Raw genomic sequence first — 57,671 nt, forward strand, 5'->3', positions numbered from 1 at the left:
AATGCGAACGCCGTTATCGAGTATTTTAACAAACTAGAATGACCCGTTACTTAGTACGATTGGTTTCAAACCTTTTAAAGTTTAATGGACAAAAAGAGAGCTAAAGCGAAACGTGACCATTGAAAGTATTGTAAACTAATTGTAGCTATTTAAATCATTGATTTAACATGAGTAGGTAACGGTAATATGTACGCCTACTGACGCTTCAGATCTCGAATTTTAAAAGGATGTTTGTATGTTTCAATTTATGACGACGTCACGAATCATATTTGGAGAGGGAACGCTTCAATCATCACTTTCAACGCTTAATCAGTTTGGATATAGCGTTTTATTAGTCACGGGCAAAGATTTAACTCGCTCTACGATGATTACTCAGTATTTGAAAAGCCAGCTTATGCGCTATCACCATTTTTCAGTTGGCAATGAGCCTAATATTGCCATGGTAGAAGAGGCCGCTGTTGTGGCGCGCCGTTTCAAACCTGACATGGTGGTCGCAATGGGCGGTGGGAGCGTTATTGATATGGGGAAAGCGTTAGCTGCCATGACAACCAATGGGGGAGACCTTTATGACTATGTCGAAGTTGTCGGGCGAAATGTACCGATAAAATTTGCGCCGCTGCCAATGATAGCCATTCCGACAACCGCAGGATCAGGTGCTGAGGTGACTAAGCATGCGGTGCTTAAATCGGGTCAAGATAAAGTGAAGGTGAGCCTACGATCGCCTGAGCTGCTCCCTGATGTTGCGATAGTCGATCCTACATTGACTTACGGCACAGATGTTTCTACATCCGGGCGCGGCGCAATGGACGCATTTACTCACTTAATGGAAGCGTACGTTTGTGGCGAACCCAACCCATTGACCGATATGATTTGTGAGGAAGGTTTGCGCCGATTATCTCGCTCTATCCTTGCGGCCTGTCGTCAAGATAACCCACGAGCACGGGCAGACTTATCCTTTGCTGCGGTACTTGGAGGGATGGCAAGTAGTAATGCGAAGCTGGGGGCGGCTCATGGCTTAGCTTCTGCATTAGGCGGGAAAATTACTGCGCCGCATAGCGTCATCACAGCACGTCTGGCGCCGTTCGTTATGAATGAAAATATGAAAGTCGCGAAGCAAAGTGGGCGTAATGATGTATTAGCGCGTTATCGAAAAGTTGCTCAACTGGTGACAGGTGATGAAGATGCGCATAGAGACGATGCCATTAGCTGGGTCAATACAATGCTCAGCCAGTTGGAGATTCCAGCCTTATCGTATTATGGGAGCTGTGAAGCGTCATTTGATGACATTGCTTGTGACGCTCTAAAGTCAGTGGTGATTCAAGGGAACCCATTGCCTTTGACCCAAGACCGACTGGTTGAGGTATTGGATTCGGTGTACTCAGAGAGTCGAACTGAGCATTATCGTCAGCAAGATGATTTATCCGAAATGATTTGAGGCGCTGATTTTTCGCAATCAACAATAAAAAGAGACGCAATAAAAAATGCGCGTGGTAAATACTGCCGCTCATAGCGGTAATATCTCCATCGCGCATTGTGTCAGTTCGCTGAGGTGGTATTAAATCTCACCCTTGTCGAAACGAGATTCACGAAGCGTTTCTTTTACCCGTTTTAAATTGTCTCTAAAGCCACTGCCGCGACGTAAGGTAAATCCGGTGGCTAACACGTCAATAATCGTCATTTGCACAACGCGACTTGCCATTGGCATATATACGTCAGTGTCTTCTGATACATCAAGAGTAATGGTTAGAGAAACCGCTTTATCAAGAGGGGAATTCTTGGCGGTAACCGCGATTACTGTTGCACCATTATCACGAGCAAGATGAGCGATTTCAATTAAGCTCTTAGTACGCCCTGTATGGGAGATAAGTACCACCACATCGTTATCGGTACTGTTAATGCAACTCATGCGCTGCATTACCGGATCGTCAAAGCAGGTAATCGGGATGTTGAAACGGATGAATTTGTTCTGTGCATCTTTTGCGACCGCAGACGAAGCGCCTTGACCAAAAAATGAAATTCGTTTCGCTTGAGTCAATAAGTCGACTGCGCGATTAATTTGTTGCGCGTCTAGGCTACTCTTAGCAACGTCTAAACAGGCCATAGTGGATTCAAAGATCTTATGCGTATACGCATCTGGTCCGTCTGTTTCTTCAACATTACGGCTCACGTATGGCGTACCATTAGCTAAGCTTTGCGCTAAGTGCAATTTAAAATCAGGAAATCCCTTAGTGTCTAAGCGACGACAAAAACGGTTTACCGTTGGCTCACTGACATCTGCAAGTTTAGCAAGTGTTGCAATACTTGAGTGAATGGCTGTTTGCGGGTTCGCCATGATAACTTCGGCAACCTTCCTTTCGGATTTGCTAAAGTTGTCTAAATTTTTTTGTACTTTTTCTAAAGTATTCATGAAGTTGGCTTATCGAATAATTTGAATACGTGACTCAATAATGAGACTGACGAGCGTGAAAACGAATAAAATCAGTATATACCGTTCTGTAGTCGTGTTGTAACAAAACAGAAACTTAATGACAAGTAATGCGTAATAATATGACAGGCTTCAAAGTTGAAGTAGTCATTTTGACTCTTTTAGGGGCGAGATCGCTTCAATTTAGCCAAGACGCCCTACATGAGAAAATAAATTACAATCCGGATTGAATCGCATCGACAACCGTATTGATCTGTTTTGTCAATGACGGTGCCGCTTTTGCTATTTCACGCTGTTCATTGAGAATATTGTGCAATATCTCATTGGTAGTCAAAGGGTTGGCGAGTACCACTCGGAACACGACAGTGGTCATTTTATCCCACTTTCTAGGTGTTAGCGTGGTACGAGAGACAAACGATAAGCCATTTTCTCGTTGATGCTTTTGAATGAACTGAGTTAATCCATTGATCAATTCATTGAGCTTATGTTTTTGTTTGCCAGTCGCTTTTTGCAGTGCAGCTTTTACATGTGCCGGTATATAGCGATAAGTGAGTAAACACAATTCTGGTTCGGTGACTAATTCAAAATCAGGTTGTTGTTTTATCAAATCGGCAAAGTAACGCGCTTTATCTAGGCTGGCATTGATCAGCAGCTCATAGCCTGGACGGCTAATAATATGCATACTTGAATACAGCAGCATTGCCATTCCAGAGCGCGATCCTTCTAGAGCTTGGCTGCCAAGGTCTTTGGAGCCTTTACGAAGGATATACGCAGCATGATGTTCGATACTGGCCATGGAGTGGGGGTCTTTAAACAGCACCATTCCCGCACCCATAGGGATGTACAGTTGTTTGTGTGCATCGATAGTGACAGAGTCCGCCAGCTCAATGCCCGCGAGTAGGTCTCTATGCTTGTTCGACATCAGTGTGGCGCCGCCCCAAGCCGCATCAACATGAAAATGACATTGGTGCTGCTGACAAATAGCCGCGATCTCGGTTAATGGATCGATATTGCCGGTTTCGGTGGTCCCAGCAATGCCCACCACCGCGATAGTTTTAATTCGATTCTCTTCAAGCTCCGTGAGCTTTGCTTCTAAATCGGTTAAACACACTTTATTGTGGTCATCGGTTTTTACGGGTACCAAGCTCTCACGACCAATTCCGAGTAAATCAGCGGCCTTTTTGAGTGAGTAGTGCCCGCGCTCAGAGACAACGATTGCGACGCCTTCGTAGTCATAATGTTTTAGTGCTTTAAAGAGACCTTGTTGTTCGATACCTCGGAAGTCACCGTCAGCAGGGAAGGCATTATTGCGCGCTACCCATAGTGCGGTAATGTTGGCGATAGTGCCGCCGGAACAAAATGCACCTAACGAGTGCTGTGCGCTGTGCATCCAATGATTGTAAAAGGTTTCTTCTTGCGCATAGATCAAATTGTGCAACATGCCTAAAACTTGGCGTTCTAATGGCGTAAAGGCCTTAGAGGTTTCTATTTTCACTAAGTTTTGATTGAGCGCTATCATAATTTTCGAAAGCGGCATCAAGTAATAAGGCAGTGCAGACGTCATGTGACCAATAAAGCTCGGTGATGAAGTATGAACTGAGTGCGACACTAAGGTATCAAGCAGGTGCTTAGTGTGATCAGAAACAAAAGTGGGTGTTTCTGGCAAGAGTGATTCTCGAAAATCCTTTTCAATTTCGCGAAGAGGTTTTTCTTCCGCAACGATGTGTTCTTTTAGAAATTCATTCAGGTTTCCGGACAGACTTTCTTCGATCTGAGTCAGTGTTGATTCTGGGCCTTCTGGAACGGTAAAGATTCTAAGTAGGCTTTCGAAATTAACTTGTGCTGTTTTGTCCTGTGAAACCATATGAGATGAATTTGTATTGCGGAAATTGCGAGACAATGTAATAAATTAATGACTCAAAGTCTCGCATTATTTTTCATGGGTGGGCTTTATGGTTAAGAGTAAACCATTAATTTGCGTTGCAATTCATCGAAGTTACCCCTTCAATGGAATGATTGTAGCGGTCCAAAGCATCTTGAATTTTGCTCGGATGGCTAAGTAAATCAGCGAGTGCAGAGCGAAACTCATAGTTTTGAGGGTGAGATTTTGCTTGTCGATATTGGAAACTTTGTTTTGCTAAGTGACCGAGCTTATCATCACGTTCAGAGAGCGCTTTTATATCACTTTGAGTCAATTGTAGCCAAGATTCGACGTCTGATCCCGTAGAGACTTTATTGGGCTGAGACTTTAAAAAGGTGTGTACGGCTTCACGATTGAGCTCAAAGTGTTTTTTACGACCTTCTAAAAACCAATCACTGACCTCTTTGAGTTGTGGAGATTCATGGCTTGTCATAGTCGCAAGATCTTGATACCAGTTAATTGAAGCGTCAATATAGGTATCGTATTTTTTGATTTGGCATTCTGTATTTGCTGCAAAGGCAAAAGCAGGTAGAGCTGACAATAATAAAACCAGCGTTTTGTTCATCGAATTATTCCCTGAGTTGATAGACTCTACGACAGTAGTCGAAATAATCTAGCAAATGTTACTTCAATTACCTATGCATTCGATGATTGAATGTGAGCAACACCGCCTAATATTTACATTCCTATTCCAGCAAAGGTCAGTATCAGCACTGGCACCAGTAAACTTAGGATAAATCCGCTCACAATCGCGACGGGTACACAGCGAATACCTCCTGTCTGTTGAATAATAGGTAGGGTAAAATCCATCGCTGTCGCTCCAGCGTAGCCTATCGCAGTACACGGGCGACTTTTGATCAATAACGGAATAAAGATAAGCGCCATCAACTCTCTAAGTAGCTCAACAATAAGTGATGCACTGCCATATAGCGGCCCATAACTGTCGGTGATTAAGATTCCGCTCAGTGAATACCAACCAAAACCAGATGCCATAGCCAATCCTTGACTAATAGGCAGCTCGAGAATAAAAGCAGAAAGAATACCGCCTAGCCAAGAGGTGATGATAATGACACTCGCAATAATCAAGCCGTGTTTATTGATGATGATTTCTCGTAATGTAAGGCCACTGTTTCTGAGTTGTATGCCGATCAAGAACAGTAATCCGAATAACGTCCATTCGCTGGCGGTATGGACCCAACTCCAATAGCCGGGAAGAACAATACCAATCGCAACGCCCAGCGCCACAATGAAGACCAGTCGTAGTGATTCTGATGCCATTTCTAATAAGGGCAGTTTATTTTTTCTTCCTTCGACTTGGAGCGGGAATTTAATGTCGACCAAAGGCAAAGCCAGCAAGTTGAACACCCCCATGCTAATAAAAAAGCACATTGCGACGATGAGGATTTGCTGAATATTGCCACTTAAATTATCCATTCCCGCAATACTTAAGCCCATTAAAAATAAAATAAACAGCACAGTGTGAGAGCAGACTTTGTTGATTTTATCTAAAACAGAAACCGTTTTGATTGAAATGAGATAACCCACGATAAGGGGGATAAAAATGAAAAGTAATCCTAATAACATGTCTGTTTGTGTTTTTTCGCTGGTGGTTGATGATTGAATACTAGAAGTCCGAGGTATTCATTTCTTGTCGATTAGACCGCTTATAATACTCTTATCAGCCTTAACATTACTACAAGTATGTTAACGGTTAAGGATGTAATGCCTGTATGAAAATCCCCCATTGTTCTGGGTGGATATCGCAATCTCTCATACTTTTCGTCATTTCAATACAACTTAGCGTACATAGACAATCGGATGCTTGGCTATAAGACTTATTCAGTACTGGGCGGAGTGAGGTGTATTAACTCTTAAATAGGATGGATTGTGTGGAGACGAAAATTATGGCTAGTAACGGAATTGAAGCTGTGATTCATAATATTGAACGGTTTAAAGGATTGAACTCTCGTTCAATGTTTGGTGGTACTGGGTATTTTATTGATGATGCGATGTTCTTATTAGTGGATCATGGTAAAGCCTATCTAAGAGGTGGGCCAAGTTTAACGAAAGAGCTGCTCGCTTTAGGTTGTAAGCAGCTGAAATTTAAAAAGCGAATTGGTTGTGCAAAAGTTCAGTATTACGACATCATGAATGTCTATTTTGTTGATCCTATTCGTACACAGACTTTAATTACTCAGTCCATCGAAAACGCGAAAACAGACAAAGAAAAATGTCATCATTGCAGTGAGCGTCTTCGAGACTTGCCGAATTTGCAATTGAGTATCGAACGAATGTTAGCAAGGATTGATATTCAAGAGGTCGGTCATTTGAAAACCATCGGTTCGACAGAGTCATTTCGTCGCTTACAATCTATCTATGGGTTAGATCTTAACATTAACTTACTGTGGAAATTAGAAGGGGCCATTCAAGGCGTACATTTTTCTTTGTTGGGAAACTCAGTTAAAAATGATTTGTTGGGGCAGGTGTCAGCAAAAGATCTTGGACAGGTATCAAGATGCAATGGATAAATAGAAAAACCGTCACTTTTTATTGGTGACGGTTTTTTAATAAGCAGTACGTTTATCAGACGGTCTTTGCTACAAAGACACTGAATAGTTAGTCTACTAAGCCGTAGTCTTTCGCTAATATATCAATGATTTCTGCTTTTGGATTAGCGCTTAACTCAATCTTACGACCAGTAATTTTTTCGGCAATGCTGATGTAGGTGCTAGAAAGCTCCATCATTGCAGATAATGGCAACTCGTTATCGGCAGCAAGTGCATTGCGTTCTGGCATGCGATCTTTATTAAGCAGAATATCAGGATCAGGGAAGTGATTTAGCAAAAACTGACGGAACCCTTCTTTAGAGTTTTCAACAATAACGCCATTGTTGTAGGCTTCTTTATCCCAAATACGAGATGAGTCTGGTGTACCGACCTCATCCATATAAATGAGTTTTTCGTTACCTTTGCTATCGGTGACGTAGCCAAACTCAAACTTAGTATCGACAAAGATCTGACCAATTTTTGCCAGCGCATTATCAATAACGTTAAAGCCTTCTTTTAATAGTACTTCATAGCGATCGACATCTTGCGGTGCCTGGAAGTTAAATGAAGAGTAGTGACTGATAAGATCTTGACGAGTAATATTCACGTCATCGACTTCAGGAACGTTAGGAATCCCTTTTAAAATTCCTTTTGTTGAAGGTGTAATCAGTAGGTCTTCCAATAGACCGTCTTTAATTAAGCCTTCTGGCAAATCGATGCCACAAAAAGAGCGTTCGCCTTTTGAGTAAGCGCGCCACATTGAGCCTGTAATGTATTTACGGCAAATCGCTTCAACCATAACAGGTCTTGCTTTTTGTACGATCCATACAAGCGGGTGGGGAATATCGAGAATATGACTATCTGCTAAACCATTATCTTTAAACAGCTTAAACCAGTGATTAGAGATGGCATTAAGTGCCGCTCCTTTGCCTGGAACCCCTTTTAGGTTCTGTTCACCGTGCCAGATACAATCAAATGCTGAGATGCGATCACTAATTACCATGATGGCTAAAGGGGCATCTTCGGAAACATCGTAGTTTTTTTCTTTGATTAAACGGCGACTGTCTTCTTCAGTAAGCCAGTACACAGAGCGTACTTTGCCGCTGTGTACGGGTTTATCGGTGCGAATAGGCAAGTCATCGTTTACGTCTAATACTTGGTCAGCAAGATTCATAATTTATACCTAATAGGGTAAATACTGCTGAGAATAATACACAGATCATTTTCACTATTCCAATAGAAAAGCAAACGATTGCGCTCAGCAAATTTTCCTTGGCGGTTTTTTCTGCTGTATCTTAAATAATTGTTAATTTAATGAAGATATTGAGTGTCTGATGTTGAGAAAAAGACTTCACATCCATGTTGTATTGCTAATTGCTGCAATTGTTTACGAGCAAGGAGGTCAATATTGCCACTGGCGACGACAGCACTGGCATTGCCTAAAGTGATGGCTTTGGAAACCACTTCAATTTCACTACTTTTTGTTGAAGGCCTAAGTTGAATGATTTTTTCGCAATCTACACGGTATGATTGAAGATCTTTTAAATCTGGAAGAGGGGTTTGTGCGGTAAATAAAATCCATTTGTGAGCCGAAGAGGCTTTAGCTAAACGTTCTAAATGGCTAACTTGATAAGAACGAGCTGAAAGATTTAAAGCGCTGTCATTGTTTAATAGTTGAAAGTGCATTTACTGTATCTCCATACATACTGTATAGATAAACAGTAATACCTGTTTGGTTAAAGATCAAGCTTCGATTGGGTATTTTTGGCAAAAAAAAACCCAACACTAGGTTGGGCTTGTTTTTTTCGAGGTCTCTAAACGTGTAGGCGTTTGAACATTTCTTTTTGCGGAGTGACGGTTTCTTCATGGTTGTAGCGTTTGATATCAAGAAGCGCCGTTTGTTTGCAAGAGTCGCAACAGGAGTTCACGTACCCGTCCATGTAAGTCAGTTTTTCAACGAAAGCTAATTTTTTACACCAATCGCAATGTGAGAAAGTTTTTTTCATACTAATAACTACTCCAAAAGTATTTGCTGTTGATACGACCTTTATTCGAGACAGGCCAGTATCGATGGTTCGATCCTCGTCGAAAGGTTAGGACTATAATATTACACCATGGTGAATAAAGTGTTACATATTTGTTCTATTCAAGCGTTTATAAGGTCGAAATAGGATTATTTCAGCAGTTTTTTGGCTTGAGCCCCTTCAACCGGTCGGCTGACAGATAGAGTGCGTCCTTTTTTTAATCCAACTTCATAATCAGCAGTGAGGTTTTTCATTGCTTCTTGCAGTTGTTTCTTAAAAGTCTCTCTATCTATATTTTCAAACTCTTTATCAATGTAATTTTTGATCTTTTTATCCGATTCATCGTCAGGAGCAATCAGTGGTAATTTCTCCAAAGCCCCTTCAATCCAGCCGGATAAAAATGAATTAACGCGTTTAGTGACTTCTGATGAAGGAGTTCCAGATCCGGCAAAGCTGTTTCTGAATTTACCTGTGTGTTCGTTCATCTCTCGATAGACGACATCAAAAGCAAAAGCGGCAAATATGGCCCGATCAGCTTCACCAATAAACTCAACGCGTTTTAACCCTTTATGGTTTAACAGTACTGCTTCTACACCAAATTTGGTATTGATGCCACGTATAACTCGTAAGATATTATTACCAACATTACTTGGTAATAAGTGTGAAGATTGAGTTTTCCCCATTTTGATAAACTCAATATCGTCTTTTTCAAGACCATATTTGAGCATAAGGTTGTGTGCCATTTTTATGGCGTTTGCAGCCTCGTTGACGTTGGCTGAATTACCTAATTCGAGGCATTTTGCTATTTTTTTCAACGCTTTTTGCTTGTTCATACGTTCTCGGCATCACCAAAAGGGGGACACATTTTACTCCTTTTTTACTGACTCTTAAAGAGCAAATGAACGGCATTCTCTATGATGGTTTTGATCATGGGGTAAATCATGTAAAGTGATAGAAAATAAATGACTTAATAAATCATGCCTAAGACTATGGAGTAGTGCATGATGATCGCAGGAAGCATTATGTTACCAAGACTCAGCCAGACCCCTTCAAAGAACGCCACTGTAGAGCATTATCTTGAACAGCTTGTTCAGCGAGGTTTTCAAGGTGATGTTGAAACTCAATATGCCAGTCGACTGGCTGTGGCAACTGACAACAGTGTTTATCAGCAACTGCCACAAGCAGTACTTCATCCCAAAACCCAGCTGGATATTGAACTGCTCACTGAAATTGGTCATCAAGCTGAGTTTCACTCGATCCGCTTTTCTCCAAGAGGGGGCGGTACCGGGACAAATGGACAGTCTTTAACTGAGCATGTGGTGGTCGATCTTTCTCGCTATCTAAATAACCTCATTGAACTTAACCTTGAGCAAGGTTGGGTTATTGTTGAAACGGGAATGATTAAAGATCAGTTAAACGATCTTATTCGCCCGCACGGTTATTTCTTTTCACCAGAGCTTTCAACCAGCAACCGCGCCACGATAGGCGGGATGATCAACACCGACGCATCAGGGCAGGGCTCTTTACGCTATGGTAAAACCTCGGATCATGTTCTGGGGCTCACCTCAGTATTAGCCGACGGTTCAGTATTAGATACTGAGCAGTGGCAACAGGTTAAGGCTGGCAGTTTTGCGGCAAACGCTGTGACTGAAACGGAAAGAATTTGCCGAGAGCATCGCCAAGCCATTGAAGCTCGCTTTCCTCCTTTAAATCGATTCCTTACCGGCTACGATTTAAAAAATGCATTAATTGATGATGAATTTTTACCCGAACGAGTTCTGTGTGGCTCTGAAGGATCGTTGGGTTTTATTACTAAAGCGAAACTTAACCTCACTAAAATCCCTAAGTCGAGGGTGTTAGTGAACGTCAAGTACGACAGTTTCGACTCAGCACTTCGCTCAGCACCTATGATGGTGGAGGCGAATGCACTGTCAGTGGAGACTATAGATTCCATCGTCCTTAATCTTGCTAAACAAGACATCGTTTGGCACACGGTGAGTGATTTATTGACGGAAGTACCAGGTCAAGAGATGCTGGGTGTCAATATAGTCGAGTACGCCGGTTATGACTCAGATGAAATTGATGAGCAAGTCAATGCTTTGTTGCATCGTTTGGATGACATGATTGCGCTGCAAAAAGGCGGGATTATTGGTTATCAAATCTGTCGTGATTTAGACAGTATCGGCAAGATATACGGTATGCGTAAAAAGGCGGTTGGGCTTCTTGGTGCAACCAAAGGCGCAGCCAAACCAGTGGCGTTTGCCGAAGACACATGTGTACCGCCGGAAAACTTAGCTGACTTCATTGCTGAATTTAGGTCTTTGCTTGATGAACATAATCTTCGCTATGGCATGTTTGGGCATGTTGATGCTGGAGTGTTGCATGTTCGACCATCACTAGATATGTGCGATCCACAACAAGAAGCACTAATGCATCAAATTTCCGATCAAGTGGTCGAACTGGTGTCTAAGTACGGTGGTTTGATGTGGGGGGAGCACGGTAAAGGCTTCCGCTCTGAGTATGGCCCAGAGTTTTTCGGCTCACACCTGTTTGAACAACTACGCCGAGTAAAGGGCGCATTTGATCCTTTAAACAAAATGAATCCAGGGAAAATCTGTACACCTTTAGACTCAACTGATGAGTTGGTGAAGGTGAACGGTGTCAAACGTGCTCATTTTGATCGTCAAATCCCAGTTAATGTACGTGATAGCTTTAATGGCGCAATGGAATGTAACGGCAACGGTTTATGTTTTAACTATGACGTTGCATCACCGATGTGTCCATCGATGAAAATCTTAGCCGATCGTCGACATTCACCAAAAGGCAGAGCAGGTATTGTCAGGGAATGGCTACGTCAGCTGTCTGAGCAAGGTGTGGACATACTGGATTTAGAAAGTAAAACCTTAAAGGGTTCATTGTCGCTAAAGAGCATGCTCGATAGAGTGATTAATCGCATGAATCGCCGTCATCATTACGATTTTTCGCATGAAGTGTACGATGCAATGCAGGGGTGTCTTGCTTGTAAAGCATGTGCGACCCAATGCCCGATCAAAGTGGATGTCCCCAACTTTAGAGCGCGCTTTTTAAACCTGTATCACACTCGTTATCAAAGACCCGTTAAAGACTATTTTGTGGCAAATATTGAGTCATTATTGCCGTTGATGGCGATTTCACCAAAATTGGTCAATACCGTATTAAATACCCATTGGGTGCAATCTTTAGTCGCCTCAAGCATAGGGTATGTGGATGCGCCTTTATTGTCTTCCCCTACGCTTAAGCAGCGTTTAAAAAGCCAGCATGTCGCGGTATATGATCACCAGAAACTGTCTCAGCTAAGTGATGAACAAAAACAAAAGCATGTCATTGTGGTGCAAGACCCATTTACCAGTTACTACGACGCACAAGTGGTGGATGACTTTGTAGCACTGATCGTGAAGTTAGGCTTTACGCCAGTCATGTTGCCCTTTAAACCTAACGGGAAAGCACAGCACATTAAAGGGTTTTTAAAGCAATTTACCCACACTGCAGAAAATACGGCTCAGTTTTTAGCCGAAGCGGCCAAGCTGAAAATGCCTTTGGTTGGCGTCGATCCTGCTTTAGTGCTGTGTTATCGCGATGAGTATCAAGAGACGCTGAAGAAAAATTGTCCAGATTTTAGTGTATTGACGGTACATGAGTGGCTATTACCTCGATTGGAGACTTTGCCAAGCGTAGAGGCTCAATCTGCACCGCCATGGTATTTATTGGCGCACTGTACTGAAAAAACCATGTTACCGAATGCAGAAAAAGAGTGGGGCGCTATTTTTAACCACTTTGGTGCGTCGCTAAACTCAGTGCCTGTTGGCTGTTGTGGAATGGCAGGTACGTTTGGACATGAAGCGGATAAGTTGCAATGGTCCAAAGATATTTACAACCTCAGCTGGAAACCGGCTCTAGAGCAACTTCCAACGGAGCGCTGCCTTGTGACTGGTTACTCTTGTCGAAGCCAAGTAAAACGTTTAGAAAAAGTGGTCGCTAAACACCCACTACAAGCATTGTTAGAATTGGTATAAAAACAAAAAGGTAGGCGTTAGACGCCTACCTTTTATTTTATCCCTTATAACCTTGCAGGAAGATCGATCTACTCATTATTGAGTTAAGTCAATTTGATACAACGCAAAACCTGTTTCATCTGTCGCAATCTTCTTCATCGGATATTGACCTTTGTCTTTGATAAACTGAGCTGCTTTTTCACTTGGAGACGTTTCAAAGCGAATATCCAATTTATTTGATGAGTTGATAGGTGCAAAGCGCCAATTGTTATCTGCGCTTGGTGTAACCTGTCCTTTCTCTTTGCTGATCTCAGAGATGTAACTGGCTAGAATGGCGCGGTTTTCATCTGGTGATTCAAAGGCAACAAAATCTGCGCCAGTACCTGGGAAACTATTGCTATAAGCGCGATAGTTGTTCGTGGCAATGATGAAGTCTTGTTTCAAATCAATCGGCTTCCCTTGATAGGTTAAACCGATAATACGCTGAGAGTCAGGTTTTTTGAGCTTACAATGCGCATCGTATCTTGCCGGTTGAGTGACATCAATTTGGTATTCAACCCCATCAATGACATCAAAGTTATAGGTCCTAAAGTTTTCCCAATCAATCAAACCTTGTGGCTGAGTGCTGTTCACATCAATTTGATTAAATTGACCAGCGCTACATTCTAGCCATTCTTTGACTTCGTGCCCGGTGACTTTTAGGGCTACTAAGGTGTTAGGGTATAAATATAAATCAGCGGCGTTGCGGAACGTTAGCTGTCCTGATTCCACCTCGGTAAAGTTGGAAGGATCATTTTTACGACCCCCAGCCTTAAACGGCGCTGCTGCTGACAAAACTGGAATATCGGACAGATCAGGATCGCCTTGAATAAAGCGTTCAACATAAGCTTTTTGCGCTAGGTTGACAATTTGAATGGTAGGATCGTCTTGAACCAATGCTAGGAAGCTATACATCACATCATTGGCTTGACCAATAGGCTGATTTACAAAATCACGTGTCGCTTTATGATCGTCTTCCAGTGCTTTCACAATGTTTGGATCTGGCTGAGCTAAGGATAGGTTTCGTGAAGTATCAAAGATAGGGCGAGCTTCTGACTTGCCATCGCTGACCACCCATTTCCCTTCTTTTTGCGTTAACGTCAGATCCATTACACCGACGTGGCTACCCCAACGCCCTGGCATGACCGCGGTTACGCCGTTGATGGTTCCTTTTTTACTATCAATGCCTTGCATATTATCAAAGGCACTGCTTGGGAATACCGCATGTGAGTGACCAAAAGCAATGGCATCGATGCCAGCGACCTTAGAGAGGTAGTAAGTTGAGTTTTCTGCGTCTTGTTTATATGGGTCTGTCGAAATACCTGAATGAGGAATGGCCACAATGACATCGGCGCCTTCATTCTTCATTTGTGGAATCAGTTGTTCTGCGGATTCTTTGATGTCTTGGGTGAAAACACGTCCTTCAAGGTTCTTCTTATCCCAAATCATGATTTGTGGGGGAACAAAACCTATGTAGCCGACTTTGATCTTTTGTGGGGCTCCGTCTACATCGACAAAGGTGTACTCTTTTATAAGATAAGGCGTAAATAGGTTTTTACCGGTCTCTTTATCGAACACATTGGCGCTGATGTACGGGAACGTCGCTCCGTCTATCGCTTTAAAAAGAAAATCAAGGCCGTAGTTAAATTCATGGTTACCAATATTGGCGACATCATAGTCTAATTGATTCATGGCTTTATACACTGGATGAACGTCACCCTTGTTCATGCCTTTTGCGGCCATGTAGTCGCCCATAGGACTGCCTTGGATAAGATCGCCGTTGTCCACCAAAACGCTGTTTTCTACTTCAGATTGTGCCTTTTTAACCAAAGTTGCTGCGCGTGTTAAACCAATTTTTTTAGAAGGGGTGTCTTTGTAATAGTCATAGTCCATTACATTAGTATGGATATCGGTTGTTTCGATAATACGCAGTTTAATGGTGTCAGCCATTGCGGGGTTGGCTATTGCCAACATGCCACCTAATACCGCAAGAGAAATGGGTTTGATTGATGTCGTCATTGAGGGCTCCACGCCTATAGAGTAATAAACGGCGCAAAGGTATCAAATTGTGATGACGGTTAAAGTGCGCAATGTTGAATAGTGACATGAATATCATAAATATGAGATCTCTATCACGCAAACAGAGTGCTTATTTTCGGTTAGAACAAAATATACGCAAGTCTTTGTTGTGTATTGGTTTTAGGTAAAAAGAAAAAGGGGTTAATCACTTAACCCCTTCATATCGTGTCTCAATGTCAGTCAATTAGTGACTAAAGTTTGCTTTCGCTTCATTAAACTTGTCAACATAAGCCATCATCTCTTCTTCAACCCAAGGAATAAGACCGCTGGCAATCATGCGTTTACACCCTTTGCCAATGACTTGACCTTCACCTTTAAATTCAAAGTTTAATGTGACGACGCCACGTTTTCCTGTTACATCAAAGGTGGCGCTGGTGAGATCGACAGTTGGCTGTTTAATATCAAAACGGCTGAATTCGAGTTTCATGCTCTCATAGATGATAAGAGGGCGCTTAGTATTAAACATCATTTGTTCTTCTTTCATCAGAGGAACCATGATGTGCGGGAAGTTCATACCAGAAAACTGCACATAGCCACGAATCACGCTTTCAATGAGTTCTCTATCAGTGCTGTTGTCGCCATTGCGTTTTAGCGTTAAATATTGCTTGTCTTTTGTATCGACAACGGCGCTGACTTCGTTGTTTTCATGTTCTACTTTTAGCTTAACGTTGTCGCCAACCATTCCAGAAAAAGTAAATTCCATGTTCTGGCTAATCCCTTCTTGTTGTAACAAGACCGCGAATAATAGATCGCCGGGTACACAGAAGCGTTTATGGTCTTCGTCATGAATAGGATTGAAGTCACCCGCAATGCCTTTTGCAAAATCACTGGCTTGTTGACGAGTAAAATAAAATGACGAATCTTCATTTACGAAGTAAGGGGATAAAAACATAATGATGCTTAAAGTCTTTGTTGTTGCCTGATATTTTTCGAAGTATACCAAAGCGCTCACATTTAATGGTCTATCCAGTGTATCAATTGATGACAGTTGTATGAATTTTTTAATAAATAATCGAGTGAATAGGGGGCCAGTAGGGCTTTGCGGTTGTTATTTTGACGATTTTGGTTACAATACTCCGCTTGTTTATTAAATGGCCTCGTTCACATCGGTATTTGTGAAGGCATTAATAACCACCTTATTTGGCTCTTGTTTTCTAAGGCATTGAACGCAAGAGATTGACTTAAACATGTGTTGCTTCGTATGTAACACCACTGGAATAGGACTTAAAATGCCTGTAATTACTCTTCCTGACGGCAGTCAGCGTCAATTTGACAACCCTGTATCAACTCTTGATGTCGCCGCTTCTATCGGCCCTGGTCTGGCAAAAGCCACCATTGCAGGTCGTGTGAATGGCGAACGTTTTGATGCGTGCGATCTTATTGAGCAAGATGCAAGCCTAGAAATCATCACTGCAAAAGATGAAGTTGATGGTCTAGAAATCGTGCGTCACTCATGTGCTCACCTTCTTGGTCATGCCATTAAGCAACTTTATCCTGATGCAAAAATGGCTATCGGTCCTACGATCGACAGCGGTTTTTACTACGACATCGATATGGAGCACCACCTTACGCAAGAAGATTTAGATAAAATCGAAAAGCGTATGAAAGAGCTTGCGAAAACTAAGTATCAAGTTGTTAAAAAGAAAGTCAGCTGGCAGGAAGCTCGCGATGCATTTGAAGCTCGCGGAGAAACCTACAAGATTGAAATCTTGGATGAAAACGTTGCTAGAGACGATCGTCCAGGTTTATACCACCACGAAGAATACGTTGACATGTGTCGCGGTCCACACGTACCCCACATGGGCTTCTGTCAGCACTTCACGCTACTTAACGTAGCAGGTGCATACTGGCGTGGTAACAGTGACAACAAGATGCTACAGCGTATCTACGGCACAGCGTTCCACGACAAGAAAGCACTTAAGGCGCACTTAACACGTCTTGAAGAAGCCGCTAAGCGTGACCACCGTAAGATTGGTAAGCATCTAGACTTGTTCCACATGCAGCAAGAAGCACCTGGTATGGTGTTCTGGCATCACAATGGCTGGTCTATTTTCCGTAATCTAGAAGTATTCATCCGTGAAAAACTGACTGAATACGATTACCAAGAAGTAAAAGGTCCTCTAATGATGGACCGCGTTCTTTGGGAACGTTCTGGTCACTGGGACAAATACGCCGATGCGATGTTCACAACCAGTTCAGAGAACCGTGAATACGCTATCAAACCAATGAACTGCCCAGGTCACGTTCAGATCTTTAACCAAGGTCTAAAATCGTACCGTGATTTGCCGCTACGTATGGCTGAGTTTGGCTCATGTCACCGTAACGAACCATCAGGTGCACTGCACGGCATTATGCGTGTGCGTGGCTTTACTCAGGATGATGCACACATCTTCTGTACTGAAAGCCAAATTCAAGATGAAGTGATTAGCTGCATCAAGATGGTTTACGATACATACCAAACTTTCGGTTTTGATAACATCGTAGTGAAACTGTCTACACGCCCTGAAAAGCGCGTCGGCTCTGATGAAATCTGGGATGAATCAGAAAAAGCACTAGAGCAAGCTTTGCAATCTATGGACATTTCTTACGAGATCCAAGAGGGTGAAGGTGCGTTCTACGGACCGAAAATTGAATTTACTTTGTATGATTGTCTGGATCGTGCGTGGCAATGTGGTACAGTGCAACTCGATTTCAACTTACCGGGTCGTTTAGGTGCAACTTATGTGGGTGAAAACAACGAACGTTTAGTTCCTGTTATGATTCACCGCGCTATTTTGGGCTCACTTGAGCGTTTCATCGGTATTCTTATCGAAGAATACGCAGGGTTCTTCCCAACGTGGTTGGCACCGGAACAAGCGGTAATTTTGAACATTACTGATAAACAAGCAGAATATGTTCAAGAAATCGCACAAAAAATGCAAAAAAGTGGAATTAGAGCCAAAGCGGACTTGAGAAATGAGAAGATTGGCTTTAAAATCCGCGAACACACTTTAAAACGTGTACCGTACATGTTGGTAGTCGGTGACCAAGAAATGGAAGCTGGCGAAATCGCAGTACGTACTCGTAAGGGTAAGGACCTAGGCAAGTTCAAAGTGGATGATTTTATCTCATACATCCAAGCCGAGGTTTCAAGCCGTAAGCTCAATCTGGAGGAATAAGCTATTAAAGGCGGAAGACGTGGTCAACAACAACCGGCCAAACAAAACCAGCACCGTTTAAACGGTGAGATTCGAAGCGTACGTGAAGTTCGATTAACTGGCGCTGATGGCGAACCAGTAGGTATCGTAACTTACTCAGAAGCACAGGCTGCAGCAGACGAAGCTGGTATGGATCTCGTAGAGATCAGCCCTAACGCCGAGCCACCTGTCTGTCGAGTGATGGATTATGGTAAGTTCCTCTTTGAAAAGAGCAAAGCTCTTAAAGAGCAGAAGAAGAAGCAAAAGCAGATTCAGATTAAGGAAGTAAAATTCCGACCTGGAACTGATATTGGAGACTATCAGGTAAAACTACGCAACCTGACGCGTTTCCTAGAAGACGGCAACAAAGTGAAGGTAACAATTCGCTTCCGTGGCCGCGAAATGGCACACCAAGACATCGGTGTAGACGTTCTGAAGCGATTGAAAGAAGATACAGTAGAATTTGCTGTTGTTGAATCTTTCCCTAGCCGAATTGAAGGTCGTCAGATGATCATGGTGCTAGCCCCTAAGAAGAAGTAATTACAGGCCTACAAGTAATCCAACCTTGCTGCTCCTGAGTGGCAAGGTTTTATTCGCCCTAATTACTATGTTATTAACAACTCAACAATGCGGAGTTATTCATCATGCCTAAGATGAAAACCAACAAAGGTGCTTCTAAGCGTTTCAAGAAAACAGCTGGTGGTATCAAATTTAAGCACGCTGGTAAACGTCACATCTTGACTAAGCGTACTACTAAGAACAAGCGTCAACTACGTCCTAACGCTATCCTTCCAAAATGTGAAGTGGCTGGTGTTATGCGTATGATGCCATACGCTTAATTCTTTTTAGTTTTTAATTCGTTTAGTTTAGGAGAGACATAATGCCTCGCGTAAAACGTGGTGTACAAGCTCGTGCACGTCATAAGAAAGTTCTAAAACAAGCTAAAGGTTACTACGGAGCACGTTCACGTGTATTCCGCGTAGCTTTCCAAGCAGTTACTAAAGCTGGTCAATACGCTTACCGTGACCGTCGTGCTAAAAAGCGCGTGTTCCGTCAGCTATGGATCGCTCGTATCAATGCTGCATCTCGCCAGAATGGTCTATCTTACAGCCGTTTCATCAACGGTCTTAAGAAAGCATCTATCGAGATCGACCGTAAGATCCTTGCGGATATCGCGGTATTCGACAAAGCTGCATTCGCAGTTCTAGTTGAAAAAGCAAAAGCTGCTCTATAATTTTTTAGAACATATAGCTTTATCTAAAGGAGACCTCAGGGTCTCCTTTTTTCTTGCCTGAAACTCCTAGCCGAAAGCCTGTTTTCCAAGCTCAATAGATTTGCACAGTTCGTCCTTTATCAGCGGTAAGCACAGCTCTCTAAACCACTGGTGCTCAGGATCGTTGTGATAACGAGCGTGCCAAAGTAGGTAATAGTGATGTTCGTTGGTATCAAACGGGACGGGCTTAACCACCAATTCTTTATTAGAAAAACTCGCGGCAATATGTAGGGGAACCGTCATTAAGGTATGAGTGAGAAGCAAGGCTTCCACTGCAGACTCAAAAGAGGGGGCTGTGGCGAATATACGTCTTTGTTGCTTAGCATTTGCAATAAGTCGGTCAATTTCTCTTTGCTTATCTACCACACCATTAACCAAAATGTGCTTAGCATCCATATAGCGTTTGGTCGTCATCGACATAGGAGCCAGTGGATGTGAAGCTGACATTAGCACCACATACTTATCGCCACCAAGACGCTTGCCGTATAGATTTTCAGGGATCTCTTCTGCCATGGTCGCGACCAAATCAACGCTTCCTTTATGCAGTTCGCTGAGATCTTCGTTTTGCCATAGCTGAGTGGTTAAACTTGATAATGGGGATTCTTGTTCCAATTGCTGACAAATCACAGGCAGCATTTTGGGGGCAATGAAGGCATTGAAGGCGAGGGTAAAGCGACGGGAGATCTCTTTCGGCACAACTTCATCAGGAGAGTAAAGCCTGTTTAACCTTTGTAAAAGCTCAGGCAGCTCTTTTTGCAAATGAATAGCACGTTGACTCAATGAAAATTGATTGCCTTCACGGATCAAAATAGGATCGCCGAAGGCATCTCGAATTTGCAATAATGTTTTACTCATTGCTGACTGGCTAACGTTCAACTCTTGAGCTGACAGCGTCAGATTACGGGTTTTCAGCAATGAGTCTAGGGCGACTAATAATTTATAGTTGTGCATCCTTCATCCTTGAATGATTTGTTACTAACGCGAGCTACAAAGCTTTCAACATCCAAACATCACACATGTTATGGAGTGTCCCCTCTAGTGGTTTGGTTAAATGCTCAAAACCGAGCCCTTCATACAAACGCACGGCTGAGGTCATATTTGAAAGTGTATCCAAGTAGCATTGAGTGAAGCCTTGTTCTTTGGCAAAGTCTAAACAGTGGTTAGACAGTGCTTTACCCAAGCCTAAACCTCTTGCTCCTTCTAATAAAAAAAGCTTTTTTAGTTCACAAGTTGAAGAGCCTTCTACAAAGGGTGCGACTCCGCAGCCCCCCACAACCACGCCGTCTTTCAGTGCGACAAAGTAACGACTCTTGTTGTCTAACGTATAATAGCGACTCATATTTTCGACTTCAGGATCTGACGGTCCATAACCTTCACCCACAGCGCCAAACTCTTTCCCCACTTTTTTGATGACTTCTTTGACAGTAGGGTCAAATTCTGGAGTTATGCTGACTATTTTTAATGACATAATGGTTTCCTCATCTTTAGCTCTTAATCACAAGTTACCGTTATTCATCACTATAGAGAAATGGATAAAAAGACTAATTGGTATGAATTTTTATCAAGTCTAGCAGAAAAATTCGAACTAATATCATGCTTCATGTAGCGATGATACTGAGCTTTAGGCTTGTCACAAGAGTCAGTTTGATAAATACTGAATGGTTAGGCCACAATACTTTAGGGATATAAAATGAGCAATGTGTTGGTAGATTGTACTTGGTTAAATAAGCATTTAGATGACAAAGATTTGGTCCTACTGGATGCCTTTATGCTCAATGTTGTGGGCAAAGAGCCGATTGAATACTCAGAGTTTGTCACCATTCCCGGCGCATTGCCTTTCGATATAGAAAACGACTTTTGTAACAACGAATCTAGTCAACTGCATGCACTTCCTACAGCGCAACAATTCACAGCAAATGCGCAAAAGCTAGGCATTAACAAGCAAAGTAAGATCGTAGTGTTCGACAATCAAGGGATCTACAGCGCCCCCAGAGCATGGTGGACGTTTAAGGTTATGGGTTTTGATAACGTAAAGGTCTTAGATGGTGGATTACCGGCTTGGATAGAAAAAGGATACCCAACCAGTCACGCTTATTCGCAGATTGCTGGCCGTGGTGATTTTGTTGCGAACTACGAGTCAAATAAGTTGACCGATTACCAAGGGGTATTAGCCGAACTGAATAATCCTAAACAATTAGTGGTGGATGCCAGAGGCCGTGCGCGGTTTAATGCAGAAGTTGCTGAGCCAAGACCCGGCGTTAGAGCAGGGCGAATCCCTAATTCTGTGAATCTCCCATTTGCCTCTTTGATGGAGGGGAATGGATTTAAATCAAAACAGGCGTTATTACAGCTGTTCTCTGATATTGGTAGTGAGAATTCTGACCGCTTAGTGTTTTCCTGTGGCTCAGGGATCACCGCCTGCATTCTTATTTTAGCCGCGCATGAAATTGGCTTATCCAACACCATTTTATACGACGGTTCTTGGGCGGAGTGGGGCTCTAATAAGGCACTTCCGCTAGAAGCGTAATAAACAAGGAGCCGTATAGCAAGGCATTGTGCTTGATAGCGCGCATACCAAAAGGAACTCTCCAAGAGTTCCTTTTGGTATGCGCTTTAGGTTTTAAAGCTTGTACTTTTTAATTACAGATAGGGGGTGTTAGTAAACTCATTTCTGACTCTTTATCATTTAGATCGATTACTCATTCGAACTTTGTTTTTCTGTGCTTGCCTTATATTTACTAATGCGGAAAGCAAAAGATAAGGCCCTAGTAACTTGTCTTGTAGTTAGTGCCTGTTTCTGGGTGCTCGCCGACACTTCGCACTCCATCGCTAAAAAAACTGAGAAATTGTTCAATCAAAGTGTGGTTATATCAGCGCCATGACGAATGTTGCAATGTCGAATGAAATAGCAGTTCCAATAAAGGTAGGGTTTTTCTGTTTGATAGCTGTAATAGCGTAGCCTGATTTCTGTCCGTATAGCCTCCAAAAATGTTAATTGCCCCTAACCGTTACCTTACTAATGTACTGTGTTTATATGCAGTTATAGTTAAGATGATTACTATGAAAAAGATGTATAAATCGTTTGATTGGCGCGTCGATAATACTAATTTTTAGCCATTAACATCTTATTATCAATAGTTTGTTATATAAAAGTGCTATGCAGATCTCGTAAAAACTTACACATCTTTTGTATCTGATAAATTGTTATTTTTAACTCGTATTTTCATTAAAAAATGCATTTAAAACAAATGGTTAAAAGTGATTTTCTGACTAAGAGACTTACAATAAAGCAGGAGGTTCTCCTGCTTCTAATTAATAAACTGTTAGCTTGTAAGTAATGCTGTGAGCTTTGGTATTTAAATTCAATGGTTTACAATGCTTTTTTAATTCTTATCACCAGAGGAATATCGTGCAGTCAAATGCTCTCTTAGAAAACCTCAAAGAAGAAACTAAGCAGCCAGTCAACTGGATTGCTAGTGTTGTAACAATCCTTAACTTCATTGTTAGTTTAGGCGTCTCTGTAAAATATGACAGTATACCTACGGGAGGGATCCCAGTTGGTAGCGTAGCTGTTGGTTTTATTGTAGCGTGCCTGCTAGAAGCTTTACTTGCTACTGCATTTGGTTACTTAATTGTCTATTCAAGCAGCAAAGGTAAGGGGTTGCCATATTTATTGGCAATTGTAATTATGCTTATATCAGCATGGACTTCATTGTTTAACGCCCAGTGGTTAGTTTTAGGCCAAGCACCGGCTACGACAGGAGATGCCTTTGCATTATTCGTTTTAGCTGCTCTTTTTGCTGGCTTTGCTTGCTATCTCATTGGTGACCATGTAGAAAAATTTCAGCTAAAGCTCTCTTCGGTGAATGATTTCATTAAGTCATTAAATTCGGGAGGTGGGTTGTACTTTTGGCAGGTTTTGTCTTTTGGAGTTATGTTTGGATTGATAATTGGTCAGTTGAACATAGCTTAAAGAAAGCCATACAAGCATTTAAGAGTGATTCGCAACGCGTGGCATTTTACTATGCGTTGGTTTAAGTGTTTAAGGTGGTATGCGGCGGTTTCAGTATCGGCAATAATTGTTCTTGCGAGGTGTGGCAGTTCATTTTCTGCGTCTTCAAGCATTAAGATAACCTGTTTCAATAACGAAGAGCGGCAGACAGTCATGATCAACCCGAATTCAGAGAGCAGGGCACGCATGCGATTCATAAGAGCAGTGCGCTCACGAACAACCTAATACTCTCTCATGCTATGTACCGATAAGATGGCTTGTTGCTCGGGGGATTTTCAGGCACAAAGCGAGTTGATAGGCGTTGAACAGCTTCGCATATGGCAACAGCATCATTAAGGTCGTTCTTTCCCTTAGTTCGATAAGGAATGACGTATTTAACGGCCATAATACGGGCGTCGTGACCCAGTTTATTGAGTGTTCTTGCCCAATAATGTGCACCACTACACGTTTCAACGCCTATACGCATGAGTGGCATATTTGCTATTGTAGTCAGTAGTTTAGAGCGGGTTACCGACTTATGAAGTATGACTTTACCATTTTGATCTACAGCATGAAGACTAAAGTGGTTTTTTGCGAGGTCGATACCGCAGAAATAAGAATAATCAGACATGGTGCCTCCGATGCATTTAAGTACCACATAACTGTGGTAGATTCTCGGTAGGGAGAATCCATGTCATTCGTTAGCCCTCTACTCGTATACAAATATAGGTTTATAGTGAGTGATAGATTTGGAAGACAAAAAGCAAGAGTGTAAAAATGAAATTGATCGCATAAGTATTGAACAACTGCATGAATCCACCCTGCAAATTAGTAATCAGTGTTTCGAGTACAAAAAGCTATGTGTCACTGTAATCGGTGTAATTGTTACGGCGTTGCTTAAGTTCAGTGAATCATCGAGCTTAACCGAAATAGCATTCATTTGTTTGGTTATAGTGCTTGGTTTTTGGTGCTGTGATTCAATTGCTTATTATTACCAGAAGTCGAATAGAATTTTGATGGGTAAGTTAACTATCGGAATAAAAGAACGTCATGGAATTGAAGTCAGTACAGCTCCAGCACAAGGTTTAAGCTGGTTCAAAGCTATCTTTAACCCTTCAATGGCATTGTATATGTATATTGCAGTGATGTGCCTATTGGCAGTAATCTATGGTTTACTTGAACCAATCAAAGTGTTGTTTGAGCAGTGAAAATTTTTGTAAGTTACACAGTTAGAGACCCATTTGTTACGGAGTCGCTTTTGGTTTCGGTTCAAGAGTCTCTGACGCCATTGGGCAAGCCATATATAGACCTAATACACAATGACTCATTAGACAAACAAGCTAGAGTAGAACACGAACTTACTCAGTCTGACATTGTTTTGCTTCTCAATAGTGCTTCAATTCAATCTTCTCCTTGGGTTCGTTGGGAAATTGATACTGCTGAGCAACTAGGAATACCTGTTAAGCGTGTAGACATCAGTGGGGTAGCTCCTACCTATAAAGATATGCTCTCGGTAATCGAGGGCTAACAAATTGTTTTAGAATTACGGCTAATTTTGGGTTTGGTTGGCTTTAGCAATTACGGTGGCTTACTTAGGTTTTGTGCTTTAGCCGCACCTTAGCAAGGCGTTACTTTCATCTCAGCTAATCCGTTATATCCTAATTTAGTAATGTAACTGACAAAGCTTTGTCCAATATAGTGTTAAAAAACAACGCCTTAATGAGTTTAATGTGACGATACATTAAGGCATTGGAGTACGTTTACTCGGTTAAGGTAACAGTAAAGCGCAATGGCTTGGCCGTATAGGTTCCTTTTTTGATAAATGTTCAATCAATTAATCAATTACACCTTGGGGTTAGAACTCGTAGCCAACACCAGCATAGGCGCTCATTGATTCTGTTGCTGTGTCGTAAGCACCACCGAGTTTTGCTGTAAAGTTTTCCGTGAATCGTTCACCTACACCAACGGCAACAGCTTGTGCATCACCATGATATCCAACAGCAGCCGTAACTGAAAACTTGCCTACACCATACGGGTTCACTAGACCTGCAAAAGCAGCGGACTCTGCGTATGCCCCCTCTACGTTCTTCGCCATTTGTTCAAAGTCTCTTCGTAGGTTTTGAAGATCAGCACTGTTTTGCGCTACTTTCTCAGAGTTTTGTTGAGCCATAGCATGATTTTGCTGAGCCATTGTTTCTGCATGTGTAGCGTGATTTTTTACATCAGCTAATTGTTCGTCGTGGCGCTTAAGACGGGCTCGGTTTTGTGATACACCTTTGGCATTAGCCACAGTGGTGTGCTCAACAGATTGCACTCGTTTTTCATTGTGTGTTGAACGCTGTGTATTGCCCTGCAATTGTGCCTCATGTGCATTAAGACAATCAGTTTTGTCTTGCGCGTCGGCTTGCAGCGATACCAACCACTGATTATTGTTATATACAGATTGAAATGTGGCCGTTGTCATGGCGTGGTTTGTTGCCACTTGTTGTTCCAGTGTTTGATCGGCTAGAGCATTAACTGAAACCAAACTAACAGACAGAGTAAGTAGAGCAGTAGTGAATCTTTTCATAATGTAGTTCCCCTTAGAATGTGAAATTTTCAGCGCCTAGAGCTTGTGTTTGTGTGTTCAGCGTCTTGGGCTTGGGGTTAATTTATGCATTATTGACTGTTCATAAAAACGACATTTAGGAATGTTTAGTGTGAATTAATTTCATGCTAATGACGAAACGAAGTCTATTTTGGCGTTGAAATATAGGGTTCAAAACGTAGCAAAGTATGGCGTAAAAGATGGCGATTTAAGCGATTAGTTGCCTGCCGTTTGATGATGACTAACGGAAAAACTAGAAAATTTGCGTTGATGCTAGAGGGTACTAAGCAGGCATCAGCGTAATATGCAAAAAGACAAATTTCCTAGAAGGTTTGGGGTTACAAGTTTAAAAATATAATACTAAGGCAGGAGCCTTATGACTTTTCCGCTGTCTGTTGTAACGTAAAGATAGTCATCAGGTGAGACCTGTATATCACGAATTCTTTCGCCTAAATCTTCAAACAAGCGCTTCTCTTCAATCAGTTTGTTGCCGTCTATCTTGATAACGTTGATATGAGTGAGCTTTAATGCACCTGCCAGTAATTTCCCATTAAGCTCAGGATAGCGTTTACCCTGATAAAGAATTAACGACGAAGGTGCGATAGAAGGGGTGTAAACCAGTGCTGGCGCGGTGACGCCTTCTTTATATTCTGAATCACCAACGCTGATCGGTCCCCAATATTCTTTGCCGTGTGAGGTCTCTGCCCAGCCATAATTATGGCCTTTTTGAATATGATTAATCTCATCACCGCCACGCGGGCCGTGCTCTATAGCCCATAAGGTATTGGTGTCTTGTGCAAAGGTGATTCCTTGCGGGTTGCGGTGTCCATAGCTCCATATCTCAGGTAGCGCTTGTGGGTTTTTTACAAATGGATTATCGGCAGGGACTGAGCCGTCACTGTTCACTCTAAGAATGCTGCCCGCATGAGTCGACAAATCTTGTCCGTTATCTCTTACGCCGCGATCGCCAATACTAAAGTACAGTTTATTGTCTGCATCAAAGGCTATTCGACTGCCAAAATGACGTCCGCTATCAGAATCGGATTGAGTCAGTAAAATATCTTTAAAGCCAGTAATAGCGCCATTTTTATAGGTCATAGTCGCAAGTGCCACTCGCGCGCCTTGCTGAGTGTTTTGGCTGTAGGTGAGGTAGACCTGAGTCTTGTCTAACGGATTAATCGCAAGGTCAAGCAGACCGCCTTGGCCTTTGGCATAAACATTACTGGGTGTATATAAAGGCTTAATCGCTTTATTGGTAATGTCGAGCTCGACAATGGCGCCATTGCGTTCGCTGATTAATGCCGTATTCGCATTAACAAATTCAATCGACCAAGGGATTTGCAAACCCGTGGCCACAGTTTCAAGACGATAAGAGGCCGAGTGCGGCTCGGCAACCACCGCAAAACTTACGGTTAGTGAAGAAAAACCGAGTATGGCGCTGCTGATAATCGTGGACAATGGTGATTTCACTAGGTGTCTCTCCCTGCTAGCGGTGATTTTGACAATAACTGAGTATCCAATACGTCAATTGTGATTATATGCATCTTTTAGAGTATTAGGGTATAGCGCATTGATATCGTTGAGATATAAATCATTGAACTTCGGCTTCTGTCGCTGGTTTGTTTGTATTTTCATACTTCGCTTAGCTCTTGTTTTGATAACAAGTGCAAGAGTTAGATACAAAACTCAACCTGACTAAAGTTTAACCGCCCATAGCAAAAAGTGCGTCACAAACAGGGGAGTGAGTGCTTATATTGCGCTGTTCTTGCCGAAGAATTAAGAAATCTTGAATTTCCGCTTATTTACGTTTGGCTTTATGCCTGCCTTTTATTACTATGTGTAACTATTCAAAATACCCTAAATCCCGATGGATACTGCCATTAGGCAGACGAGGAAATAATGCAACATCTACAAGAGATTATTGCTAACGCGACTGCTGCTATCGAAGAAGCGCAATCGTTAGTTGCACTGGATGAAGTGCGTGTTCAATTCCTAGGTAAAAAAGGTGAGCTAACGCTTCAACTTCAAAGCCTAGGTAAATTACCGCCAGAAGAACGCCGTAGCGCGGGTCAAGAGATCAACAAAGCGAAAGGTGCGGTTCAACAAGCAATTGCGGCTCGTAAAGACGGCCTGCAAAAAGCAGAGTTGGAAGCTAAACTAGCTGCTGAAACCATCGATGTGACCCTACCAGGTCGTCGCATTGAAAATGGTGGTCTACACCCTGTAACGCGCACTATCGAGCGTATGGAACAGTTCTTTGGTGAACTTGGTTTTGCAACAGAATCAGGCCCAGAAATCGAAGATGCATTCCATAACTTCGATGCACTGAACATTGCGCAAGATCACCCAGCTCGTACCGATCACGATACTTTCTTCTTCAACCCTGATCTGATGCTACGTACGCACACCTCTGGTGTTCAAATCCGTACTATGGAAAACGGCAAACCACCGTTCCGTTTCATTGCACCAGGCCGTGTATACCGTAACGATTACGACCAAACTCACACGCCAATGTTCCACCAGATTGAAGGTCTATTGGTTGATGAGAACGTAAACTTTGCACAGTTGAAAGGCATCATCTCTGACTTCCTAGTAGCATTCTTTGAAGAAGAAGTAGAAGTGCGTTTCCGTCCATCTTACTTCCCGTTCACAGAACCTTCTGCTGAAGTGGATGTAAAACGTAAAGACGGAAAATGGTTAGAAGTCTTAGGTTGTGGCATGGTTCACCCTAACGTACTTCGCTCTGTAGGCATTGATCCTGAACAGTACCAAGGCTTCGCATTTGGTATGGGCGTTGAGCGCTTAACCATGCTTCGTTACGGTGTAACGGACTTGCGTGCGTTCTTCGAAAACGACCTTCGTTTCCTTAAACAGTTCAAGTAATCCAGGGACACAAATAGATGAAATTCAGTGAATCATGGCTTCGTCAGTGGGTTAGCCCTGCGGTTACTACTGACGAACTAACACACCAAATTACAATGGCTGGCTTAGAGGTTGACGACGTTCTTCCTGTAGCGGGCGAATTTACCGGCGTTAAAGTAGGTAAAGTAGTGGAATGTGGTCAGCACCCAGATGCTGACAAATTGCGCGTAACAAAAGTAGATGTTGGCGCAGAAGAACTTCTTGATATCGTATGTGGCGCGCCAAACTGTCGCGAAGGCCTAATTGTTGCTGTGGCAACGGTTGGTGCTGTTCTACCGGGCGATTTCAAAATCAAAAAAGCAAAACTACGTGGTCAACCGTCACACGGCATGCTGTGTTCTTTCACAGAGCTAGGCATTGATGTGGAATCTGACGGCATCATGGAATTACCAGAAACTGCGGTTGTGGGTACTGATTTCCGTGAATTCCTAGATCTTGACGACGTAACGGTTGATGTGGATCTTACAGCAAACCGCGCTGATTGCTTTAGCATTCGTGGTCTTGCTCGTGAAGTGGGCGTACTTAACCGTGAAGCGGTAAAAGAGCCAGAATTCACAGCGGCTTCTGAAAGCATTCAAGATACAGTTGCTATCGAAGTGAAAGCGGCGCACGCATGTCCTCGTTACCTTGGTCGTGTGATTAAAAACGTCAACGTGAAAGCGGCTTCTCCAATTTGGATGCAAGAAGCACTGCGTCGTTGTGGCGTTCGCTCTATCGATCCAATCGTTGATATCACTAACTACGTGATGCTAGAACAAGGCCAACCAATGCACGCATTCGATCTGAGCAAGATTGAAGGTGGCATTGTGGTTCGTATGGCAGAGCAAGACGAGAAACTGACTCTTCTTGACGGCAACGAAGCAAAATTAAATGCAGATACGTTGATCATTGCTGATCACAAACAAGCTCTTGCTATCGCAGGTATCTTCGGTGGTGAAGGCTCTGGCGTAACTGGCGAAACAACAGACGTACTTCTTGAAAGTGCCTTCTTTGCACCGGATGCGATTCGCGGCCGTGCACGTGCTTACGGTTTGCATACTGATTCTTCAATGCGCTTTGAGCGTGGTGTGGATTTCGAACTGCAACACAAAGCAATGGAACGCGCTACTCAGCTTTTGGTTGAGATCTGTGGCGGTGACGTTGCTCCAATCGCGGGCGTTGAGTCAGCGCAAGACTTGCCAAAAGCCAACACTGTTTCTCTACGTCGCACTAAGCTAGACAGCCTACTAGGTCACGCTATCTCTGATGCAGACGTTGTTGAAATTCTAGAACGCCTTGGTTGTACAGTAACGACAACTGAATCAGGTTGGGATGCAGTTGCTCCTACATGGCGTTTTGATATCGCTATCGAAGAAGATTTGGTTGAAGAAGTAGGCCGTATTTTTGGCTACAACAACATTCCAAATCAAGCGCCTCTAGCGGCACTGACAATGAACGATCACAAAGAGGCTAATCAGCCATTAAAACGTGTTCGTGATCTGCTGGTGGACCGTGGCTACCATGAAGCGGTAACGTACAGCTTTGTTGAGCCTGAGCAACAAAAACTGATTGCACCAAGCATTGAGCCTTTAGTGCTGCCGTTCCCAATCTCTGCTGACATGTCAGCAATGCGTGTCCAGTTGATCCAAGGTCTGCTAAACACCGTTGTTTACAACCAAAAACGTCAACAGCCACGCGTTCGTTTGTTCGAATCTGGCCTACGCTTTATTCCTGATGCCAATGCTGAAAACGGCATGCGTCAAGAATTCATGCTAGCTGGCGTTCTTGCTGGTTCTCGCAGTGAAGAGCATTGGGACATTGAAACCAACACTGTTGATTTCTTTGATCTTAAAGGCGACTTAGAAGCGGTACTTGAGCTGACTTGCAACGAAAAAGCGTACAGCTTTGCGGCAACTAAGCACCCAGCACTTCACCCAGGTCAAGCTGCGGCTATCATCCTAGACGGTAAAGAAGTGGGCGTTATCGGTACTGTTCATCCAGAACTTGAGCGCAAGTTTGGTCTTAACGGCCGCACTGTTGTATTTGAACTAGAGTGGGATGCAATTGCAACTCGCGTGCTTCCTGAAGCGGTAGCCGTATCTAAGTTCCCTGCAAACCGCCGCGACATCGCGCTAGTTGTTGATGAAGCTGTGGCTTCTGGCGACGTAGTAGCTGCGTGTCTTGCTAACGGTGGCGAGTTAATGACAGATGCGAAACTGTTCGACGTTTACCAAGGTAAAGGCGTTGAAGACGGTAAGAAGAGTCTGGCAATTGCACTGACTCTGCAATCTGTTGAGCGTACTTTGGAAGAAGCGGACATTGCTGGCGCTGTTGAAGCAACAGTGAGCGCAGTTTCCGAGAAGTTTGGCGCAGTATTGCGTGACTAGTTTTATCACTAGTCCCGAGTGTGAATAACACCCGATGAAAAAGGGAGCCTAATGGCTCCCTTTTTTTATCTATCTTCTGCAAAATACGCTAGAATGCACCCCATTATTTAAGTCTGAGCCAAATTATCTATGACCAATGCCACAACCCCTAATAGCTTTGCTGATCTTGCGTTAATTAAACCTCTTTTAGCACGCCTAGAAGAGCTGGAGTATCAACAACCTACACCTATTCAAGCGCAAATCATTCCTAGCGTACTAGCGGGGCGTGACGTTATTGCTGGCGCTAATACTGGCTCAGGTAAAACCGCCGCATTTGCACTGCCTATGCTACAAGAGTTGTTCACTAAGCATAATTTGGTGAAATCGAGCCCAAGCAAGGGCAACTATGTCTCGGGTTTGATCTTGGTGCCAACACGAGAGCTGGCAAAACAGGTGGCCGATAACGTTAAGTCTTATGCGGTTCACTTTAACGGTGAGATCAAAACTGTTGCTGTGTTCGGTGGTGTATCAACCAATGCACAAATGCAAACACTGCGCGGTGGCACAGATATCTTGGTAGCAACGCCAGGTCGTTTGCTTGATCTGATCTCTAGCAATGCCATTAAACTGGACAGAGTGAAGACGTTAGTATTGGATGAAGCAGACCGTATGTTGAGCTTAGGCTTTACAGAAGAACTGTCCGGTCTATTAGCGAAACTGCCTAAGCAAAAACAAACGCTGTTGTTCTCAGCCACTTTCCCAGAACAAGTGCAGGCGCTCACTCAAGAACTGCTCAATGATCCAGTTGAAGTTCAACTGCAAAGCGATGATGAGAGCACTGTGGTACAGCGCGTATTCAACGTCAACAAAGGTGAGAAGACGGCGGTACTGGCGCACTTGATCAAAAAGCACCAATGGCGACAAGCGTTAGTGTTTGTGAATGCAAAAAACAGCTGTGAGCACTTAGCGGACAAACTGTATAAGCGCGGCATTGAAGCCGACGTATTCCACGGTGACAAAGGCCAAGGTTATCGTACTCGTATCCTTGATGCGTTCAAGTCAGGTGAGATTGAAGTGCTTATCGCAACCGATATTGCAGCCCGTGGTCTAGATATTGAAAAACTGCCAGTGGTGATTAACTTCGACCTGCCAAGAAGTCCATCTGATTACATGCACCGCATTGGACGAAGTGGTCGTGCAGGCGAAGTGGGCTTGGCTTTATCGCTGATCGATTATGAAGATCTGCATCATTTCAAAGTTATTGAAAAGAAAAACAAAATTCGCCTTGAGCGTGAGCAAGTGGCAGGTTTTGAGGTTGATGAAACGGTAACTCAAGAAATGATTGAAGCCAACAAACCAAAAGCAGCACCAGCAGGCACTGGCAAGAAAAAGCGTAAGAAAAAAGCGCAAGGCGGCTCTGACGACATTTGGTTAAGAAATTCTTAGTCAAAATTAATGCGTGTCAGCCCGTTATTTTTCAAGTTAACTGGCTGGCCCCTTTTTATGATTCTTACTGTAGTGAACGGAGGCAAACATGAGCGGAACTCAACGATCTAATATACGCAAAGGGCTTGAAGTGAATATTGTCCTTAAAAAAGATCAACGCACTGGAACACTGACTTCAGGCGTAGTTAAAGATATTTTGACCAAGTCACCTAACCATCCGCACGGCATTAAAGTTCGCCTAGAAAGTGGCGATGTGGGGCGAGTAAAAGAGATCGTATAAGCGCACGTTTGAGCCTAGCTCAGCAACACTTGAACGTTGCAAATAGCAGCGTTAGGAATAGCTTGATGGCCGGCTCGAACTCATTAATTTATCAAGCTGTTTCTGCGCTTTGTTTGGGTTACCCAAATCAACAACTTCAATCATTTCACATTCATCTCTAACCATTTCATCGATAAGGCTAGGGTAGTGGCGACAATCTTCGGGTCTGTCGAGGTAAATGCTACACGTATATTTGTCTTTTTCTTCAGCCTTGCTTTTTGGAACTAACTCTAAAAATGGACAACGCTCTAGTTGCTCTCTTGTTTGCGGATCAAACCAGATCTTGCCATCTTTCACATACTCAAAGATATCCGGGTTAAACAACTCCCACAGGTCTATCTCTTGTTGTGTGGCCGCTAAATCACCATTGCCATATTTGATGCAACATTTCCCGCACTGGTTACAGTCTTTCATAGTATTTCCGCATAGTATTTCCGTTGAGTCATGATGATGGATTCAGTCTATCACTAATCGTCATGAGCAAAATGAGTAAATCAGCAACGTTTAAGGCAGATTAGTAGCACAACCACCTGCATTATTTCGCTATAATCCCTCCTATTATCTAAAATTCAATAAGATAGAACATGAGAAAATATTACATTGTGGAAGGTGACACTTCTTCTAAAAAGCAAAGATTCGCCTACCCAAAGATGGCATTATGTGAGAAATGCGTAACCGATTTCGCCGTGATTAGCGAAGGAGAGAGAACCTACGAGCCGTGTCAAAAATGCGGCGCTGACGATTAGGTGCGGGGTCAAGGTGCGGGGTCAGGTCTTGAAATTTGCACCTATATTTAAGCGACTACTATTTTAACAAATGGCGGTTACTTTAAGTAATCCACGCTATCGTAAAAATTATTTGAATCAAATCATCTCATCATCCGCACGGCATCAAGATATGTTTGAGGGCGGTGATGTAGGGCATGTAAAAGAAATTTTATACTATGAATTTAAAGGACATTACCGTGAAAAACATATTCCTTGTTATTGCACTTAGCTTTTTTATGGCAGGCTGTGTCTCCAAACCAGTTTTAAATATTGAACAAGCTTATGTACCGACGTCACAAACTGGAGAACATGTTTCAAGTGAATCTGTACGTGATGCAATATTTCGCGCAGCAGAGCGCCGCGGCTGGACGCCAAGGGTAATCGAACCTGGCTTGATTATGGCGGATATCTCAGTGCGCTCTCACACGGCTAGAGTCAAGATTGAATATGATGAGAGCGAATACAGTATCCATTATGTAAGTAGCCAAAACCTGAACTACAGCAACGGTACTATCCATAGAAACTACAACAACTGGGTGCTAAAACTGTCTCGTACTATCCAACAAGAACTGGGTGTGAACTCGCAAAAATACTAATCTTTGCTAAATCGAAGTGATGACGCTACTCATTTTGTACGTGATGAGTGGCGTTTTTTCGCATTTCGATTGTACATATAATGATGGGAATACGGGTATAGAAACATGATCAAAGGTCAAATAGTCGAGTGGTTCGACGCAAAAGGATATGGCTTTATCAAATCGACACACAGTGAGCAGAAGGTTTTTGTACATATATCCGCACTGAACAATCGAGATCGACGACCGAAAATGGGGGATGAAGTTAAATTTGAAGTTCTTAAAGATAATCGAGGTCGTTACAATGCCAACAACGTGACCCGTATTGGTGATGCACCGATGACATCGAGCATGGTGTTTAGCACAATCTATCTTTTTGCAGCAATTATCGCCACTATGTTATTTAACGGGGAAAAGTGGATTATCCTTGGCTACGCATTGATGTCTCTTGTGACTTATTTTATGTATGCGATAGACAAAAACGCTGCCAAAGAAGGTCGATGGCGAACATCCGAAAATACGCTGCACCTGTTAGCGTTGTTTGGCGGTTGGCCTGGTGCTTTATGTGCACAGAGCGAATTTAACCACAAATCGAAGAAACAGCCATTTAAAACGATTTTATGGATCACCGTAATTGCAAACATAGCTGCATTTGTTTGGACATTTACCCCTTCAGGGCACACTGCGACTCATGAGCTAATTCATGGGATCATATCGTTTCTGATGTAACTAAAGCTAGGGGTTGAGCGTCAACGTGAGATCAACTTAATGGTAAAGTTCCCATTTTAAGGTTTGTATAGAATCATTTTTCTCTTCAATGTTTATTAATGATTTTATTTCATTTAAGTCATATCTAACGTTGATACCACTTGATAGGTAATGATAAACCACCTCACTAATAAATTGTTCAATAAAATCCCCTTTAATTTGCCTAGATATATTTATAATTGATTCAATTTTATCATTGCAATCACAATAGTTATTATACTTACTATTAACAATTAGACGTTTGCAAATCTCGACGGATGCATTATAGAAAAGTGGGTCATTTCTGGTTTCTAAAGTGTTTATAATGTATTGAAATAATTCATTTATTAGAAATGCTTCTTTTGCTTTTCTATTTTTTATGATGTCTTTCTTATCAGATGAAGATTGTACTTCTAATGCGTCATATACGTATGCAGATAGGTACTCTAAGAACTTGTAACCGTATAGATTATCACAACGACCAAATCTATTTATATGAGCTAGGATTCGAATGATGTTATCAATTCTGCTCTCCTTAAAGTTAGCTGAATACTCCTTATTAAAAATGCTTAATATTTCAAGCAACCATTTCTCCTGTAATTCCGAATACCTATACAGTTGAAAAAACTCATGTGAAATGTGTACTCCACCTTGACTTGAATGGTAGTTAAAGGCATTTAGATTATAATTTTTTGACCAATATTTCCGTATGGTTTTATTCTTGGTATAAATTATTGATTTAGGACCGAAAATCTCACCAAAAACCTCCCTTGATTCAGCATTGTATTTGTCGAAGTATGAAATCAAATTAGATGATATTCTTTTGTCCGTTCGCCAACCATTACTCATCTCAGTGATAATATCTGCTTCAAAATTAGTTTTATCATTACTATCGTAATAAATACCTAACAGCTCATCCATATATATTTGATTATTCACTCTTGGGTTTTTGATCAGTATATATGCAAAGAAATAGTAAATTGCAAATGCTAAGCTTAATATCAAAATGACTAAGTTAATTACTCTGACAGAGTAAATAGTCGTAAACATACTAAATAGGGAGAATATGTTTATCAGCGCAAAAATGACTAGTAAGTGATAAATCTTTACATTGAAAAGTACCTTGTACGATTTAATTAAATACTGACCGTAATCTATACCAATAACAGATTTGGATTCAGCCAATGAGGTAAGGCCAATAATGGTCATGTTTATTGCAATAATTGCTAACCAAACACTTCCATCAGTAACTAATTCATGTATATCTATAAATAAATCCACAACTCACCTCAAAGAATCTCTCATAAAACAATGTAATGTGTTAAAGAACAAATACCAGACGTTTAAGCCCAGAATGTACTGATAGATGACATTTTATTGCGTTCATATTCAACTTATATTGCTATCATTCATTATCATATTCAACAGGTGTTACACTGTAGTGTGAGTTGCATGAATAATTTGATAGAAACGACAGAATGTATTTGCGTAAGTGTGCTGTAGAGAAAGAAGAACCCTATATTTGTTCTCGGGTGTTTAATAAATTATTTTTGCAAGGAAAGCCCAGAAGGGAAAGGAAAGGGGGGACTCGAATGGGAGGCTACACCAACCTGCCAGATTCATTCACGCCAAGTAAATCAAACCGACAGATTGGATTCAGGCAATTTCACGTATTAATTTAACGAATTACGCCTGCATCTATTTCTATATCAAACTCACTCAACTTTTTTACCACGCCTAACCTGATACACCGCGATATTCTTCTCAGTGAGATGCCTTACAACATCAGGGATCGTTTGCATCGGCATTGCCATTTGATAACCGTGCTCAAGATGCACTATTTGATCGGCGCTTTTGTCATTCAAAAACGATGTCAGTACTTCCAGTGTTGCGCCTTGTGACGTCTCTTGCGCGTGAGCGACCTCAAAATAAACAAGATATAAATCGTCGCTATAGTCCTGTGGTGTTCCATTATTCATAGTGCCTCCGGGATAAAGAATTGACTGCTATTCATACCGCAATGGTTGATGTTTTAAACATAAACCATTGCTAGGGGCTGATCTAGAGAATACAAGTGACGAAAAAGCATTTATATGACGTGAGACGTGTTTGTTGCCAAGGTATGTGACTGCGATAGAAGTTTATTTCTTAGTATAAAATAATATTTTGTTGCACATGAAACAAAAAGAGAATACTATCACCTTAAATATTGTTGCAGGTGAAACATTATGATGAGTAAAGCGTATCAATGGGCCTTGTATCTTGTACTTGGTTTAAGTGCAGTTTTTGCGGTGTTTTTGGTGGTGAGTGACAACGTTGCTCCATTTACCACCCAAGCTCAATTGCATATCCCAACCAGTCGCATTGCGGCAGAAGTATCTGCTCCCGTGATTGAATTAGCGGTTGAGAACGGACAGAAAGTGAAGAAAGGGGATTTACTGGTTCGTTTAGATTCAGCTCGTTACCAACTTGCGTTGACACAGGCTCAAGCCAATTTAGTAGAGGCTGAACAAAACTATCAAGCCAATAAACAGCATCTAAACAGTGCATTAGCTGCGCTTCGTCAGCGTCAGCAAGAGGCGAGCAATGCACAGCGTAAAATAAAGCGTAATGATCGTTTAATTGCTCGCAAGCTAATCAGTCAAGAAGCCTATGACGATAGTCATGCCAGTTTAGTCGTGCATCAACAAGCGGTTGAATCGGCGCGCGCACAAGTGGCGCAAATTAAGGCTGAGTTGGTACAAAGTAGTGACAACGGAGCATTGGCCGTTGCTCGCGCTCGTGTTGAATTAGCAAAGTTAGATCTTAAAAAGACCACGATCTTAGCGCCAGTAGATGGCGTGATCAGTAACTTGAATTTAAATTCGGGGACGTATGTGAACGCAGGGACCCCAGTGTTGTTCTTAGTGGACAGAAATCACGCGTGGGTAAATGCCGACTTTAATGAAAAAGGTTTAGCAAAATTAACCAAAGGTACAGATGTACGTTTAGTGTTTGATGCTCTACCTGGTGAGGTTCATAGAGGTGAAATTCAAGGTAAGGAACTTGCAATACATGATGCAAGCAGTGACAACAACGGATTAGCGCGTGTAGTCAATGACGATCACTGGATTCGCGATCAACAAAAAGTGCGTACTCAAGTTTCTCTCACTGATTTAGACAGTTCGGCACTGTTCTCTGGTTCAAAAGTGAGTGTGATGGTGGTTTCTAACACATCAACTTGGGATTGCCTAGGCAGCACTTGGATGGGATTTTTAGCTCATCTGCGATACCTAGTGTAAGACAACGAACCTAAGATCGGGGGGCTGAAATGAGTAATATTATACGTGGTGATATTAAGTGGTCTGAAGTGATATGGATGGTTTCCATTGTGTCACTAGGAATGCTTTTGCAATTGTGGCTACAACTGGATATAGCGGCTTATCTGGCGTTATATCCGGTCATGGCGGCAACCAAACTTAACGATTATTCTATGCAAGGGATATTAAAAGCATTCTTGCCCATCTTACTCGTAGCATGTGTGGCGTTGTTGGTGGATCAACTGTTTGGCTCACATCCGTTTGTGGTTTGGGGAATCAGTTTGTGGGTGTTTGATTGCGCAAGACGCTGGGCCGATACTCCTGCTAAATTGGGGCAAATTTATATACCGCTATTAAACTGGTTTTTAGTGATTGTGTTTGCTCAGCACGCTCCGATACCTATGACACACTGGGTGCGCGATATTGCTGTTAGCATGGTGACCACCATAGCGGTGGTGCGTTTTGTCATGCTCTTTATGTCACCGCCAAAAGCGAGTTCACCACCGCCTATGCAGGCAAGAAAAGTGACCTATCAGCAGCGTCTTATCTATGTTGTTATGTTGGGATTAGGTTTAGCATTTTTAATGATGGTGAACTTAATTGCTGCCACATTTTGTATGATGCCAGTGATTATTGCCGCAGCCCAAAGCGAAAAAGCCATTTATCAAATGATCGTAAAAACCTGTTTGCATGCCCACGTTGGTGGATGTGCTTTGGCGATGGTATTTGTGGCGCTATTAGCTGGGGAGCACGTTCATAACCTTGTCTATATCATAGGTTTGACACTGCTAGTGCTGTTGATTGCTGTATGGATTAGCGGCAGTAGAGCAGGGGTTAAAGCGTTACATACTGAAGCTATGTTGGGAACTATGTTACCCTTACAACTTTATGTATCAGCGACGGATTTAGGTTTGCAAGACACCTATTTTCGAGGTGAATTAATGCTGATGGTGTTGGCATTGTTAGTCGTCAGCCAAGGAATTATATATGGAAAATCAAACAGCCTTGTCAATCACGGGCATTGATAATTTAGATTCAAACCCTTTGTTTTTAATGGGGTTTGCTTACAAACAGTTTCGGTCAAAAATTGCGATTGAGCTCTCTAGTGCGTCGCATATTTCGCTGGAAATGTATGGGGCGCTTAAAGTATTGAGCACCAATGGCATGCTTACACAGCAAGAGCTATCTGATTTGTTGTTACGCCACCGTTCGGTGACAAAACGTTTAGTGGATAATGCTATAAAACTTGAGTTAGTCGTGGCCAGCAAAAGCGACACAAACAAAAAAGTGAAACTATTGGCTCTGACGCCACTTGGGCAACAAACGGTCGTTGAATGTGCGCCAATTGTGGATAGCGTTTCGGCGCAGTTTCAACAAAGTCTTACCGCGCAAGAGTCTAAGCAATTGACCGACTTACTGGCAAAGTTAGTGAAAACGGACGAATTTGTGGATTAATCGTCCGTTATGAAAGCGCTCGTTTTTAAAGTGCCCAAAGCTGGGTAAGCATCAATGATGTATTGTGCGGAGTAGAGCTCTGCCTAATGTGATTTTGCAGTGAGATGTCGACATGTTCTCTGCCTTTTCTAGCACAATGGTACTAGATAAACCGATTATTTTATCTGGTAGGCCGCCACAAACTGCTGCACGGCGCAGTTAATGACAATGCGCTGCGTAGCGGCATCTGGTGGGGGGGTATGTGCCATTAATTGCGGCCAAAAAATGATTGATTTTAAACTGGCAATAAACTGCTCTGAAGCAATAGCAGGATGCTCCACTTTTAATTGCTTAGCGTTAATGCCTTGCTCTATCCATTGTGTCATTCCGTTGGCGCTTTCAAGAGATTCAAGCTTCTCCATCAATACCTTCGCCAGTGCTTTTGAACCCATACATTCGCGCATAACCATGCGAGTTAGAGCGATAAAGGGGGATGAGCACAGTAGTTTGACTTCTTTTTCTGCAATGCTAGTTAATTGCTCGGTGAGTGATTGAGTTTGCTCAAAGGCAATATCACTGAGCACTGTAATGCTGGATAATAGTCGCTCAACGATGACAGAAAATAGGCTTTCTTTGGTTGGGTAATATTTGTAAAGGGTACGTTTTGATACGGCTGCTTTTTTTGCAATCGCTTCCATACTTGCTTGATCTAACCCTTTTTCAGAAAAAATTTCGATAGCGGCACAGATAATATTTTCTTGTTTAATTTCAGCAAGTTTAGCCATAACAACGGCTCCTTTTAGAGAAAGCGAAAGCAGAAAAGTAAACGTTGCTGTTTACTTTTCTGCTTTCAAGAGTATGCTTAAAGTATACACCACTGTTTACTTTTAAGGCTAGCTTAATGAATTCACAATTAACTTCATCATTAAATACCATTATTAAAAGCATTCGATTGACGCTAGATGATAAGCGAGCACAACGCATACAAAGTGAACAAATACGTCAAACCCGCATCGAACATTCGCCGCAATTTATAAATGGCAGAGTAAAATCGAACATACCTTCAGTGGAAACAGACGATAGTTTCTTCGGTTTATTGTGGAAGTTTTTCAGCACTCGCAGTCAATATAAACCGAAGCATGCTTTGCCATATCAGGCCGTAGACACCAATAAATTGCAAAGCCGAAGCCAAGCATTACGCGTGACATGGTTAGGGCATTCGTCGCTGTTTATTGAAGTGGACAAGCAGCGGATCTTAATCGATCCCGTGTTTGAATACGCAGCACCGCGTTTTTCCTCTCGACTTTTTAAGCGCAATGTTGCAGCGCCTGCTAGCAAAGAGGCATTGCCACTGCCGGATGTGATTTTGATTTCTCATAATCACTATGATCATTTGGAAGAGTCAACAGCCAGATATTACGCGAGTAAAAACGTGATGTTTTATGTGCCACTTGGAGTGGGACGTTATCTAGAAAAGTGGGGGATTAATCCTGACAGTATCCAAGAATTTGATTGGTGGGAAAATCAGATATTAAATGGCGTGCAGATAACGGCCACACCTGCAAATCATAACTCGGCAAGAGGCTTATTTGATGGCAATAAAACCTTATGGGCGTCTTGGGTTATTAAAGCAGAGTCAGGCAGTGTATTTTACAGTGGTGATACTGCTTATGGTGCGCACTTCAAAGCCATTGGCGACAAGTTAGGCCCATTTGACCTGACATTTATGGAAGTTGCCGCAAACGTAAAAGGTGGCAAGCGTTTCCCCGTAGAGGCGTGGGGGCACATGCAAGCCTCACATACCATGCAGGCCCATTTAGATGTGCAAGGCGATAAACTTTTCCCTGTGCATTGGTCTACTTATGAGTTGTTTATGCACCAATGGGACGAGCCTGTGAACGATCTTATCGGTGAAGCGCAAAAGACCAGTATTGAATTAGTGACTCCTTTTATTGGTCAATCTGTTGATCTTTCACAACCGATTTCCACCCACTATTGGTGGCAAGAAAGCAGTAAAGTCCAAAATGAGATAGATGATTCATTATGTTTGATCAAAGCGCGTTGATGAAAAAGAGCCTTTATTGTTAGACCTGATCAAAAGTGAGGATTATGCTAGCGTATTCGCTTTAGCTTTTAGGACGGTTTCATGTCTCAAATTTATCAAATGGATGCCGTAGAGTGGTTGAAGACTTTGCCAGATGCCAGCGTCGATCTTTTTATCACCGATCCACCTTATGAGTCTTTGGAAAAACATCGGAAAATTGGCACCACAACACGGCTGAAAGAAAGCAAATCGTCCAGTAATCAGTGGTTTGGTATTTTTCCGAATACGCGTTTTGCAGAGTTGTTTACGCAAATCTATCGGGTCTTAAAGAAAAACTCGCATTTCTATCTGTTCTGCGACCAAGAAACCATGTTTATCGTAAAACCCATCGCAGAACAATTAGGCTTTAAATTTTGGAAGCCTATTGTGTGGGATAAATGCGCCATTGGCATGGGTTATCACTATCGCGCACGCTATGAATTCATTCTGTTTTTCGAAAAAGGAAAACGAAAACTTAACGATTTAAGTATTCCTGATGTATTGCAATACAAACGTGTATGGAGAGGCTATCCCACCGAAAAACCGGTCGAATTATTAGAAGTGCTGATCAAACAAAGCTCATCAGAAAACGAAGTCGTTGCAGATGCTTTTTTTGGTTCTGGCGCAACGTTAATTGCGGCTGCCAATCTTTCTAGACAATATTTGGGGTGCGATATTTCCGATTCAGCCCATCAGCACTTTAATGAGCGAGGGTTAAGCGCAGAGAGTGATACCGGTTCTTGATATTTACGGTGTTTCAAGGCTAACTGTGAAGCCCGCTTGCCAGTTAGCGATGTGAGTGGTTAAACTCCAGTAGACTGTATTGTATGAAAATAGCTGCCAATAAGGGCAGTTGAGTAAAGGTTCAAAGGAAGACGATGTCAGATTATCCAGAAGAAACTAGCCGTAGATTTATTGCCATTTTAAATAAGAAAATGGATTTGGGACGAAGCCTAAATGTACTGGGTCATATCAGTGTTGGGTTATCAAATAGCTTAGAAGCCAGTGAGACAGCCTATGTCGATTACACTGATAAAGATGGCAACATTCACCCCAACTTATCTCATTTCCCATTTATTGTCCTTAAAGCAGACAACTCGAATAAAATTCGAAAAGTAAGAGAAGAAGCGCTGGCAAGAGGCGTTAAGTTTGTTGATTTTACCAGTACGATGATTGATGGTGGTTCCGAGGTGCAGCAGCAAGTGACCAATGAAACCGCAGAAGCGGATTTAGAGTATTTAGGCATTTCATTATTTGGTGATACCGAACAACTTCGTGAATTCACTAAGAAATACAGCTTATACAAATAGCAAAATGACAGGATCAGATATTCATGTCTGATCCTAATCACCTAGTGTTTTGCGTTGCCTATTTTTTGACGTCATGACAAGAAGGCATACAATCAATACAACTTGCAGTAGGACATCAGCAGTCGATACAGTAAAGCCTAACGAGGTACTGCCCTTAGAGAACTGATAGAGACCCAATCCGCTATACATCACAATGATACTTTTTGCCAATGCACCTTGCTGCGCGTCTCCCCAATCACCCGCTTTACTCCATTTCAATAGTAACAACATACCGCCACAGTAACTGGCTAGCATAGACAGTGGAACGAGTTGCTGAGTCATACCGAAGGTGATCTTTAAGTAATGCTGACCAAAGAAAATCAGGCCAAAGGTGAAGGTGGTTAAAAATACGGTACGGTGACTGGGCGCCAACACTGGAGTCGCTGTTTTTGTTCCGGTTGCGTTAGTTTTGGGGTAAATAGACACAATCAGCAGCAATAAAATGAGAAGGCATATCAGTAATGTTTGTATATGGGTATTTCGATAGGGGAACGCAGCCTGAGTCCCCATGTGTATTGATGCTGCTGCGATAGCAAACACCACACCACAGAAGAACAGTGCTGGTTTTCCTAGCCAAGGTGTGTTTCGCAAAGAGTGACCAATATTCAATTCAGTGATTAAAATTGGAACGCAAATACTCCCTAAACTGTGCAAACCCAAAGCATAAACAACCCAAAAAAACGATGTGCCTAGCCAATCTAAATAAGCAAAAGAGAGCAAACCCGCATGATAATAGTTTGGGTTAAAGAATGAGGAGGTAATGATGCCTTCTTCAAGTAACCCAAATGCGAGTGATAAACAAAAGATACCCCGCCACCCAAGGTGATACCGTCTTGAGAACTCTCGAATGAGTAATGCACCCACGCCATAAAAGGGCAACAAAAAGACCAAAGATTGAAGTTGTGAAAATGACCATATACCCAGCAAATACTCTGCGATAAGAGGGCTTAAAATACACAATGTGTATGCGGCGATCTTATGGCGACGTTCACTTGTACTCATGCTGGACATAGCGTCTGGTATTCTTCCGCGAATGGTTAACGATATCGTATAGTTAGGCTTAAAATAGAACCTCATATTATTTGATGTTTACAAGGCTTATTCAGTGGCATAATAACCTGTCTATAGATTTTAAGGAATAACAATGAGTGAGCAAAACACCGCCGAATTGACATTTAGCGCCTTTCAAAAAGCATTGAATACCAACCGCATTGACGTTGCAAAAGGTGAACTGAATTCAGATATGCTCGTTTATTTAGATCAGCCTGAAGGTGAAACACGTTATACATACGCACTGATGGCGAGCGGGACACGAGTGAAAGCGATTTGCATTGCAACGGTAAAAGACGCGTCGGCAGAGAATCTTTGCTTGGACGTACAAATAGCAACGTTTCATAAATTCCGTCAGCAAGGGCATGCAACTGCTGTGTTTGAAAAAGCATTAGATGAATTAAAAAATGGTCTATCACGCAATAATATTCATTCGTTTTCGATGACGTTCGCGGTTGATGGCGACAATATTGCAGGACATGCACTTTGTGAAAAATTATCGGATGAAGTTCAGGATACGGAAAGCGGTAAAACTTATCTTAAAAAGGTAAGTTAGGGTCCTAGCCGTGCGTGAGTTTAATTAACGATTATCAGAGAAAAGAGCACATGGACGACCGATCACACGATTACCTTAACCAGTATCTCAACTCGTTATCTGAACTAGAACGCAATCGATATCAATCATTTAGCTCTGACTATTTCTGTGCCGACGAAGAGAACGCGAATGCGTGTGCAGAGCTTATTCGTCGCGGTATAAAAACGGCGACTTGCAGTTTAGCCGCTTGGTATGAGTTTGATGATGAACCCATGCCAAGTGTTGGGCACCTACAAGTGGTGCTTGATTGGCAGCAGCAACCGATTTGTATTATTGAAATAGACTCTGTGGAAACCTGCCAATATAACCAAGTAAGCGCAGAATTTGCTTATGCAGAAGGAGAAGGCTCGCGTTCATTAGCCTCTTGGAAAGAAGCCCATTGGCGATTTTTTTGCAATGAATGTGCGGAGTTGAAGATTACACCTCAGGAAGACATGTTATTAGTTTTAGAACGTTTTCATGTGGTGTATCAATAGTTAGTTTGATTAAAATGAACAAGTTTTAAGCTGAAATATCCGCTTTAATACCAGTAGCAAGGACACCTGTTAATGAAAACTACACAGATAGAGAAAGCGTACGATCAGATAACGCACTTATGGGAGAGTGAGCAGTTTGACCGTTCTAATGGTATTGAGGCGCATAAAAAGGCCCTATCATTTATCGAACATCGCGGAAAAGCGTTGGATGTGGGGTGCGGGTGTACAGGGCGTTTTATTGACTTACTATTAGAGGAAGGTTTTACGCCTTGCGGTATAGATATATCGTCGAAAATGCTGCATATTGCACGGAAAAGACACCCAAATGTAGAATTCATTCAAGCTGATATCTGTGAGATTGAACTGAATGAGCGATACGACTTTATTACGGCATGGGACAGTATTTGGCACATTCCTCTTTCAGAACAACGTCATGTATTGAGAAAAATAGTGGCGAGTTTAAACCAAGGTGGCTTGTTTATTTTTTCCTTTGGTGGCACGACGGAAGAGGGGGATCACAGTAACAGCGTTATGGGGCCTGAAGTGTATTATTCCACCTTAGGGACAAACGGCTTTTTAGGTTTGTTTATTGAATTGGGCTGTGTGATTCGCCATTTGGAGTTTGATCAGTATCCGGAACTGCACACCTACCTCATTGTCGAAAAAACTTAATATTTATTTTAATACCCATCGTACTCAATAACGGATCGTTCTAGCTTGTTGAAATACTCGACAACGGCGTGAGAGTTTTTGCTGTGCTATTTCTGATCACTGACTTAGTGTGATTGGTATCATTCCATCAAGGAGGATCGAATGGAAGTTTATGGTGATTTACAATCTGGAAATTGTTTCAAAGTTAAGTTGTTATTGTCACTTTTAAAGGTTGAACATGACTGGATTCATGTCAATATTTTAAATGGAGAGTCAAGAACCGAACGTTTTTTGTCTCGTTTCCCTAATGGTAAGATCCCTGCTGTAGAACTTGATGATGGGCGATTTTTATGTGAATCCAATGCCATTTTAGGCTATTTTGCCGAAGATAGTGCATTGCTACCTAAGGATACTTACTATCGAGCTAAGGTGTATGAATGGCTGTTCTTTGAACAGTACAGTCACGAACCTTATATTGCTGTCGCGCGTTTTATTCAAAAATACTTAGGTATGCCAGAAGAGAGAAAAGAAGAGTATGCATCCCTGAAAAAGGGAGGTCACCAAGCCCTTCAGTTAATGGACAATCAGCTGGCTAACACGCACTACCTTGTCGGTGAGACCCTTACCATTGCAGATATCTCTTTATACGCGTACACCCATGTTGCGGAAGAGGGGGGATTTGATTTAACGGGCTATCCTCACATACAGCGTTGGTGTCACCAAATCCAATCGATGGATGGGTATCTTGGTATGAGCTAAACGAATATTTAGCACACTTAAACCAGGCATTTAAATCAAGCACTTCAACATGACTTAAAACCGGCGTGTAGCATGAAAAAAACGCGCTGGTGAGCTCTTGTTTTTACGATTGACGAGTTGATATACAGAGCAAAATCGATAAATTCTTCCTTTATAGCCTTTTGTTTTATCAATATTCCCTATTAACATATTGGAACAAGCGATTGAAATTGCAGAACAAATGACACTTTTTTGTAAACTTTAATTATAATTAAAGTGGTCTTTAACTATAAAATTTAACCTAATTGTAGTTGAAATTTATAAGTGTCTAATTCTTATAAATTTTATTTAGAAAAAAGTTGGCGAAAGTGAAAACCTTGTCATACACTTTCGAACGAGTCATCAATATGTAGTTGATTGTAGAGACAAATTTTAGGAGCTAGCGTAAGGTTTCATTGAGTTTGAAATCGTGGAGGAATTACTCCTGCGTAGCTATTGATTCATCTAGCTTTGAGGGAAGTTTTATGGCGCTTACCAAGGCCGATTTGGCTGAAAACCTGTTTGAAAATCTTGGGTATAGTAAACGGGATGCCAAGGAAACCGTGGAAGTGTTTTTCGAAGAAATTCGTAAATCACTTGAAAGTGGCGAACAGGTAAAACTATCTGGATTCGGTAACTTTGATCTACGGGAAAAAAAGGAACGTCCTGGACGAAACCCAAAAACAGGGGAAGATATACCTATTTCCGCACGTCGCGTGGTCACATTTAGACCCGGTCAGAAACTGAAAGCTCGTGTTGAAGAGCTGAAAAAAGACGACGTTAAATAATACGTCGCTACTGACGATAGAATACATTGGCGGTTTAACAAAAAAGAGGTCTTTAGACCTCTTTTTTAGTTTCTGGCGCTAAGCATATATCCCTAAGCGGAGCCTATTCGGGATAGAGCGACGTCTAGATTAGTAATTAATTGTGATTTTTTTCGCCGCGCTTGTTGCAGAGTGGACCGCTAAAGTCGTGTCTTTGGCGCGCGTTAGAATTACCCCTAAACGGCGGCGACCATCGATATCGGGCTTACCAAATAGGCGAATTTGTGTGTCAGGGAGTGCAACTGCCTCATCAATGCCAGTATAAGAGAGGTTGTTTGACGTACCTTGGCCTAAAATAACCGCAGAGGCGGCAGGGCCAGTTTGTCTGATTTTATTGATTGGATTACCGGTAAATGCACGCACGTGCAGAGCAAACTCAGACATGTCTTGAGAAATCATCGTCACCATACCCGTATCATGTGGGCGAGGAGAGACTTCATTGAAGATTACTTTATCACCTTTGATAAACAGCTCTACACCAAATACACCATAGCCACCTAATGCATTGACGATTTGCTCAGCAACGTATTCAGCAGCTTTGATTGCCACCTCAGACATTTGCTGTGGCTGCCACGACTCACGGTAATCGCCATCTTCTTGACGATGACCAATTGGCGCACAGAAATGCACACCATCGACAGAACGAACGGTCAGTAGGGTAATTTCGTAATCAAAATCAATAAAGCCTTCGACAATGACGCGGCCCTCACCACTGCGACCGCCTTCTTGAGAGTAATCCCATGCCTTCTGGACGTCGTCGGCTGTGCGCATGACGCTTTGTCCTTTACCTGATGAACTCATCACAGGCTTAACAACACAAGGCAGTCCCACTTCTTCTACTGCGAGTGAAAACTCCTCAAAGGTGTCAGCAAAACGATAGTCTGAAGTGGTCAGGTGCAACTCTTCACCAGCAAGGCGACGAATCCCTTCACGGTTCATAGTCAGTTGGGTGGCACGGGCGTTAGGAACGACGGTAGTGCCTTTCTTTTCCAGTTCGACCAATGTGTCGGTCGCGATGGCCTCAATTTCAGGAACAATGTAGGTTGGCTGTTCCAGTTCAACAATCTTAGTGAGTGCTTCACCGTCGAGCATATCAAGTACGTAGCTACGATGGGCGACTTGCATCGCTGGGGCATTTTCATATTTATCGCACGCGATAACTTCAATACCTAAACGTTGGCATTCGATTGCCACTTCTTTACCTAGCTCTCCAGAGCCGAGTAATAATACTTTAGTTGCACCTGGTGCGGTTGCCGTACCCAACATAGTCGTTCCTTTAAGATGATAATTTTTTAGCTGATAATACTCATTTTTCTATCAAGCGCAATCGTTTGCTTAGTGATATTTGGTAAATATTAGTGAGAAACCCGTGACAAAGACGCCGCTGTTATAGCTTGACGGGTTTTTGGGCAAATTATGCCTGCAAAGCAACGTAAGTAAATGCAATGTCAGGGTTTATTGCGTCAATGGTATTTTGCGTGTCAGCAAGATGAGACATTGAGGCATTGTTGATTTCCGCTAGCGCTATTTGCTTAATTTGCTCAAACGCAATGCCGCGTACTTGCAGTTGTACTAACGCAACTTGCAGTGGTGGTAGGCTGGGATTAAAGGCTGCATTTTCAGCATAACTGCCGTGTACTTTGGTACCGTCTATTGTTTCGATGGCTACGCCGCTGTAATTTTTAGTGTAAGGCGCATGGCTTTTGTTTAATGCCACTATCGCCTCACAAAGAAGAGCATCGTCGTTCGCATCTACATACTGGTGGTTGACCGCTGACATCAGTCCTGATTCGATACCTAAATCGCGAGGTCCAAAAGACTCGGGAAGGTACTCCTGTAAGGGCTTAGCGTCTCTTGCAGGCAGTTGTACGCTGATACGCTCAGCACTGGATAGCTCATTCATAAACTGTCGGCAGTGGCCGCAGGGGCTAAAGTTAATGGTGATGTCTTCGATCCCTTCTTCACCTTTCATCCAAGCGTGGCTTATCGCTGATTGTTCAGCGTGAACGGTTTGCCCTAGTTGTACATTGGCAAATTCAAGATTCGCACCAAAATATAATGCATTTGATGAACCTTTTACGATGGCGCCTACATGAAATTGAGAGATAGGGGCAACTGAATAGGCCGCCGCAAATGGCAACAATGCCACTTTTAGCGCTTGTTCATCTAATGAGGTGCATTCCTGTAGCTGTTGCAGTTGTTTTGGGCTGATAACTCCTTCGAAAGAAGCTGAATCAAAAATGGCTTTGAAAGTGTCAACAGACGATGGAGATAGATCTTTATAGAGTTCATTAAAGCGTTGATTCATTGCTAATTCCTAGTAGTAACAGGGCAAAAAAGTGTATCGAATGTAGATGACGACCTTCATTCAAGTGTATTGCATTTTGATGAAAGCTTTATAGCAATCGCACTCAGTAACGGGGCATTCTAGCGTGTTAAAATAGTCGATAGCGGCGTTAGAATGTTTGATTGTAGAATCACGACTTATCGAAAAATTCTGCCTTGTTCTCAAGCATTATTCCGGCGCTATTCCTGAACACTTACTTAGTGTGATTGGTATTACATATGGCGTAAACCGATGTGAGTAGAATACTAGATTTATCGATAAAAAAGTGAAACCGTTACTCAGGTAAACGGTTTCGCTCACATTTAAATGTCGTCATGCCTTATTTGTAAAGTATTGTTTTCATTGAGCTCTATGAGATAAGGCTCAATACCAGCGCCATTACAAATGGCGCTAGCAAGGAAGTGATAACACCGCACAGTACCAGCGCTAACGAGCTAAATGCTGCGTCTTTTTGGTTGTGCTCAAATGCTGTTGCTGTACCTAATGCATGACTACAAGTTCCCATACTTAACCCTCTGGCAATTGGGTGCTTAATATTAAGCATCTTGAAGATAGGGTAAGCAAATAGAGAGCCTGTTAAGCCAGCCAATAGCACTAAAATTGCGGCAACCGCAGGTTCACCACCCAGTTCCGTAGACACTTGCATTGCAATGGCTGTGGTGACCGATTTTCCCATCATGCTGGCGAGAAGCTGAGAGTCTGCACCCAGCATAATGGCAAGGGTGCCGGCGGTAAGCATTGAGCCTAAACTGCCAATCACACAAGTGGTGATAATAAGTTTCCATTTTGCTCGAATTTCATTGAGCTGCTCATAAAGGGGATAGGCCAGCGCCACAACTGCGGGCTGCAATAGATGTTGAATGAGCTGATTGCCTTCATAGTACCTTTGATAGGGCACTTTAAATAAAAGCAAAAATGGGATCAGGATTGCCATACTGATTAACAGTGGGTTGGCCAATGGGTTATTGGCTTTTTTTGCTAAAAATTTGGCAATAAAGTAGACCACAATACTCAGAAGTAACCACATATTATCGATCCTCGTTAAGCAGTTTATCGAGTGCGAGCGACAAAAGGCACAGTACAAATAGTGTTCCTAATACGGTACTAATGATGATGGCTAATGCGTTGTCGATAAGGATTTGATAATGAATCATTAACCCAGTACTGATTGGGATAAAGAGCAAAATCATGTACTTAATGAGTAATGAGGCACTTGGTTGAACCCAATGAGGTTTGATGATTCCACTGACCAAACCGACAAATAAAATCAACAAACCAAGCACGCTTCCAGGCACTGAAAGCGTGAAATAGTCTTGTAACCAGTTCCCTAGCGCCAGAGATGCGGCGATTAAACCAGCGCTAAGAAGGTAAAAAAACGCTTTATATAGCATAAATTACGAAACCAATTGTTCTACATAGTGATAGACGGCTTTCAAAATTTTCATCTTTTGTTCGTCGTCTTGATATTGAGAGCCTAAGTTCTCTAAGTTTAACATGTAATTAGGTAACTGATTTTCAAACATATCGCGGCATTGGCGAAGCCACTGTTTTTGTTCTTGATCGGTTAAAGTATGAAAGAAATTTCGAGCTCGATAGTTGAATAGCAAAGGCATAATTCTTGGATCAGAAACCTGAATATCCAGTGCGCCTAAGTTTTCAGGGTTTGCTTCACGAATAATTCGCATTTGAGCTTTGTCTGCTGGTGAGAAAAAGCCATCGTACAGTTGCTCGTCGACATTATTGTTACCGGCGTATTCTCTGTTTTGTGAGAATACCGCATCCAGTTTTTCTCTTATATCTGGGTGTTGCAATAACTGTTGCTGAGTGTGTAAGCATTTCTCTCTATTGAGTTGGGTACGTTGTTCAGCTTGGGCGGTTAATACGCCCAGTGGTGCCAAAATAGGGCATTTGTTGAGATGCACGAGTTTGACTGGAATAGGCAGTTCACCTTCGGCTAATTCACTGTGCTTAGTGTACAAACGCTGTTTTATTTGCTCTGAAGAAAGCTCAATTAATGGCGAAATATCTTGAGTCAGGTCCACGGTAATTAACGCCTTGGTTGGAGTCCAACCAATAGGAGCGACTAACGTAGTTTTTAGGTGTTCGTTGCTGAGCATGCCAGAAACATGCACCAATGGATTCATGCTGACAATATCAACCAATGAGTTCAGTTTCTGTTTGCCTCTGTGTTTAAAGAAAAACTCAAACAGCTTAGGTTGGTGTTGTTTTACTTTTTTTGCAAGCTCAATCGTTGCGTACACATCCGCCATGGCATCATGGGCGTTGCTATGTTCAATGCCATTTGCAACCGACAGGTGCTCTAAGCGGAAACTGGTATTACCGTCATCGTTTTCGGGCCAATTAATGCCTTCAGGACGCAGTGCGTGACAGGCACGCATTACGTCTAATAAGTCCCAACGAGAGTTGCCATTTTTGTAGCTCCACTCATAAGGTTCGATAAAGTTACGATAACAGGTATATCGAGTCACCTCGTCATCAAAACGAACGCTGTTATAGCCAAGAGTACAGGTATTCGCACGGCTCATTTCACTATGAATAGCGTGGATAAATTCAGGTTCAGATAAGCCTTCTTGCATTGCTTTTTGCGGTGTGATTCCCGTTACCAATGCCGCTTCTGGATTCGGTAGGTAATCAGCAGGCGGCCGACAATAAATGACCAGAGGTTCACCAATGACATTGAGGTCTGCGTCTGTACGCACTCCTGCAAATTGACAGGGTCTGTCTTTGGCTGGGTTCACCCCCCAAGTTTCATAATCAAAAAAGAAGAAGGTGGATTGCTCCATATGCATAAAAAATATCCAAAGATCAGAGTGTTGTTAGTTAATTACGACGATTGGTATTAGACCATTGCGCGAAACGTATAGCAAACAGGTATCAGCATCTAGCGTCAAAAAGGGAATAGGAATTATGTTTCTAAACCTTGGATTGAATGAGTTGCTGATAGGTCGCAATGGTTATTGAGGGTAGGGTGTGCTTAGCGCAGACACTGCTTACTAAGAATTGCGCTACATCTTGTGCGTGAATGGGTCGCAGATTATGTAGAGGCCCTAGCATCAACGGGCGAATGACCTTCATGATATTTTGCAGCACAGTTTCATCTACCCGAGGTATCGCACGTTTTCCAACAAGAGGTCCGGGGCGGGCAAATATGATGTGCTCAAACTCTAAAAGGTGGACGTCTCTTTCCATTTCTCCTTTGCATTTGAGGTAATGGGACCATGCATTTGGGTTTGCACCAAGGCTTGAAACCACCGCCAGTCGTTGCACGCCGAGCGCTTTCATTTTTTTGGCAAAACGCAGCACTAAATCGTGATCGATTTGATATAACCCCTCATTGCTACCGGCTTGTTTTTTGGTTGTGCCTAAGCAGATGATGCCCAGTGTGGCATCCAAATGATCTAAGGTAAAAAACTCATCGTTTGAAAGCGAGACTAAGAAGTCAGTAGATTGCGAGCCAATCGAGCGTCTTGTTGGGGCATATAGAGTGCCACACCATTTTGGGTGGTTGGATAAATGCTTAATCACCTGCTGACCGATTAAACCTGTGCCCCCCACTAAGATGATATTTGGCTTTGTGATAGTCATAGAGAATGCCCGTTAATTTTCTGTTATCCAATAGGAGTTTGGGTATGATGTTATCTTAATGTTACATTGACATACACCGCTAAGGAAGGGCAGTTTATGGCAAACAAATTATTTGCATCGTCATTTTTACAAGAAACATTATACCCGAGTATAAGCACGCCAAGGTCGGTGTCGTTCAGTAACGGAGTCACAATGACGCTGTTGCAACGAGGTGTATTACAAGTGTCTCCGCCAGTAGTGCGCGATAGTTGTAAGCATATTGTACTTTCAAGTGCAGTACATGGTAACGAAACCGCGCCTATCGAATTACTTGACGAACTTGTGCGCTTAATTTCTGAACAAAAATTAACCCCAGAACACCCTCTATTATTTGTGATTGCGCATCCACAATCCATTCTTGAGGAGACGCGTTTTATTGAAACGAATCTAAATCGTCTATTTGGCCATCAACACTACCCAGATTCACTAGAGCTCACTATTGCATGCAATTTAAAAGAGCAGATAAAGCAATTTTGGCAAGACACCGCGATTCAATCGCGTTGGCATTTGGATATGCATTGTTCTATTCGAGCCTCTAAACACTATACCTTTGCTATCAGCCCACAGTCGTCTTATCCGACCCGAGACAAAGAGTTTGTCAGCTTTATGCTGCAAGGAGGGATTGAAGCCTTATTGTTATCGGAAGAAGCTTCCAGTACGTTCAGCTGGTTTAGTGCCAGCGAATGGGGAGCGCAAGCGGCTACATTTGAGTTAGGACAGGTGGCTCAATTAGGCTGCAACGACCCACAAAAACTGACGAGCTTTAGTCAAGCATTGATGGAGTTGATTCAACTTAATCCTGATCAGCAGCATGAAGAAACCCAAGACTCTTCGATGATTTTTTATCAGGTGCACGAGTCGATTTATCGGGAGAATGAGCAATTTGAGCTCTGCTTTGACGATGCATTGGCTAACTTTTCCCATTTTGGGTTAGGGGAGCCATTAGCGAAAGATGGCCAGCGCGTTTTGACGATGCCAATTGAACAAGGACGCGTGGTCTTTCCCAATGCGAATGTTGAGCGTAGCCAACGGGCAGCGCTGATCGTAAAACCGTGCGCTACCCACTACGTTGATAAACAATTGAAGGTGTGTGATTAATCGCTATTTGAGGTACTCGTTTGCAGGAAATGGGTCATTTTCTGCATGCTTTGCGTAAAGTATGGATTCCAACTGGTACGTGCACGCACTGTCGATTCATCGCCATCTCCGTATGCAGCAAACCACACTTTGTCACTGTCGACCTTCGAGCAGTCTTTAGGTATATCAATGGGTTGCTGGTGGAAGCAAAATCGGATTAGACCGTCTCGTTTGTAGACTGGGTTGCTGGGGGAGAATCCTAATGACACGTGAGATGCGCTAAGAATTTTTTGCTCCGGTAAATGCATACTAAAAGAGGTGATACGGGGATCGGCAAAGTGACTTTCACCAAACCAGAGTACTTCACTGTGTGGATGAGTAAATTGTTGACTGAAAGCATCAACCGCATATTGTGAGTCAATGGTTTCGTCTGCTTCCGCGAGCATCATAAAGGTGGGCTTAGGGTAAGTTTGCTTCTCTATGTCCTCTCGAACCACTTTAGAGGTGGCGTAGTAAGTTGCCGCCCCTTTCATTGCTAAGGAGTTATAGCGGGTGTAATTATCTTCTTTGACCTTACTCTCCCAATTGACAAACTTACTGGCTAAAGGAGAGAGAAACGCTAACCCATTTCTAGGCTTAAAGGCCGGAGAAAAGAGTAATAAGCCTTTGACTTGAGGTTCTTGATAGGCAAGCTCTGTGACTAGATTCGCCCCGGTTGAAAAGCCGCCCAACCAGACTCCCTGTACTTTTTTATTCAACAATTGATATTGATGTAACACGGCTTTTTGCCAATCTTCTATTTCGGGTAAAGAAAGATCTGCGGGCTTACTGCCGTGACCGGGTAACAACATGACTCGAACTAAAAAACCGTCTGCGGCAAGAATGGGGGCAATATCATGGTAGGAGTAGGGTGAGTCGCCTAACCCATGCACTAATAAAATACCTTGTCCGTTGGGATTTTCCGGAATGAGCTCAAAGGGCATTACAGCATCAAGCTCTGTTTGTTTGTCGTTGCTGACAAAGACACGATGTTGCTCCAACCATTGATGAGTTTCTTCCAAATATGCTTGATAGCTAGGCTGTGTATACGGCGCAAGAGATTGTGATGCAATATATTCTGGAGCGTCAGGCGAGTTTGTACAGGCTGTTATAAGCAAGCAACCGCTAAGTAGCGTTATTTTGTAGAAGGAATGCACTAATAATATCCTTATTATTAATTCAACAATATATTATTTGTATTATGAATGGGTTGTGTTCAGTGAGTTGCGTGTTAAGAAATATATGATGTTATCTATCATGATACTGTAACCCAAATATCTAAGAAACAAATTATTATTGTAATAAATGAATTCTAATATTCAATATTATTCAGTTACATTTTACTGTATTGACTTAATGTTAAAAACCCTTAAATATGGCTAGCAATGCATTCGTGTCAGTGATGAAATGTTTGTAAATTGTTGTAGTGCTAAAAAATGATTTTGTGATTAAAATCACCAATTTACGACAAAGTTGATGCGTGGTGTGATCGATGTCACGTATATGTAATGGGTGAGTTTGAATTATTTAGAAGTGTGAGTTCAAACGTACATATTTTGATGGTTTAATTTATTATTCACAAACGACATAAAATTAGAGCTTCTAAAAAGCCGAGTGTCGTACCTAATTTATTATATTTAATTATATTAGTTTCAATGTTAGAGGCCCCCATAAATGACGGAACATAATAATAATTACTCGCATTTGTCGAGTAACAAGCTAGTACGAAACACGGTAGCATTAGTGCTAGCTGGCGGGAAAGGTACTCGCCTAAAGGGACTTACAAAAGAAATTGCTAAACCAGCGGTTTCTTTTGGCGGAAAATACCAAATTATCGATTTTACACTTTCAAACTGTATAAACTCAGGTATTCGTCGTGTCGGCGTATTAACTCAGTTTATGGCACACGATTTGATTGATCATGTGCAAAAAGGTTGGGGCTTTATGACCAACTCTACGCTGGATGAAGGTGTCGCTATCATTCCAGCACAGCAGCGTACTGGTGAGACTTGGTATCGTGGTACTGCGGACGCAGTTTACCAAAACTTAGACCTTATTCGCCGACGTAAATGCGAACAAGTGCTTATTCTTGGTGGCGATCATATCTACAAAATGGATTACTCACGCATGCTGAACTTCCATGCTGAGAGTGGTGCAGACGTGACTGTCGCTTGTATCAAAAAGCCGATCGAACAAGCGTCTTCTTTTGGTGTCATGTCACTGGATGAAAACGGTCGTATCGTTAAGTTTGATGAGAAACCAGAAAACCCAACGCCACACCCGAAAGATCCAAGCAAAGCATTGGTTTCTATGGGTATCTACATTTTTAATGCGGATATCTTGGACAAAGAGCTAAATGATGCGCTGCTTGACCCTGCTTATAACCATGACTTTGGTCATAACATCATTCCTAACCTTCTAGAACGCGCGAAAGTAAATGGTTATGTATTTACTGAGCGTCACCCTGGTCACAATGGTTACTGGCGTGATGTGGGTGATTTGGATGAATATTACGCCGCAAACATGGATCTTGTGTCTCCTGAGCCTGAATTGGATCTGTATGACCACTCATGGCCGGTGATTACTCAGCAGCAACAACGTCCGGGTGCTAAGTTTGTCTTTAATAACTCTGAGCACAAAGGATTTGCTGTCGATTCAGTATTATCTGCTGGTACGATTGTGTCTGGCGCAGAGATCAACCATTCTTTGATTGCTTATAACTGTCGCATTGAAGAAGGCACTGTGGTTAAAGACTGTGTGGTTCTACCTGAAGTGGTTATTGGTAAGAACTGCCGCTTAACAAAAGTCA

Annotated in this window: 57 protein-coding genes and 1 pseudogene (1 of these 58 running past the window's edge); 30 read left to right on the top strand and 28 right to left on the bottom strand. The window is 42.4% G+C overall.

The genetic code is table 11. The features are described 5' to 3' along the window. The first annotated feature begins 235 nt into the window (after nt 1-235). Nucleotides 236-1,435, top strand: coding sequence for an iron-containing alcohol dehydrogenase (locus tag VEZ01S_RS06220; RefSeq protein ID WP_021713162.1), 1,200 nt, complete (start codon nt 236-238; stop codon nt 1,433-1,435). A 120-nt stretch (nt 1,436-1,555) separates the two neighbouring features. Here the strand turns inward: VEZ01S_RS06220 and VEZ01S_RS06225 are convergent, their stop codons facing one another. From VEZ01S_RS06225 to VEZ01S_RS06240, 4 genes are all read right to left on the bottom strand, one after another. Then, nucleotides 1,556-2,407, bottom strand: coding sequence for a MurR/RpiR family transcriptional regulator (locus VEZ01S_RS06225; protein ID WP_021713163.1), 852 nt, complete (start codon nt 2,405-2,407; stop codon nt 1,556-1,558). Between the two features lie 232 nt (nt 2,408-2,639). Beyond that, entirely contained in the window at nt 2,640-4,289 is a 1,650-nt protein-coding gene (gene panP, locus VEZ01S_RS06230) for a pyridoxal-dependent aspartate 1-decarboxylase PanP (protein ID WP_021713164.1), read from the bottom strand. Between the two features lie 106 nt (nt 4,290-4,395). Next, nucleotides 4,396-4,911 (bottom strand): hypothetical protein, encoded by a 516-nt coding sequence (locus VEZ01S_RS06235; RefSeq protein ID WP_021713165.1) that lies wholly within the window; start codon nt 4,909-4,911, stop codon nt 4,396-4,398. A gap of 113 nt (nt 4,912-5,024) precedes the next feature. After that, nucleotides 5,025-5,930 (bottom strand): LysO family transporter, encoded by a 906-nt coding sequence (locus VEZ01S_RS06240; protein WP_021713166.1) that lies wholly within the window; start codon nt 5,928-5,930, stop codon nt 5,025-5,027. A gap of 320 nt (nt 5,931-6,250) precedes the next feature. On the opposite strand from VEZ01S_RS06240, the gene VEZ01S_RS06245 reads away from it, so the two are divergent. After that, the gene (locus tag VEZ01S_RS06245) at nt 6,251-6,874 is read left to right on the top strand and encodes a TfoX/Sxy family DNA transformation protein (RefSeq protein WP_174371948.1); all 624 of its coding nucleotides are present in this window, start codon (nt 6,251-6,253) and stop codon (nt 6,872-6,874) included. An 88-nt stretch (nt 6,875-6,962) separates the two neighbouring features. On the opposite strand, the gene VEZ01S_RS06250 is transcribed toward VEZ01S_RS06245, so the two are convergent. The 4 genes from VEZ01S_RS06250 to VEZ01S_RS06265 form a co-directional block, all read right to left on the bottom strand. Further along, a complete protein-coding gene (locus VEZ01S_RS06250) occupies nt 6,963-8,066 on the bottom strand; it encodes a phosphoribosylaminoimidazolesuccinocarboxamide synthase (RefSeq protein ID WP_021713168.1) in 1,104 nt (367 codons plus the stop codon). Between the two features lie 137 nt (nt 8,067-8,203). Continuing rightward, nucleotides 8,204-8,578, bottom strand: coding sequence for a hypothetical protein (locus VEZ01S_RS06255; protein ID WP_021713169.1), 375 nt, complete (start codon nt 8,576-8,578; stop codon nt 8,204-8,206). A 128-nt stretch (nt 8,579-8,706) separates the two neighbouring features. Further along, entirely contained in the window at nt 8,707-8,898 is a 192-nt protein-coding gene (locus tag VEZ01S_RS06260; RefSeq protein ID WP_021713170.1) for a hypothetical protein, read from the bottom strand. A gap of 167 nt (nt 8,899-9,065) precedes the next feature. Beyond that, the gene (locus VEZ01S_RS06265) at nt 9,066-9,749 is read right to left on the bottom strand and encodes a DUF2786 domain-containing protein (protein WP_021713171.1); all 684 of its coding nucleotides are present in this window, start codon (nt 9,747-9,749) and stop codon (nt 9,066-9,068) included. Nucleotides 9,750-9,938: 189 nt separating this feature from the next. On the opposite strand from VEZ01S_RS06265, the gene ydiJ reads away from it, so the two are divergent. After that, on the top strand, nt 9,939-12,968 hold the full coding sequence (gene ydiJ / locus VEZ01S_RS06270) for a D-2-hydroxyglutarate dehydrogenase YdiJ (protein WP_040890337.1): 3,030 nt from the start codon (nt 9,939-9,941) through the stop codon (nt 12,966-12,968). Nucleotides 12,969-13,043: 75 nt separating this feature from the next. Here ydiJ and VEZ01S_RS06275 read toward each other — a convergent pair whose 3' ends face one another. Further along, the gene (locus VEZ01S_RS06275) at nt 13,044-15,005 is read right to left on the bottom strand and encodes a bifunctional 2',3'-cyclic-nucleotide 2'-phosphodiesterase/3'-nucleotidase (RefSeq protein ID WP_021713173.1); all 1,962 of its coding nucleotides are present in this window, start codon (nt 15,003-15,005) and stop codon (nt 13,044-13,046) included. 244 nt (nt 15,006-15,249) lie between these two features. After that, complete coding sequence (locus VEZ01S_RS06280) at nt 15,250-15,957, bottom strand: DUF3581 family protein (RefSeq protein WP_021713174.1); 708 nt, start codon at nt 15,955-15,957, stop codon at nt 15,250-15,252. Nucleotides 15,958-16,294: 337 nt separating this feature from the next. Between VEZ01S_RS06280 and thrS the strand changes: the two genes are divergently transcribed. The 4 genes from thrS (at nt 16,295) to rplT (ending at nt 19,475) form a co-directional block, all read left to right on the top strand. After that, on the top strand, nt 16,295-18,223 hold the full coding sequence (gene thrS / locus VEZ01S_RS06285) for a threonine--tRNA ligase (RefSeq protein ID WP_021713175.1): 1,929 nt from the start codon (nt 16,295-16,297) through the stop codon (nt 18,221-18,223). Between the two features lie 3 nt (nt 18,224-18,226). Next, nucleotides 18,227-18,781, top strand: a complete 555-nt coding sequence (gene infC / locus VEZ01S_RS06290; RefSeq protein WP_084309116.1) for a translation initiation factor IF-3 — start codon at nt 18,227-18,229, stop codon at nt 18,779-18,781. A 104-nt stretch (nt 18,782-18,885) separates the two neighbouring features. After that, on the top strand, nt 18,886-19,080 hold the full coding sequence (rpmI, locus tag VEZ01S_RS06295; RefSeq protein ID WP_021713176.1) for a 50S ribosomal protein L35: 195 nt from the start codon (nt 18,886-18,888) through the stop codon (nt 19,078-19,080). Between the two features lie 41 nt (nt 19,081-19,121). Then, nucleotides 19,122-19,475, top strand: coding sequence for a 50S ribosomal protein L20 (rplT, locus tag VEZ01S_RS06300; RefSeq protein WP_021713177.1), 354 nt, complete (start codon nt 19,122-19,124; stop codon nt 19,473-19,475). Nucleotides 19,476-19,541: 66 nt separating this feature from the next. Here the strand turns inward: rplT and VEZ01S_RS06305 are convergent, their stop codons facing one another. Continuing rightward, the gene (locus VEZ01S_RS06305) at nt 19,542-20,465 is read right to left on the bottom strand and encodes a LysR family transcriptional regulator (RefSeq protein WP_021713178.1); all 924 of its coding nucleotides are present in this window, start codon (nt 20,463-20,465) and stop codon (nt 19,542-19,544) included. Between the two features lie 34 nt (nt 20,466-20,499). Continuing rightward, nucleotides 20,500-20,982: a GNAT family N-acetyltransferase gene (locus VEZ01S_RS06310; protein ID WP_021713179.1), complete on the bottom strand. Its 483-nt coding sequence runs from the start codon at nt 20,980-20,982 to the stop codon at nt 20,500-20,502. A gap of 222 nt (nt 20,983-21,204) precedes the next feature. On the opposite strand from VEZ01S_RS06310, the gene VEZ01S_RS06315 reads away from it, so the two are divergent. Further along, nucleotides 21,205-22,041: a sulfurtransferase gene (locus tag VEZ01S_RS06315; protein ID WP_021713180.1), complete on the top strand. Its 837-nt coding sequence runs from the start codon at nt 21,205-21,207 to the stop codon at nt 22,039-22,041. Nucleotides 22,042-22,368: 327 nt separating this feature from the next. Here VEZ01S_RS06315 and VEZ01S_RS17040 read toward each other — a convergent pair whose 3' ends face one another. Continuing rightward, the gene (locus VEZ01S_RS17040; protein WP_369370623.1) at nt 22,369-22,500 is read right to left on the bottom strand and encodes a phage integrase N-terminal SAM-like domain-containing protein; all 132 of its coding nucleotides are present in this window, start codon (nt 22,498-22,500) and stop codon (nt 22,369-22,371) included. A 423-nt stretch (nt 22,501-22,923) separates the two neighbouring features. On the opposite strand from VEZ01S_RS17040, the gene VEZ01S_RS06320 reads away from it, so the two are divergent. Next, nucleotides 22,924-23,487: a hypothetical protein gene (locus tag VEZ01S_RS06320; RefSeq protein WP_021713181.1), complete on the top strand. Its 564-nt coding sequence runs from the start codon at nt 22,924-22,926 to the stop codon at nt 23,485-23,487. Nucleotides 23,488-23,537: 50 nt separating this feature from the next. Here VEZ01S_RS06320 and VEZ01S_RS16510 read toward each other — a convergent pair. Further along, nucleotides 23,538-24,136, bottom strand: a pseudogene (locus tag VEZ01S_RS16510) (IS110 family transposase); the annotation flags it as partial. A 109-nt stretch (nt 24,137-24,245) separates the two neighbouring features. Between VEZ01S_RS16510 and VEZ01S_RS06335 the strand changes: the two are divergent. Beyond that, nucleotides 24,246-24,713: a hypothetical protein gene (locus VEZ01S_RS06335; RefSeq protein ID WP_021713183.1), complete on the top strand. Its 468-nt coding sequence runs from the start codon at nt 24,246-24,248 to the stop codon at nt 24,711-24,713. Between the two features lie 50 nt (nt 24,714-24,763). Continuing rightward, nucleotides 24,764-25,033: a TIR domain-containing protein gene (locus tag VEZ01S_RS06340; protein WP_021713184.1), complete on the top strand. Its 270-nt coding sequence runs from the start codon at nt 24,764-24,766 to the stop codon at nt 25,031-25,033. A gap of 327 nt (nt 25,034-25,360) precedes the next feature. Here the strand turns inward: VEZ01S_RS06340 and VEZ01S_RS06345 are convergent, their stop codons facing one another. Continuing rightward, entirely contained in the window at nt 25,361-26,074 is a 714-nt protein-coding gene (locus tag VEZ01S_RS06345) for a YadA C-terminal domain-containing protein (RefSeq protein WP_021713185.1), read from the bottom strand. Between the two features lie 378 nt (nt 26,075-26,452). Next, the gene (locus VEZ01S_RS06350; protein ID WP_052032203.1) at nt 26,453-27,526 is read right to left on the bottom strand and encodes a PQQ-dependent sugar dehydrogenase; all 1,074 of its coding nucleotides are present in this window, start codon (nt 27,524-27,526) and stop codon (nt 26,453-26,455) included. A gap of 465 nt (nt 27,527-27,991) precedes the next feature. Between VEZ01S_RS06350 and pheS the strand changes: the two genes are divergently transcribed. The 4 genes from pheS to VEZ01S_RS06370 all read left to right on the top strand — a co-directional run bounded on the left by pheS (nt 27,992) and on the right by VEZ01S_RS06370 (nt 33,085). Continuing rightward, nucleotides 27,992-28,975 carry a phenylalanine--tRNA ligase subunit alpha gene (gene pheS, locus VEZ01S_RS06355; RefSeq protein WP_021713187.1) on the top strand — a complete coding sequence of 328 codons (984 nt, stop codon included), beginning with the start codon at nt 27,992-27,994 and terminating at the stop codon, nt 28,973-28,975. Between the two features lie 17 nt (nt 28,976-28,992). Continuing rightward, entirely contained in the window at nt 28,993-31,380 is a 2,388-nt protein-coding gene (gene pheT, locus VEZ01S_RS06360) for a phenylalanine--tRNA ligase subunit beta (RefSeq protein ID WP_021713188.1), read from the top strand. Nucleotides 31,381-31,509: 129 nt separating this feature from the next. Beyond that, a complete protein-coding gene (locus VEZ01S_RS06365) occupies nt 31,510-32,805 on the top strand; it encodes a DEAD/DEAH box helicase (protein WP_021713189.1) in 1,296 nt (431 codons plus the stop codon). Nucleotides 32,806-32,893: 88 nt separating this feature from the next. Then, nucleotides 32,894-33,085 (top strand): YwbE family protein, encoded by a 192-nt coding sequence (locus VEZ01S_RS06370; protein WP_021713190.1) that lies wholly within the window; start codon nt 32,894-32,896, stop codon nt 33,083-33,085. 51 nt (nt 33,086-33,136) lie between these two features. Here VEZ01S_RS06370 and VEZ01S_RS06375 read toward each other — a convergent pair whose 3' ends face one another. Continuing rightward, on the bottom strand, nt 33,137-33,538 hold the full coding sequence (locus tag VEZ01S_RS06375) for a YkgJ family cysteine cluster protein (protein ID WP_021713191.1): 402 nt from the start codon (nt 33,536-33,538) through the stop codon (nt 33,137-33,139). Nucleotides 33,539-34,088: 550 nt separating this feature from the next. Here VEZ01S_RS06375 and VEZ01S_RS06385 point away from each other — a divergent pair. Then, nucleotides 34,089-34,487, top strand: coding sequence for a putative periplasmic lipoprotein (locus tag VEZ01S_RS06385; RefSeq protein WP_021713193.1), 399 nt, complete (start codon nt 34,089-34,091; stop codon nt 34,485-34,487). A 105-nt stretch (nt 34,488-34,592) separates the two neighbouring features. Then, complete coding sequence (locus tag VEZ01S_RS06390) at nt 34,593-35,195, top strand: DUF1294 domain-containing protein (protein ID WP_021713194.1); 603 nt, start codon at nt 34,593-34,595, stop codon at nt 35,193-35,195. A gap of 36 nt (nt 35,196-35,231) precedes the next feature. On the opposite strand, the gene VEZ01S_RS06395 is transcribed toward VEZ01S_RS06390, so the two are convergent. Both VEZ01S_RS06395 and VEZ01S_RS06400 read right to left on the bottom strand, forming a co-directional pair. Continuing rightward, on the bottom strand, nt 35,232-36,494 hold the full coding sequence (locus VEZ01S_RS06395; protein ID WP_021713195.1) for a hypothetical protein: 1,263 nt from the start codon (nt 36,492-36,494) through the stop codon (nt 35,232-35,234). Nucleotides 36,495-36,928: 434 nt separating this feature from the next. Next, on the bottom strand, nt 36,929-37,192 hold the full coding sequence (locus VEZ01S_RS06400) for a hypothetical protein (RefSeq protein ID WP_021713196.1): 264 nt from the start codon (nt 37,190-37,192) through the stop codon (nt 36,929-36,931). A gap of 249 nt (nt 37,193-37,441) precedes the next feature. On the opposite strand from VEZ01S_RS06400, the gene VEZ01S_RS06405 reads away from it, so the two are divergent. From VEZ01S_RS06405 to VEZ01S_RS06415, 3 genes are read left to right on the top strand one after another with little or no spacing between them, the layout of a single operon-like run. Next, nucleotides 37,442-38,494, top strand: a complete 1,053-nt coding sequence (locus VEZ01S_RS06405; RefSeq protein WP_021713197.1) for an HlyD family secretion protein — start codon at nt 37,442-37,444, stop codon at nt 38,492-38,494. A 29-nt stretch (nt 38,495-38,523) separates the two neighbouring features. Then, on the top strand, nt 38,524-39,537 hold the full coding sequence (locus tag VEZ01S_RS06410) for a DUF2955 domain-containing protein (RefSeq protein ID WP_021713198.1): 1,014 nt from the start codon (nt 38,524-38,526) through the stop codon (nt 39,535-39,537). Then, nucleotides 39,500-39,967 carry a MarR family winged helix-turn-helix transcriptional regulator gene (locus VEZ01S_RS06415; RefSeq protein WP_021713199.1) on the top strand — a complete coding sequence of 156 codons (468 nt, stop codon included), beginning with the start codon at nt 39,500-39,502 and terminating at the stop codon, nt 39,965-39,967. Before VEZ01S_RS06410 ends, VEZ01S_RS06415 begins: the two co-directional genes overlap by 38 nt. 155 nt (nt 39,968-40,122) lie before the next feature. Here VEZ01S_RS06415 and VEZ01S_RS06420 read toward each other — a convergent pair whose 3' ends face one another. Further along, nucleotides 40,123-40,731, bottom strand: a complete 609-nt coding sequence (locus VEZ01S_RS06420; protein ID WP_021713200.1) for a TetR/AcrR family transcriptional regulator — start codon at nt 40,729-40,731, stop codon at nt 40,123-40,125. Between the two features lie 116 nt (nt 40,732-40,847). On the opposite strand from VEZ01S_RS06420, the gene VEZ01S_RS06425 reads away from it, so the two are divergent. From VEZ01S_RS06425 to VEZ01S_RS06435, 3 genes are all read left to right on the top strand, one after another. Continuing rightward, on the top strand, nt 40,848-42,011 hold the full coding sequence (locus VEZ01S_RS06425) for an MBL fold metallo-hydrolase (protein ID WP_021713201.1): 1,164 nt from the start codon (nt 40,848-40,850) through the stop codon (nt 42,009-42,011). Nucleotides 42,012-42,092: 81 nt separating this feature from the next. Further along, complete coding sequence (locus tag VEZ01S_RS06430) at nt 42,093-42,773, top strand: DNA-methyltransferase (protein ID WP_021713202.1); 681 nt, start codon at nt 42,093-42,095, stop codon at nt 42,771-42,773. A gap of 134 nt (nt 42,774-42,907) precedes the next feature. Then, a complete protein-coding gene (locus VEZ01S_RS06435; protein ID WP_021713203.1) occupies nt 42,908-43,339 on the top strand; it encodes a DUF2000 domain-containing protein in 432 nt (143 codons plus the stop codon). 33 nt (nt 43,340-43,372) lie between these two features. Here the strand turns inward: VEZ01S_RS06435 and VEZ01S_RS16335 are convergent, their stop codons facing one another. Then, complete coding sequence (locus VEZ01S_RS16335; protein WP_156896005.1) at nt 43,373-44,380, bottom strand: hypothetical protein; 1,008 nt, start codon at nt 44,378-44,380, stop codon at nt 43,373-43,375. 142 nt (nt 44,381-44,522) lie between these two features. On the opposite strand from VEZ01S_RS16335, the gene VEZ01S_RS06445 reads away from it, so the two are divergent. The 5 genes from VEZ01S_RS06445 to ihfA all read left to right on the top strand — a co-directional run bounded on the left by VEZ01S_RS06445 (nt 44,523) and on the right by ihfA (nt 47,715). After that, on the top strand, nt 44,523-44,984 hold the full coding sequence (locus tag VEZ01S_RS06445; protein WP_021713205.1) for a hypothetical protein: 462 nt from the start codon (nt 44,523-44,525) through the stop codon (nt 44,982-44,984). A 50-nt stretch (nt 44,985-45,034) separates the two neighbouring features. Further along, nucleotides 45,035-45,499, top strand: coding sequence for an ASCH domain-containing protein (locus tag VEZ01S_RS06450; RefSeq protein ID WP_040890335.1), 465 nt, complete (start codon nt 45,035-45,037; stop codon nt 45,497-45,499). Nucleotides 45,500-45,571: 72 nt separating this feature from the next. After that, nucleotides 45,572-46,171 (top strand): class I SAM-dependent methyltransferase, encoded by a 600-nt coding sequence (locus tag VEZ01S_RS06455; protein ID WP_021713207.1) that lies wholly within the window; start codon nt 45,572-45,574, stop codon nt 46,169-46,171. A 141-nt stretch (nt 46,172-46,312) separates the two neighbouring features. After that, nucleotides 46,313-46,909 (top strand): glutathione S-transferase family protein, encoded by a 597-nt coding sequence (locus tag VEZ01S_RS06460; RefSeq protein WP_021713208.1) that lies wholly within the window; start codon nt 46,313-46,315, stop codon nt 46,907-46,909. Between the two features lie 503 nt (nt 46,910-47,412). Next, on the top strand, nt 47,413-47,715 hold the full coding sequence (ihfA, locus tag VEZ01S_RS06465) for an integration host factor subunit alpha (RefSeq protein ID WP_021713209.1): 303 nt from the start codon (nt 47,413-47,415) through the stop codon (nt 47,713-47,715). Nucleotides 47,716-47,844: 129 nt separating this feature from the next. Here ihfA and purT read toward each other — a convergent pair whose 3' ends face one another. The 6 genes from purT to VEZ01S_RS06495 all read right to left on the bottom strand — a co-directional run bounded on the left by purT (nt 47,845) and on the right by VEZ01S_RS06495 (nt 53,707). Next, a complete protein-coding gene (gene purT / locus VEZ01S_RS06470; RefSeq protein WP_021713210.1) occupies nt 47,845-49,020 on the bottom strand; it encodes a formate-dependent phosphoribosylglycinamide formyltransferase in 1,176 nt (391 codons plus the stop codon). Nucleotides 49,021-49,168: 148 nt separating this feature from the next. After that, nucleotides 49,169-50,062 (bottom strand): cytidine deaminase, encoded by an 894-nt coding sequence (gene cdd / locus VEZ01S_RS06475; RefSeq protein ID WP_021713211.1) that lies wholly within the window; start codon nt 50,060-50,062, stop codon nt 49,169-49,171. A 388-nt stretch (nt 50,063-50,450) separates the two neighbouring features. After that, nucleotides 50,451-51,128 (bottom strand): CidB/LrgB family autolysis modulator, encoded by a 678-nt coding sequence (locus VEZ01S_RS06480; protein WP_021713212.1) that lies wholly within the window; start codon nt 51,126-51,128, stop codon nt 50,451-50,453. Between the two features lies 1 nt (nt 51,129). Further along, nucleotides 51,130-51,492, bottom strand: a complete 363-nt coding sequence (locus tag VEZ01S_RS06485; protein ID WP_021713213.1) for a CidA/LrgA family protein — start codon at nt 51,490-51,492, stop codon at nt 51,130-51,132. A 3-nt stretch (nt 51,493-51,495) separates the two neighbouring features. Further along, nucleotides 51,496-52,911 carry an exodeoxyribonuclease I gene (gene sbcB, locus VEZ01S_RS06490; RefSeq protein ID WP_021713214.1) on the bottom strand — a complete coding sequence of 472 codons (1,416 nt, stop codon included), beginning with the start codon at nt 52,909-52,911 and terminating at the stop codon, nt 51,496-51,498. Nucleotides 52,912-53,035: 124 nt separating this feature from the next. After that, nucleotides 53,036-53,707, bottom strand: coding sequence for an NAD-dependent epimerase/dehydratase family protein (locus VEZ01S_RS06495; RefSeq protein ID WP_021713215.1), 672 nt, complete (start codon nt 53,705-53,707; stop codon nt 53,036-53,038). Nucleotides 53,708-53,803: 96 nt separating this feature from the next. On the opposite strand from VEZ01S_RS06495, the gene VEZ01S_RS06500 reads away from it, so the two are divergent. Further along, nucleotides 53,804-54,844, top strand: a complete 1,041-nt coding sequence (locus VEZ01S_RS06500) for a succinylglutamate desuccinylase (protein WP_021713216.1) — start codon at nt 53,804-53,806, stop codon at nt 54,842-54,844. Here the strand turns inward: VEZ01S_RS06500 and VEZ01S_RS06505 are convergent. Further along, a complete protein-coding gene (locus tag VEZ01S_RS06505) occupies nt 54,841-56,019 on the bottom strand; it encodes an alpha/beta hydrolase (RefSeq protein ID WP_021713217.1) in 1,179 nt (392 codons plus the stop codon). The two genes, VEZ01S_RS06500 and VEZ01S_RS06505, sit on opposite strands and share 4 nt — an antisense overlap. Before the next feature lie 517 nt (nt 56,020-56,536). Between VEZ01S_RS06505 and glgC the strand changes: the two genes are divergently transcribed. Next, nucleotides 56,537-57,671: the 5' portion of a glucose-1-phosphate adenylyltransferase gene (gene glgC, locus VEZ01S_RS06510; RefSeq protein ID WP_021713218.1), read on the top strand. The gene runs 125 nt beyond the window's last position; the window shows 1,135 of its 1,260 coding nt (coding positions 1-1,135); it begins with the start codon at nt 56,537-56,539; its stop codon lies beyond the right edge, outside the window.

Origin of the sequence: Vibrio ezurae NBRC 102218 (assembly GCF_000467185.1) — a bacterium.
Lineage (GTDB): Bacteria > Pseudomonadota > Gammaproteobacteria > Enterobacterales > Vibrionaceae > Vibrio > Vibrio ezurae.

Bases quoted from the DNA above. Each gene is read 5' to 3' on its own strand.
- VEZ01S_RS06245 (WP_174371948.1), top strand. From the start codon at position 6,251: ATGGCTAGTAACGGAATTGAAGCTGTGATTCATAATATTGAACGGTTT.
- sbcB (WP_021713214.1), bottom strand. From the start codon at position 52,911: ATGCATATGGAGCAATCCACCTTCTTCTTTTTTGATTATGAAACTTGG.
- pheT (WP_021713188.1), top strand. From the start codon at position 28,993: ATGAAATTCAGTGAATCATGGCTTCGTCAGTGGGTTAGCCCTGCGGTT.
- VEZ01S_RS06420 (WP_021713200.1), bottom strand. From the start codon at position 40,731: ATGGCTAAACTTGCTGAAATTAAACAAGAAAATATTATCTGTGCCGCT.
- VEZ01S_RS06310 (WP_021713179.1), bottom strand. From the start codon at position 20,982: ATGTCATTAAAAATAGTCAGCATAACTCCAGAATTTGACCCTACTGTC.
- ydiJ (WP_040890337.1), top strand. From the start codon at position 9,939: ATGTTACCAAGACTCAGCCAGACCCCTTCAAAGAACGCCACTGTAGAG.
- VEZ01S_RS06265 (WP_021713171.1), bottom strand. From the start codon at position 9,749: ATGAACAAGCAAAAAGCGTTGAAAAAAATAGCAAAATGCCTCGAATTA.
- VEZ01S_RS06220 (WP_021713162.1), top strand. From the start codon at position 236: ATGTTTCAATTTATGACGACGTCACGAATCATATTTGGAGAGGGAACG.
- rplT (WP_021713177.1), top strand. From the start codon at position 19,122: ATGCCTCGCGTAAAACGTGGTGTACAAGCTCGTGCACGTCATAAGAAA.
- panP (WP_021713164.1), bottom strand. From the start codon at position 4,289: ATGGTTTCACAGGACAAAACAGCACAAGTTAATTTCGAAAGCCTACTT.
- VEZ01S_RS06480 (WP_021713212.1), bottom strand. From the start codon at position 51,128: ATGTGGTTACTTCTGAGTATTGTGGTCTACTTTATTGCCAAATTTTTA.
- cdd (WP_021713211.1), bottom strand. From the start codon at position 50,062: ATGAATCAACGCTTTAATGAACTCTATAAAGATCTATCTCCATCGTCT.
- VEZ01S_RS06375 (WP_021713191.1), bottom strand. From the start codon at position 33,538: ATGAAAGACTGTAACCAGTGCGGGAAATGTTGCATCAAATATGGCAAT.
- VEZ01S_RS06495 (WP_021713215.1), bottom strand. From the start codon at position 53,707: ATGACTATCACAAAGCCAAATATCATCTTAGTGGGGGGCACAGGTTTA.
- VEZ01S_RS06445 (WP_021713205.1), top strand. From the start codon at position 44,523: ATGAGTGAGCAAAACACCGCCGAATTGACATTTAGCGCCTTTCAAAAA.
- VEZ01S_RS06430 (WP_021713202.1), top strand. From the start codon at position 42,093: ATGTCTCAAATTTATCAAATGGATGCCGTAGAGTGGTTGAAGACTTTG.
- VEZ01S_RS06485 (WP_021713213.1), bottom strand. From the start codon at position 51,492: ATGCTATATAAAGCGTTTTTTTACCTTCTTAGCGCTGGTTTAATCGCC.
- pheS (WP_021713187.1), top strand. From the start codon at position 27,992: ATGCAACATCTACAAGAGATTATTGCTAACGCGACTGCTGCTATCGAA.
- VEZ01S_RS06400 (WP_021713196.1), bottom strand. From the start codon at position 37,192: ATGAATAATGGAACACCACAGGACTATAGCGACGATTTATATCTTGTT.
- VEZ01S_RS06250 (WP_021713168.1), bottom strand. From the start codon at position 8,066: ATGAATCTTGCTGACCAAGTATTAGACGTAAACGATGACTTGCCTATT.
- purT (WP_021713210.1), bottom strand. From the start codon at position 49,020: ATGTTGGGTACGGCAACCGCACCAGGTGCAACTAAAGTATTATTACTC.
- thrS (WP_021713175.1), top strand. From the start codon at position 16,295: ATGCCTGTAATTACTCTTCCTGACGGCAGTCAGCGTCAATTTGACAAC.
- VEZ01S_RS06315 (WP_021713180.1), top strand. From the start codon at position 21,205: ATGAGCAATGTGTTGGTAGATTGTACTTGGTTAAATAAGCATTTAGAT.
- VEZ01S_RS06225 (WP_021713163.1), bottom strand. From the start codon at position 2,407: ATGAATACTTTAGAAAAAGTACAAAAAAATTTAGACAACTTTAGCAAA.
- VEZ01S_RS16335 (WP_156896005.1), bottom strand. From the start codon at position 44,380: ATGAGTACAAGTGAACGTCGCCATAAGATCGCCGCATACACATTGTGT.
- VEZ01S_RS06435 (WP_021713203.1), top strand. From the start codon at position 42,908: ATGTCAGATTATCCAGAAGAAACTAGCCGTAGATTTATTGCCATTTTA.
- VEZ01S_RS06390 (WP_021713194.1), top strand. From the start codon at position 34,593: ATGATCAAAGGTCAAATAGTCGAGTGGTTCGACGCAAAAGGATATGGC.
- VEZ01S_RS06305 (WP_021713178.1), bottom strand. From the start codon at position 20,465: ATGCACAACTATAAATTATTAGTCGCCCTAGACTCATTGCTGAAAACC.
- VEZ01S_RS06345 (WP_021713185.1), bottom strand. From the start codon at position 26,074: ATGAAAAGATTCACTACTGCTCTACTTACTCTGTCTGTTAGTTTGGTT.
- VEZ01S_RS06240 (WP_021713166.1), bottom strand. From the start codon at position 5,930: ATGTTATTAGGATTACTTTTCATTTTTATCCCCCTTATCGTGGGTTAT.
- VEZ01S_RS06370 (WP_021713190.1), top strand. From the start codon at position 32,894: ATGAGCGGAACTCAACGATCTAATATACGCAAAGGGCTTGAAGTGAAT.
- VEZ01S_RS06405 (WP_021713197.1), top strand. From the start codon at position 37,442: ATGATGAGTAAAGCGTATCAATGGGCCTTGTATCTTGTACTTGGTTTA.
- VEZ01S_RS06460 (WP_021713208.1), top strand. From the start codon at position 46,313: ATGGAAGTTTATGGTGATTTACAATCTGGAAATTGTTTCAAAGTTAAG.
- VEZ01S_RS06410 (WP_021713198.1), top strand. From the start codon at position 38,524: ATGAGTAATATTATACGTGGTGATATTAAGTGGTCTGAAGTGATATGG.
- VEZ01S_RS06450 (WP_040890335.1), top strand. From the start codon at position 45,035: ATGGACGACCGATCACACGATTACCTTAACCAGTATCTCAACTCGTTA.
- VEZ01S_RS06415 (WP_021713199.1), top strand. From the start codon at position 39,500: ATGGAAAATCAAACAGCCTTGTCAATCACGGGCATTGATAATTTAGAT.
- VEZ01S_RS06260 (WP_021713170.1), bottom strand. From the start codon at position 8,898: ATGAAAAAAACTTTCTCACATTGCGATTGGTGTAAAAAATTAGCTTTC.
- VEZ01S_RS06425 (WP_021713201.1), top strand. From the start codon at position 40,848: ATGAATTCACAATTAACTTCATCATTAAATACCATTATTAAAAGCATT.
- VEZ01S_RS06275 (WP_021713173.1), bottom strand. From the start codon at position 15,005: ATGACGACATCAATCAAACCCATTTCTCTTGCGGTATTAGGTGGCATG.
- ihfA (WP_021713209.1), top strand. From the start codon at position 47,413: ATGGCGCTTACCAAGGCCGATTTGGCTGAAAACCTGTTTGAAAATCTT.
- VEZ01S_RS06235 (WP_021713165.1), bottom strand. From the start codon at position 4,911: ATGAACAAAACGCTGGTTTTATTATTGTCAGCTCTACCTGCTTTTGCC.
- VEZ01S_RS06500 (WP_021713216.1), top strand. From the start codon at position 53,804: ATGGCAAACAAATTATTTGCATCGTCATTTTTACAAGAAACATTATAC.
- VEZ01S_RS06280 (WP_021713174.1), bottom strand. From the start codon at position 15,957: ATGTTTTTATCCCCTTACTTCGTAAATGAAGATTCGTCATTTTATTTT.
- VEZ01S_RS06365 (WP_021713189.1), top strand. From the start codon at position 31,510: ATGACCAATGCCACAACCCCTAATAGCTTTGCTGATCTTGCGTTAATT.
- VEZ01S_RS06255 (WP_021713169.1), bottom strand. From the start codon at position 8,578: ATGCACTTTCAACTATTAAACAATGACAGCGCTTTAAATCTTTCAGCT.
- rpmI (WP_021713176.1), top strand. From the start codon at position 18,886: ATGCCTAAGATGAAAACCAACAAAGGTGCTTCTAAGCGTTTCAAGAAA.
- VEZ01S_RS06455 (WP_021713207.1), top strand. From the start codon at position 45,572: ATGAAAACTACACAGATAGAGAAAGCGTACGATCAGATAACGCACTTA.